Below are 57,671 nucleotides of genomic sequence, written 5' to 3'. Positions count from 1 at the left end.
ATTACATTTAATAAAAGCAGTAGCTTTCATCCCTTTTCCCTGACAGCTGAATATCTCTATATCTCCATTTCCCGAATTCAAGCGATAACGCATATTGCTTAACCCCATTCCTCCTTCATTCTCGATCTGTTGCATATCAAATCCCAAGCCATTATCCTCGTATTCCAAATAAAGCATATCATTTCTATATCGAAGATCGATTCGAACCTTAGTAGCTTCCGCATGACGTAACGTGTTATTTATCAATTCACAAATCACCCGATACATGATCACTTCCACGTTATAGGTAAATCGTCTTCCGGCAATATTGGTCTTAAATTGAATATCGATTCCTTCTGCAGGACGCAATTTACGAATAAAAGAGTCCGTTGCATCCTTCAATCCGAAATTATTCAATATGTGAGGACTGATATTGGCCGATATCTCCCGAACACTCACGATTGCCTCGTCAACTGCCTGCTTCAGGTTATTTTTTATCCGTTCGTTTACCTCTTCCTTATTCTGGGTATTAAACCCGGATAACAACATTTTAATGACACTCAATAAAGGTCCCAATCCATCATGCAACTCCTTGGCAAAGCGTTGTCTCTCCTGTTCTTCCGTACGAATGATCGCCGAAACCACCCGCTTTTCTGATTCGTCCCGGATCTCGTCCAAACGACGTAAAAACTGAAAAACCTTACGGATATAAAATACACCGATAGCAAAGGCTAAAGAGATTATAAACGACAACCATACTTTCGTCAAATAAAGCTCCTCGTATTCGCCTCGTCTCATGGAAGGGAACAATTCGATCACCCGATAAATCGTCATCAGAAAAAAACCGGTAGAAATAAGAATCCAGGCTGCATTGAATTTAGTCCGTTTGAACAAACTAATGGCAAAACCCATAGCCACGACCTGAAACAACAGAGAGAGATAAACCACAATTTGAGAAACCATTACCTTTATATTTCAATTAATAATCTACACTTTCCATCAGAAAGGATAACCGATAGCGATATTAAACACGGAACGCCTGAACCCTCCTTTCGAATTAAACATCACAAAACGATTCCCGGCAGGCAAAGCCGGGTCTTTCACTTTAATACCCAAATCAAAACGCAAGAGGAAAAAATTGGCATTGATCCTCAACCCCGCACCCGTGCCGATGGCAACCTGATTAAAAAATTCCGTGTTCAATTGCGCACCTGGCCTGTCTTCTTTAGGATTTATATTCCAGATATTGCCCGCATCCACAAACAATGCCCCTTCCAACAACCAAATTAACTTAAAACGGTACTCTATATTGGCCTCCAACTTAAAATCTCCCACGCTGTTGGGATATTTATTCCCCAAATCGTAAGAGCCCGGTCCTAACGTCCGGGTTTGCCACGCCCGGATATCACTTGCCCCCCCGCAATAATAGGACTCTTCGAAAGGCAATACCTTCATATTTCCGTACGGATAGCCACAACCTATAAACAACCGTGTAACGATCGAGTTGGCCCGATTAATATACCAGTGGTAACGGTATTCGGCATCCGCCTTTACAAATTGGGCATAACGTACCCCCAGCCATTTGTAATATTTATCATCCCGATTCTCTCCCTTTCTCCTCTCCCCGAACAATCGGTCGATACCCCATAACAAATTACCCGAAGACTCTAAATTAGCCCGGAAATAATTGTAACTCATCTCCTTTGAATTAACGATCTGATCCGTGTAGGTCGCTGAAAAAACAGCTGAAAAAATCATATGGTCGGTATACGTATTTTTAATGTATTCGTTTTTCAAACTATCGACAAAACTCCGGTTTACATTCTTCATTAACACGTAATTCAAATCGATTAAATCGAAATTATACCTCCATCTTTTATTGGAAAGCCTCCAGAGATAACCAAAACGGGCATTCACAACGGAACGGGTATAATAAGGCGTATATTCATACCCGTATGAAAAAGAGATAGAAGTTTTCGGGGCAAAATTACGCCTGAAATCCTTCATTTTGAAAAAAGGCATCCAAAACTGGGGAGTAACGAACTTGATCTCCGCCCCGATCTCCTTCGTATTAAAAATCTTTCCTTTTTCGTCAATTTGTTCCTTTTTCAATGTTCCCCATACGCTTACGGAAAAATTTTCTCCTGCTTTGAAAAGATTACGATGATTATAGGTGAAATTTCCCCCGATACCCAAATTACCGGAACTATTGGTACCCTCCAAAAAAACATTATAGGATTGCCGTTTGACCGGTGACAATTGAATATAACAATCCAAGGTTTTTACCTCGTCGTCCGTCTCGACCTCCTTGAAATCTATATTAATAAATTTGAATAAATTCAACGCTTGCAAGCGGGAATAAGTCTCCAACACCCGTTGCACATTATACAATTCCATGCGTTCCATCTGAATGGTCTCCGTAATGACCTTAGGTTTTATCTTCAGCCGATCCCGGTAGGTAATTTTGTATCCGTCGTATTCCATATGCCTGACAGAGGAGTCTCTCCCACCCACGTTCAACAAAGGATCGTAATCGAAATCCAAATGAATATCTCTCAGGAAATAACGTTGAAAGGCAGCACTATCCGCAACCGTTTGAATGATATGGACAAACAATTTTGCCGTCTCGGCCCGACTGACCGAAGAGGTATCGGCAAAAAACTGAATAAAATTTTTGGAGAAATTGAAATATCCCTTTTCCCGCAACATACGCGTTATTCGCTCCCTTTCATTATCCAGCACATCCATATCCAAAGGCATCTCTTTATGCAATAAGGTTTTCAGCGTATCCTGATAATACATTTCCACCAGATTGCTCTCCCCTGTCAGTTCCTTATTGTTCCTTTCCTCTTTTTGCAAAAAAGAGACATCGTCTATTTTCGTCTGCGGACCCGTGTTTATCCGATACTCTACAATGGCTTTTTTCTTTTTATAGTACACGGTATCTTTCACCTGATTTTTGTAAAAACCTTTATTACGGAGATATAAACTAATTTGTTCGTTACTTCTGGTCGTCAAAAAAGGATTATAAATTACAGGAGCTTCTCCTATACGACGCAATAACCTGTTAAGCCATCTCTTCTCGTTTCGTCCGCTTAAATTATATAACCCCAAATGAAAACGACTTGCCCCTAATATACGGGTGTTCGGTTTCTGACGTATATTCCGCTTAATATCACTCCTGTTCGCCCGGTGACCGCTCACTTTTACCCGTACCCGATCCAACAAATACTCATCTTTTCCCACATACTTGGTTGGAGAACAAGAATAGAAAAAACAAAATATAGACAAAATAATACCTATCTTACACACCGCACCCATGCTCAAATCTCAAAAAAATATTATGTTTGTATTTTATTAACCAGCAAGCCTAAAATATGCTTAGCAAACATCTAACAAATGTAATCCAAAACCTCGAAAAAAAGAAATTCAGGGATAAATATAATCTCTTTAAAATAGAAGGTGAAAAATTAGTAGGTGAATTACTTTTGTCCGATCTGAAAATCGATACCATTGTCGCTTATCCGGAATGGATAGATCGTCATCCCCGAATCCCAAGACAATGCCGGACCATAGAAGTAAACGAGATTGAAATGAAGCCTCTATCCAATTTCAAATCTTTACCGGAAGTGATTGCTTTGGCTGAAATTCCCGATAAAACGTATCAACCGGAAAAAATCAGCAACACACTTTCTCTGATATTAAACGGTATACAAGATCCGGGTAACATGGGAACCATCCTAAGAGTATGTGACTGGTTCGGCATCCATTCCGTATTTTGCGATTACGATTGTGCAAACATTTTTAATCCCAAATGCGTTCAAGCCAGTATGGGAGCTATTTTTCGCGTAAACGTTTATTACGTGGATTTGCTTTCCTTTATCCCTCAGTTCGTGAAAGATGATTTCAAATGTTACGGTACTTTCCTCAACGGTGAAAACATCTACCACTCCCATTTGGAAGAGCGAGGGTTTATCGTGATGGGAAACGAAGGTAAAGGCATATCCCCCGAAATAGAACAATTCGTAAGCCGGAAATTGACCATACCCAGTTTTGCTGATGGCACTTATTCGACAGAATCCCTAAACGTAGGTGTTGCCACCGGTATTATTCTATCTGAATTTAAACGTAAACAGATTTAAAAATTAAAAATTATTCATATTTTTACACCGGAACTAAAATGAAATGCAATATGAAAAAATTGGTAGTATTATCTTTATTTTGTCTCTTCAGTGTAGTGACAATGGCACAATCGTTTCCTATCAGTATCGGAATTCATGGAGGTTGGAACGACACGAAAATTAAAGTAAAAGACTTAAAAGTTGAATCTCATGGTGGCTATATGTTTGGAGCCTTTGTAAGAGTCAATTTCGGAAAAATCTACTTGGAACCGGCTTTGAATTTTGCACACAAGGAAACGCAGGCAAAGGACAAGGCAACGAATGAGAAACGGAATTTAAAATACTCATCCATAGATATTCCTGTCATGGTCGGTTATTATCTTCTAAAGTTGCCCGTCGTGAAGTTACGTGGATTTGTAGGTCCGGTCGCTTCATTCATAACCAAAGACGTAAAGATTAAAGGACTTTCTAAAGATTATTTCGATACCGATAAGATGATGTGGAACGGAAAGGTCGGAGCCGGAGTCGATGTATGGAAAGTGACCTTCGATGTGGATTACGAATTCGGTTTAAAAAAATTCGGTGACGGAGTAAAAGCTCCGAGTACGGTTAATCTGACTCTCGGTTTCAAAATCATATAATGAAAAAGAAAAGAACACACTGCCTGAAATAATAACAGGCAGTGTGTTTTCTCATAAAAAACCATCATTAAAAATTCTACGTTCATTTTACTAATCACCCAATCACAGAATCTCTCAATCACAGAATCATTTAATTCCTTCCATTAAAAATCACGAAAAGATTTGCTTTATTCTTTTTTTATCTTTTCCTTTGTCACATCAATTCAATCTTCAAAAGATTATTTGAATTATAAAGAGGAGTAGAGAGAACGGGCTCATAGAAACTCCGGCAACCTGCGAAAATTCGAAAGGTGCCAAAACCCGACCTGAAAGCAGGAGTTATAATTTAAAACAAAAAACATGAAAGCAGAAAAGAAAAATCAGTATCGAAACGGAATCGCTCCTAACAGTAAAAGTTCCTTCTCTCCTCTTTTCGTCATGTCTATGCGTATGCGCTGCATGCGCTAATATTCTTTTACCCCAGACTTTTTTTTGATTTTTGATTTCAAGGTAGTATTGAAAAGTTTTTCAACAGGAAGTTAAACGACAACTTCCCGTTAGGATTCCCTACCGCAAACTATTCGTTACCACCTGTAATCATGGTAATTGCAAGGCATTTACCCGGAAATCTTTGTTTCATTCTAACAATTCATAAAAGAATCCATCATGACAAGAACATATACGGAAATAAACGAAAAAATCAAAAACGGAACTGCCGTTGTACTGACGGCAAAAGAAGTTTCAGAATTGGCAAAAACCTGTTCGCCTAAAGAAATTGCGGAACGAGTAGATGTAGTAACCACGGCAACATTCGGTGCGATGTGTTCTTCCGGCGCATTCCTGAATTTCGGACACGCCAATCCTCCCATTCGTATGGAAAAAATAGAACTGAACGGCATACGGGTCTGCGGAGGACTGGCCGCGGTAGATACCTATATCGGGGCAACAGATTGCAATCCGGAGAATCCTACTTACGGAGGAGCACATCTGATAGAAGATCTTATTGCCGGAAAAGAAATTACATTGGAAGCGTGGGGAAAAGGTACGGATTGTTACCCTCGAAAACACATCAAAACCAAGGTAACAAAGGACACCGTTAACGAAGCATATCTCTATAACCCGAGAAATGCTTATCAAAATTATAATGTAGCCACAAACTCAACGGATCAAATCAAATATACCTATATGGGTACGTTACTACCCAAGTTACGTAATGCCGCCTATAGTACGGCCGGAGAGCTCTCTCCCCTGATAAACGATCCGGAATGTCGTACCATCGGCTTGGGAACCCGTATTTTTCTTTGCGGAACAGAAGGCTATGTTGCCTGGAATGGTACACAATTTCATTCCACGAAAGAAGTGAATGATTACGGAATACCGACAAGTAACGCTCGAACCTTAGCCGTTATCGGAGACCTGAAAAACATGAGTACCGAATTTCTACGAGGTGTTTATTACGAGAAATACGGGGTAAGCCTTTTCGTGGGAATCGGCATTCCCATACCGATTTTGGACGAAGATATGGCCCGGCGGGTTTCCATCCGAAACGAACAAATCGAAACCACTATCGTTGATTATGGAAACGGTAATAAAATACTGGGAAAAACGAATTATGCAGCCTTACAATCCGGAGAGATCGAAATCGATGGACAGAAAATTCGAACAGCCCCCGTCTCGAGTCTCTCCAAGGCTATTGAGATCGCTAACATACTAAAAGAATGGATTCGAAAAGGCGATTTTCTATTGACAGAGCCGGTTCGTCCGATGCCTGTCGGCACTTCATTAAAAAGCCTGAAAGAACAAGAATAACAAGTATGAACAGACAAAAAAACAAATTATGGCCCAAAAATTAATACTATCGTTTCCGGTTGATGCCACAGACAGACCGTTGGTATATGACCTTATTCGCATCTATGATATAAAAATCAACCTATTGAAAGCTGAAATCCAACCTGGAAAAACGGGAACTTTGTTGGCTGAATTCGATGCCGACACATTAAAAATCGATCAGGCCATCGCCTATTTGAACCAAAATGGGGTCACGGTAAATCCGGTTTCCAGCAAAGTTTCACACGACGAAAATCGTTGTTTGAACTGCGGAAATTGTGTTTCCGCCTGTTTCTCTCACGCATTGACAATCGGAGCTCCGGACTGGAAACTCCGATTTAATCCTGAAAAGTGCATTGCCTGTAAACTATGTCTGAAGGCTTGTCCTTTGAAGCTCTTTAAAATTGAATTTTCCGAAATCCAATGACCATGAACAACAGGGAATACACGAATCGTACCTACCGACAACATCTGAGACAAGAGCGTTGGTGTACGTTCACGATCGTCCATAAGGAAACCGATTTATGGATCGGCATCGATAAGGCTTCCTACCGGGAGGAGATACGAGCCTACGCCCTCTCCCGTGTCATACGATTGCGACAAGAGATGGATACTTATCTAAACCAAGATCCCGAGTACCGAAAAGCTTTGATCCCTTACACGCCCAGAACCGAAGCTCCCGCTATTATCCGAAAGATGGCGGAGGTTTCCGACGTTTCAGGGATCGGCCCGATGAGTGCCGTTGCAGGAGCCGTTGCCGGACAAATTGCAGCAGAACTGAAGACGGCTTTTCCCATCCGGGAAATCATCATCGAAAACGGCGGCGATATCTATGCAGATATTCACGAGGATATCGATATCGCCGTATTCGCGGGATCTTCTCCGCTATCCGAGAAAGTAGGATTCACGATTCGTGCCGACCGTTCTCCCTTGGGAATTTGTACTTCATCGGGAACGGTAGGGCCTTCCCTAAGTTTTGGTCAAGCGGATGCCGTCATGATCGTTTGTCAGGATTGCGCTTTGGCTGACACCTATGCCACAGCGTTTGCCAATCAAATTCAAACGACAGCCGATATAGAACCTTGCATTGAAAAAATCGGAGATATACCGAAGATTTTGGCAGCAATCTGCATCAAGGATACACAGATCGGTATCTCGGGAAAATTCGATTTCAAAATTTGGAAATAAAACAAATGAGGTTCGCTAAGTCTATAAGTCTAAACAGAACAGCCTTATTGGCTTTACAGACATCATAAACCAATAAATTTATGTAAATTTGAAGACAGGAAGAACAAAATTTAAAAAGCTAAGGCCATGTTCGACCATACTGACCGTTTCTTTGGCTTCATGCAAATAAACCATTCTTTATCATGGATATAAGAACAGAACTACATAAAAGAATACTGATACTGGACGGAGCAACCGGAACTGCCCTACAGCAATACCGTTTGAGTGAAAAAGATTTTCGGGGAGAGCCATTCACCGATCATCCGCTTCCATTAAAAGGCAACAATGACATCCTAAACCTTACCCGCCCGGATATTATTCGAGAAATACACGAGAGTTACATAGAGGCTGGAGCCGATATTATTGAAACCAATACCTTTAACGCAAACGCCATATCGCAGGAAGATTACGGGTGCTCGGACCGGGTATATCAACTCAACGCGGAGGGGGCACGTATCGCGGTCGAGGTGGCAAGGAACCACACGGAACGGAAAATTTACGTTGCCGGAAGTATCGGTCCTACTTCAAAATCCTTAACGCTATCGCCTGATCCCGAACGACCCGAATTCCGGAGTATCGATTTTGATACCTTAGCAGCCGCTTATGAGATCCAGGTACGAGGACTCGTTGACGGTGGTGTGCATTTGTTATTGGTCGAAACCATATACGACGGATTAAATGCCAAAGCAGCACTTTATGCCATCAAGAAAGTACAAGAAGAAAAAGGGAGTAAACTTCCGGTCATGCTTTCAGCTACCGTAAACGATCGCAGTGGACGAACCTTAACCGGACAAACCATAGAAGCTCTCTTCATCGCACTCTCCCACTACCCGATCCTAAGCTTCGGATTGAATTGCTCTTTCGGGGCAAAAGACCTGCATCTTTTTTTAAAGGAAATGGCCAACAAGATTCCCTGTTTCCTGAGTGTTTATCCGAATGCAGGCCTACCGAACGAAACGGGTGAGTATGACGAATCGCCGGACTATACAGCCAAGCAACTCCGAAAAATGGCAGAAGAAGGGCTAATCAATATTGCAGGTGGATGTTGCGGAACCACCCCGCGGCATATCCGGGCTATCGCCACCGCACTGAGAACAGTTCCTCCCAGAAAACCGCCATTAGTACATCCCCTCCTTAAGGTTAGCGGGTTGGATTCCGTCACGATCGATGTATCCAAAACTAATTTTACCAATATCGGCGAACGTACGAATGTGGCCGGATCGGCCCGGTTTGCCCGCCTTATCCGGGAGAAAAAATACCAGGAAGCCGCTTCTATCGCCCGCGAGCAAATCGCCGACGGAGCCTCCGTGATCGATATCAACATGGATGATGCTCTACTCGACAGTGTTACCGAGATGGAACGTTTCGTTCGAATCATCGGTAACGAACCGGATGTCGCCAAAGCTGCTTTTATGATTGACTCTTCGGATTGGTATACTCTTCTGGCCGGATTAAAGAATGCTCAAGGGAAATGCATTGTCAATTCTATCAGTCTGAAAGAGGGAGAAACCGAGTTTTTAAACAAAGCACGGGAAATACACCGCTTGGGTGCGGCCGTTGTCGTTATGGCTTTCGATGAGGCCGGACAGGCCACCACCTTCGAACGGAAAATTACTATCGCAGACCGAGCATTTCGTTTATTAACACGACAACTACAATTTCCTCCCGAAGATATTATCTTTGATGTCAATGTTTTAGCTATCGGAACCGGAGTAGAGGAACACAACAACTACGCGGTGGATTTCATCCGAGCGGTACGATGGATAAAAGATCATCTAAGAGGAGCTCATACTTCCGGAGGAATATCCAATCTTTCTTTCTCCTTTCGTGGAAACAATCCGATCCGGGAAGCCATGCATTCGGTCTTCCTTTACCATGCCGTTCAAGCAGGATTGGATATGGCGATTGTCAATCCCTCGTTGTTACGGGTATACGACGAGATCGAGCCGGAACTTTTAAACGCAGTAGAAGACGTGGTACTAAACCGGAAACCGGAAGCCACAGAAAACCTGATTTCCATTGCGGAGAAGTACAAAATGTCAGACACGACAATCAAACAGCACGAAGCAAAAGAGTGGCGTTCCCATTCATTAGAAGATCGCTTGGCCTATGCCTTAAGTAAAGGAATTACCGACTATTTACAAGAAGACCTTCAAGAGGCTATCGGTTGCTATACTTCTCCGATAGAAATTATAGAGAAACCCTTGATGAACGGAATGGAACGGGTAGGCCAATTATTCGGGGAAGGTAAAATGTTTTTACCCCAAGTCGTAAAATCCGCCAAAGTTATGAAAGAGGCCGTCGCCCGTTTGCAACCGGAAATCGAGCGTTACAACACGAATAATACCCGGGTATCCGCGAGGAAACCTAAGATTATACTCGCGACAGTGAAAGGAGACGTACACGATATCGGTAAAAATATTGTACATACCGTACTCTCCTGCAACAACATCGATGTGATCGATCTGGGAGTTATGATCGATCACCCTACCATCGTGGAAGCTGCCAAACGAGAAAAAGCCGACTTCATCGGGGTTAGCGGATTGATCACGCCTTCCCTTGGAGAGATGGAAGAGTTATGCAAGCTATTGCAAAAAGAGCAATTGGAAATACCGCTAATCGTCGGGGGAGCAACTACCTCATCGGTACACACGGCGGTGAAATTAGCACCTTTATACGATTATTGCGTTACGGAAGGCGGAGACGCCTCCCACACGGTAACCATCCTAAAACAACTTCTAAAAGATAAGGAGAAAACAATAGCAAAAATTAAAGAAAAGCAAGAAGAGATACGACAGCACTATAATTCGAAATCCGCCCCGTTACTATCTTTGCAGGAGGCCAGAGGAAAAGCTCCGCTCTTTGACAGGAACTCTTATCCTCCACCGGAATTCGGAGAACACCATTTGACCGGAAAACACATAAACGTGGAAAATTTCGTCAACCGCATCGATTGGACCCCTTTCTTTCATTTCTGGGGGTTCAAAGGGAAATATCCCGAAATCCTATTTACCAATGAAGAGGCTGAAAAAACCTACGAGGCAGCCATGAAGATGTTGGAAGAGATTATCGTTAAAAAAGAGTTTGATGTCTCCCTAATCGCACGCTTTTACGATGCCTATTCGGAAAACGACGACATTGTTTTAGACGGTGGACATCGTCTCCCGATGCTACGCCAACAGGCCCCGCGAAGCGAATGCATCTCCCTCGCCGATTTTATTACGCCTAAAGCCGAGGGGAAAAACAGTATCGGACTCTTCTGTTTGAAGGTGGCCGATTTACATCCCTCCTGTTCGTGTCGCGAGTTCGAGCAATTGCTGCGGGAAAGTCTGGCCGCACGAATCGCGGAAGCCTGCGCGGAATGGATGCAGGAACAACTTAACGAAGGATTACATGTGATTCGCCCCGCGTTCGGTTACCCGGCTTGCCCCGACCACTCGCTAAAAAAAGATGTGTTCGAACTACTGAATGCAACCGAAGAGATCGGAGTTCACCTGACCTCTTCGTATGCCATAAACCCTACGACAAGTCTGTGCGGATTACTGATCGCCCATCCCGAAGCCCGTTATTTCAGTATCGGTAAAATCGGAGACGATCAGTTCGCGGACTATTGCCGACGTAGAGGGATCTCACTCGAAGAAGGCAAAAAATTACTGAACAGATAAACGTATAAAAAGAAAGAAACGTAACGTAATCTATTTTGAATTCTTTTGAGAAGCGATCTTACGAATGATAAATGTAAGATTACTTCCAAAGGGACATCTCAACCCTTAAATAATACGACCATGAAAGTCATTGATATACTCAGGAAATCGGACCGCCCGATATTTTCTTTTGAACTGGTACCTCCTCTCAGAGGCGGAGACATACACCGAATATACGAAGCCATTGAACCATTGATAAAATTCGCTCCACCTTTTATCAACATAACCTTTCACCGGGACGAGCAAGAATACCGGGAACGAGCCGACGGTTCCATCGTGAAGGTAACAGTCACCAAACGCCCGGGATCAGTTGCTTTATCCGCGGCCATTATGAAACGCTATCCCGTGGAAGTCGTCCCTCATATCGTATGCGGGGGAGCTACCCGTCATTCGATCGAGAACGATTTGATCGATTTAAATTTTCTCGATATTGAAAATGTTATGGCTCTACGGGGAGATCCTGTTTCCGGACAACGCTATTTTACTCCCGAAGAAGACGGACATAAATACAGTTGCGAACTGGTAGAACAAATCGCAAGGATGAATCAAGGGAAATACCTGGACGACACGCTTACCGATGCCGTCCCCACCAATTTTTGCATCGGTGTGGCAGGCTATCCTGAAAAACATTACGAAGCACCTAATCCGGTCAGTGATATCGAAAACCTCAAGCGAAAAGTAGACGCTGGAGCGGATTACATTGTTACGCAAATGTTTTTCGATAACGACAACTATTTCTCTTTTGTCGAAAAATGCCGGGCTATCGGCATCTCGGTGCCCATTATCCCGGGACTAAAGCCGATCTCCTCCTTTAAACACTTGGAAAACCTCCCCCGCTCTTTCAATCTCGATATTCCGGAAGAGTTAGAACGAGCCATCCGGCGATGTCGTTCGAATAAAGAGGTCTACCGGGTAGGTATCGAATGGTGTATTGCCCAAAGCCTGGAACTGATCCGACAAGGAGCACCGGCGGTACACTACTATACCATGGGAAAATCGGACAATATTCAAGAAATTGTCAAACGGGTCTTTTAATACCGTTCGAATAAAACTTTCGATTTCTCTTTAGATTCAAACCTATCTGATAATACCCTCGAATTATTAATTCTTTTCCCCGGAAAATCCTAACTTTGTATGGCAAATACTATGATCATGAGTCTGACGGAAGCTTTGATTACTATTTTACTCGGTACGGCAGCAGGATTTATCAACACCTTCGCCGGGGGAGGTTCCATGTTAGTGGTTCCCTTCTTAATTTTCATCGGACTGCCGGCCAATGTGGCCAACGCGACAAACCGTGTCGCTATTTTATTGCAAAACATAGTATCCGTGGGTAGCTTCAAACAAAAAAAAATTCTCGACTTTAAAACCGACTCCAAACTTTTATTGCCCGTGGCTCTCGGTAGCATTGTAGGAGCTTTCATTGCCGTGGATATCAACGAGGAGATATTCCGCAAAGTAATTGCCGGGCTATTGATCGTTATGTTTTTTATGCTATGGTTGGATCCCAACTCTTGGGTAAAAGCCAACGCGGAGCGGGCGAAAGTAAAAAATCCCTGGCTACGCCATATCGTGTTCTTCATCATTGGAATATACGGAGGCTTTATTCAAATAGGAATAGGCTTTTTTCTATTGGCAGGATTGGTATTAGGATGCGGTTATGATCTGTTAAAAGCCAACGCGATCAAATTATTCATCGTTCTTTTTTATACCATCATTGCTTTGGGTATTTTCTTCTATTACGGATTGGTCGATCTAAAAACAGGACTGATACTCGCTTGTGGAAATATGCTCGGAGCTTGGATCGGAGTTCGTTTCAGCATAAAATGGGGAGCGAAATACATTCGATATTTTCTACTTGTGATTCTACTTATCGTAGCCGTCCGGCTTTATTTTACTTAACTAAAAACCCTAAAATATGAAACATTATCTTTTTTTTATCGGTATTTTATTCATGACTATCACGCTAAACGCCCAAAACATGAAAGAGATTAAACTAAATGCCCCGAATAAAACAAGGGGAACAAGTCTAATGCAAGCTTTAAACGATCGGGAATCCGTCAGGGAATTTTCAAACAAGTCTTTGAGTATACAGGATTTAAGTGATCTTTTATGGGCCGCTAACGGCATCAACAGAGCAGAGTCAAAAAAACGTACAGCCCCATCGGCCCTTAACAAACAAGACATCGATATTTATGTTTGCCTTCCCGAGGGAATTTACCTGTACGATGCGGAAAAAAACAGTTTAAAGCCCGTAGCGGAAGGAGATCATCGTTCCGCAGTTGGTGGACAACAGGATTTCGTCCGGAAAGCTCCCGTTTCTCTTGTTCTGGTATCGGATATTTCCCGTTTCGGAATGGGCGATAACGAACAAATCCGGTTAATGGCAGCTATGGATGCAGGCATCGTTTCACAAAACATCAATCTATTCTGTGCCGCCAACAAGCTGGTCACGGTTCCCCGGGCTTCCATGGACAAAGATAAATTGAAAAAAATCCTCAACTTAAAGGAGCACCAACTGCTTCTGATGAATAACCCCGTGGGATACCCTAAATAATCGTAGATTGACGATTGTAGATTTAGTGATTACATGATTGATTTGTCCCCGGGATTCAAAGTCACCTAATCATTAATCACTGAATCTCTTAATCCCTCAACCGTAGCATTCCTAAATTCTCATCTCTTTTTAACGTTAATTCTTCCTTTTTATCTACCGACATAACGGTAAGCACTTATCTTTGTAAAAGATCAAACGAAGAAAAAAACCGTTATTATATGGAGGAAAACGTGCTCGAGAAACTGAAAATATTGGCAGAATCTGCCAAATACGATGTATCCTGCGCATCCAGCGGGACCTCCCGATCGCACAAAAAAGGCGAGATCGGAAGTGCCGAAGGTTGGGGGATATGCCATAGTTTTGCCGAGGACGGACGCTGTATCTCTCTACTGAAAATCATGCTTACGAATAAATGCATGTACGACTGCGCTTATTGTATCAATCGTCGTAGTAATGACTTGAAAAGAGCCACTTTCTCCGTCACGGAACTTGTGAATCTAACGATAGAATTTTACCGAAGAAACTATATCGAAGGCCTTTTTCTCAGCTCGGGCGTCGTCCGTAATCCCGATTACACCATGGAACGCCTGGTGAGAGTCGTCAAAGATCTGAGACTAAAATACCGCTTTAACGGTTACATTCATCTGAAAAGCATACCGGGTGCCAGTCGGGAATTGGTAAACGAAGCCGGTCTATATGCCGACAGGCTAAGCGTAAACATCGAAATTCCGAAAGAAGAGAGCCTGAAAATAATAGCTCCGGAAAAAGACTTTCAAAGCGTGTTCACTCCCATGCGCTATATCCAGCAAGGCGTACTCCAACACGCGGAAGAACGAAAAAAGTTTCGCCATGCGCCTCGTTTCGCCCCGGCAGGACAAAGTACGCAAATGATTATCGGTGCAACAAACGATAGCGACAAAGATATTCTTTATCTCTCCTCAGCCTTGTACCAACGTCCCACGATGAAAAGAGTATATTATTCGGGATATGTCCCTGTAAACAGTTACGACAATCGGCTTCCCATGTTAAAACAGCCTCCATTAGTACGGGAAAACCGTTTGTATCAAGCCGACTGGCTGCTTCGCTTTTACCATTTTTCAGTCAACGAAATCGTCAACGACGCATACCCTGATCTGGATTTGGAAGTTGATCCCAAACTATCGTGGGCCTTACGTCATCCGGAAGCATTTCCCGTCGACATCAACCGGGCGGATTATGAAATGCTACTTAGAGTTCCCGGCTTAGGGGTAAAATCGGCTCAAATGATTATCACGGCACGACGCCACTCCCGGCTGGGAGCCACCCACTTGAAACAAATCGGAGTCGTGATGAAAAAGGCCCAATATTTTATCACCTGCCACGAATTACCGATGCAGACCATTCATGAAATGCAACCCGAAACCGTACGACGTATTTTAACCCGGCCATCCAACCGTAAAATAGACGATCGCCAACTGGTAATCCCCTTTCAGTATTAAACGATGGTTATTTATATATACGATAAAACATTCGAAGGCCTTCTTACCGCCATATTCGATGCCTACAGCAGACATTCGTTCCCCGATATGCTAAAAGGAGAAGTCGAATCCCTACCCCTGTTTTACGACGAGACCTATACTGTCGTTACCGATGAGAAAAGAAGTAACCGGGTATGGAACGCCCTCCTAAAAAAACTCTCGGCCCCCGCCCTTTCGACATTAGTCATGAACTGGCTGTCCGAAATACCGGAAATCGATCTTTTACTATTCCGCTACATACGTAAAACAATCGATGCTCCCGTTTCCATCGAATTAAACTTCGGAGACCCGGATGTATTGCAAATAACCCAAAATGCCAAAAAAGTAAACAACGAACGTCTCCGGGTCATTCAATTTTTACGATTTCAAAAAGCCGCTGACGGCACTTTCTTTGCCGCACTAAAACCGCTTTACAATGTACTCTCGTTGACCCTAAAACATCTACAAAACCGTTTCTCCGATCAAAGATGGCTGATCTACGATCTGAAAAGAGAATACGGTTACTATTATGATTTAACTACTGTTACCGAAGTACGTTTCGATACCAAAGAAAATCATCTGATCACAGGAATACTGGATGAAAAATCAATGGACCGGGACGAAAAACTGTTCCAACGTCTATGGAGGGAGTACTTTCAATCGATCACGATTAAAGAACGATCGAATCCCAAGCTACATCGTAGGAATCTACCTGCCCGTTTCTGGAGATATCTTCCTGAAAAACAATCCTAAATCACTCGTTCCGTACCGGGAACCGTCCTTTCGGGCTTACTTTTCCGAAGACTTAAGAATCTCGTAACAACACATATCCGCCCATCGGTCATTTTTCCGAACCGCTTTACGCATAATTCCCACCAATCGAAAACCACACTTTTCCAATACCCTCCGGGAGGCCGTGTTATAATCGAAAACGGGAGCATATAGGCGCACCAACTCCGTTGTTGTGAAAATATACTCCACGAACCGGAATACGATCCCGCTCATTATTCCTTGCCCCCAGTAAGGCTCTCCCAACCAATATCCGATCTCCGCACTGTATCGCTCCACATCACTCTGCGGAATAAAACCGATACCGCCAATAGCCTTCCCGTCAATGACAATAGCAAAATCCTGCACGCACCCCTTCGATAAAGTACTTTCAATATACTCCCGGGCATCCTCCTCCGTGTAAGGGGATGGAAAACCATCCCGCAAATTATTCCATACACGTATGTTATCGGCATATTCGGCCAGCGACTGGCAATCGGATAATCTCCAAGGCCTTAATTCATAACTCTTCATGTCTGCATCCGACTGATTTTTCCATTTATATTCTTTACCGCCAAGGAATTAACCCGTAAGCCTACCTATTTTAGAACGACAACCTAATGACGGGTCAACAGATCCTGTTTATCTTCGTCGGACAAGCTTGCCGTTTTAAAAGCTCCTTCTACCAGATCGTCAATCCCCCATTGAAATACAAATATATATGACTTTTTAAATAATAAGCTTCGTATCGGAGAATAATTTTCATTCCGCTTGAAAATAAACAAACAAAACGAAACGTTTAAAAGTTCCAAAGCGTATATTTTATCAAAGCGATCATACAAAGACCGATAAATAAAAAATTACGGATCACCTAAATAAAACAAGAATTATGCTTAAGATAGAAAAAGCCGAGGTAATAAAGGAATTCGAATATACGGTGGAAGACCTTACCCATAAAATCAAAGCCAAGATTTTAAAACGAGACGAAAACCATTACGGTGTTATATTGAGTCACTGGTACAAAAAATACGGAGACCACGACTATACACAACCCGGATGGGGAGTTGATTCGCTTGAAAAAGCCGAAGATGAATTAAATCGTTATATGAAGGATTTTACCCTTGATTTAATCGTAAACCCCAAATATTGAATCTACAAAACAGGATAAGAATCTGTGATTCAATTACATAACTATTAAGTTATTAGAAATAATCCTCCTATCAAGAAATCCGGAATCACAGAATCTTTTCATTTATAACAGTCATTCCTTACTATGTAGTTCTTTCCGCAAAAAAGGAGCTGTCACGGAGTCCGGGCTTAAAGCCACCTCTTCCGGGGTCCCCGTAACCACCACTTCCCCCCCGTTTTTTCCCCCGCCGGGCCCCATATCGATCAAATAATCGGCAACCTTTATTACATCGAGATTATGCTCGATCACAATCACGGTATTTCCTTTATCCACTAATTTCTGCAATACTCCCAACAAAATATTTACATCCTCAAAATGCAGGCCAGTCGTAGGCTCATCCAATATATACAACGTATTTCCCGTCTCCTTTTTAGACAGCTCCGCCGCTAATTTTATTCGTTGCGATTCACCACCGCTTAACGTAGTACAAGGTTGTCCGATCTGAACATATCCCAAACCGACATCCTGCAATACCTTCAATTTGGCCTGCAAATGAGGCAAATTCTCAAAAAATTCCACCGCCATATTGATGGTCATATTCAATACATCCCCGATAGACTTCCCTTTATAACGAACCTCTAAAGTCTCCTTATTATACCGTTTTCCATCGCATTCATCACAATGCACGTAAACATCCGGTAAAAAATTCATCTCTATCGTTTTTACCCCGGCACCCTTGCAAGCTTCACAACGCCCACCACTCACGTTAAACGAGAAGCGGCCCGCCGTATATCCCCGGATTTGAGACTCCGGCAATTTTTCGAATATTTTACGGATATCGGTGAAAATACCCGTGTAGGTCGCCGGATTAGATCGGGGGCTTTTTCCTAACGGACTTTGGTCTACCACCACGACTTTATCTATATTCTCTATGCCATCAATAGCACGATAAGGCAAAGGCTCTGCTAACGAATGATAAAAATAAGCACTCAAAATGGGATGAAGTGTTCCGTTCACCAAAGAGGACTTTCCGCTACCGCTTACCCCGGTAACGCAGATCAGCTTCCCTAAAGGGAAATCGACATCCACATTCTTTAAATTATTTCCGGTACACCCTTTCAGACTGATCTTTTTCCCGTTTCCCTGCCGACGTTCAGACGGTACGGTAATCTCTCTAATACCCTTTAGATACTGAGCCGTGAGGCTACTGCTTCTCCTAATATCATCGAATGTACCTATCGCCATAATCTCCCCCCCTTTTCTACCGGCTTTAGGTCCCAAATCCACAATATAATCGGCATTTTCCATCATCTCTTTGTCATGTTCCACCACGATCACCGAATTTCCCGCATCCCGCAGCTCTTGCAAAGAACGAATCAATTTCCTGTTATCTTTCTGATGCAAGCCGATACTGGGCTCGTCCAAAATATAAAGTACATTTACCAGCTGAGATCCGATCTGTGTGGCCAATCGAATACGCTGGGACTCACCTCCGGAAAGAGTCATCGACTGACGGTTTAAAGAAAGATATTCCAAACCGACATCCAACATAAATTTCAAACGAGTCCGTATCTCCTTCAATATCTCTCCGGCAATCTGTTTCTGTTTTAATTCCAGATGTTGTTCAACATTACATACCCAAACGTACAAATCATCCAATTCCATATTGGCCAACTCCGATATATTCTTCCCACCTATATAAAAATGCAAAGCCTCCTGGTTTAAACGCTGACCGTTACAAACATCACAAGTCGTTACCGAAATAAACTGCTCTGCCCATTTATTTGCTTTTTTAGAGGTGGCATTCTCCTCCTGTATCGTGACGTATTTTAAAATACCCTCGTAGGTGGTTAAAAAATTGGAAGAGACTCCGATTTCCGTATTTTCCAAACGGAACTGTCCCGGATAACCGTACAATATATCAGTCAAAGCCTCCTCTGGAAGCTCGCGAATCGGTTGTTTTATATCCGCACCATGTTTTTTTAAAATCGTATCGATTTGATAAAAAATCAAAGATCCTTTATATTTTCCCAAGGGCAATATTCCCCCGGCATAGATAGACAACGAATCATCAGGAATAATCTTCTCTATCGCAACAGAATTAATGTACCCCAAGCCTTTGCACTTTTTACAAGCACCATGAGGAGAATTAAAAGAAAACGTGTGGGGAGCCGGATCTTTATAAGAAATTCCCGTGTCAGGACACATTAAATGACGACTATAATATTTTAATTCGTCACTTTCATTGTCCTTCACCGTCATGACTCCTTTTCCATTTTTCATTGCTGTCGCCACGGAAGCCTTCAGGCGCTTCAAGTCGACATCCTGCATAACGATTTTATCGACAACGATCTCGATATCATGAATTTTATAACGGTCCACACTCATTCCAGGAAGAATCTCCATAATCTTCCCGTCCACTCGTGCAGAAATAAATCCCTTTTTCCTTAAATTCTCGAATAGTTCTTTGTAGTGTCCTTTACGCCCCTTTACCACCGGAGCCAATAAAAGAATTCTTTTTCCGGCAAAATCCTGCTGCAACAACTCTAAAATCCGCTCATCCGTATATTTTACCATCTTACTACCGGTGGCATAAGAATAAGCTACTCCCGCCCGGGCAAATAACAACCGGAAGAAGTCGTATATTTCAGTAGTCGTCCCCACAGTAGAGCGGGGATTCTTGTTGGTTGTCTTTTGTTCGATAGAGATAACCGGACTCAATCCCGTTATCTTATCTACATCGGGACGTTCCATCCCGCCCAAAAAACGACGGGCATAGGCAGAAAAAGTTTCCAGGTAACGTCGTTGTCCCTCCGCGTATATCGTATCAAAAGCCAAGGAAGACTTGCCACTCCCACTCAAGCCCGTCACTACCGTCAATTTATTACGGGGAATCACTACATCTATATTCTTCAAATTATGTTCCCGCGCTCCGTATATAACTATATTCTCGCCTTCTTCTTTATATCCCATACTTGCTCTCCAATATAAATAACTTACAAAAATACAGGAAACAATTGAAAAAGGAAAAGAATAAGTGATAATTGACAATTCTAAATGTAGATTGTAAATTTTAAATGAATCAGCCGATCGCAATGTTTTTTGACCGCTTAATCGTAAATAAATGGAAGATTTCTATATTTATGGGAAATAAAAAAATGGGAGGGATTTTCCGTTTCCTCTCGAAATGAAATATAATGGGACTGACGAAAAGATGTTGTATGTGTGTGTGCGTGCGTCTGTGTGTGTGGTGTGTGTGCGTGGTGTCCCGTGGTATATATTTCAGTATTTTCAAGAACTCAATCGGAAAATCAGCTTAAACCTCCGTCAAAGCTATCCCCTCTCTTATGCTAGATGATTCAATCTAATAACAGCTAAAAATAAATCATAAGTCTTATATCATCATCTAATATACCGTCTTTAACGGAATCGAAGCATTAAAGGTTACAGCTTCAAGGGAAAAAAATGAAGAAAAACACTCTTTTTTTTCTTACCGACCAATAACTAACTGATTATAAACACCAAATATTTCTCTTTAAAAGTATTATGTTTATACCTCAAATTGATTTCACAATTTTTTCATAAAAAACACAGACAAGCCATTTCATTCCGTCAACAAAAAAGAGCATTCTTACGAATGCTCTTTTTTATATATTAATCACAAAGATTTATTTCTTTAAAAAATCTTTTACTTGTTCATTAGGAACCATTTGTTCTTTGAACGTGTACGCACCGGTTTTGGGAGACTTTACCATTTTGATAACTTTTGCAAATCCCCGACCATCTCCTGTCTTTAATGTTGCAACAACCTTCTTTGCCATAGTCTATTATTTTATTTCTCTGTGTAAAGTTACTCTTTTCAAATAGGGATTGTACTTACGTAATTCCAATCTCTCGGTGGTGTTTTTTCTATTCTTGGTAGTGATATAACGAGACATTCCCGGAACCCCGGATTCTTTCTGCTCGGTACACTCCAGAATCACCTGTATTCTGTTACCTTTGCTTTTCTTTGCCATTTCTTTTAATTTTATACGTTCTTAATTAAACCATTGGCAGTAGCCTCTCTCAAACAATGGCTCAAGCCTTTCTTGTTGATCAGGCGCAATCCGGCAGCAGATACATTTAAACGTATCCATCTATCCTCTTCCGGCCAATAAAAATTTCTCTGAAACAAGTTGATCGCGAATGTTCTCTTAACTCTTCTTTTAGAGTGAGATACATGGTTACCAACCATCGCCTTTTTTCCGGTTATTTGACAAATTCTTGACATCTCTCAATATTTTTATAAACGCTTTCCAAACAGGATGCAAATAACGCACTTTTTATTCAAACTATCAAATGTTTCGATAAAAAAGTTTCTATTTTTTTTCTTAGCTTAATATAAACCATAAAAGAAGCAAGAAAACAGTGACAGACAACCATTCCTGCCACGTCTCCCTTCGTTGTTTCCCCTCTTCTTTTCCCGGAGTTCGCCTTAAAATATCCAAAAATTCCCCCGTAGGACAAAAATAGTTACACCAAGGACGGCTAATGAAGACTGAAATTAACAGACAAGTCAGCGCAAAAGCGATCATTCCTCCTGATGCCACCGATACCAGAAAAGCAGAAAACGGTTCAAGAGAGGTTAAATCCAACGAAATACCCCACAACAATAAGCCCATAATTCCCAAAAAGAATGTGATCCGGGTATATTTCAAAACCTTTTTCACTCTTCTCCCGAAGGTTATCTTTTTTCTCCGTACCTTCCCCATTAATTCCTGTGCAGCCCCGAAAGGACATAGATAAGCACAGTAATAAGAGCGATTAAAAAATAGCGGGCATATCACCGCTAACAACGCAATTACCGGCAGCAACACGCGTACCCCCCACGGGATTCCATTCAACAACCAACCGTATAACAGTTCCAAAGATATAAAACTACCGCTCCAAAAACCAAGTATTAAAATAGACGCAACTTGTAAAGCCGATCTGTATTTTTTCATGCTTGCTCCCCGAAACAAACTGACGATAGCAAAGAGTACGACCACTCCTCCTAACACGTGACGCAATAAAGTCAACACGTTGTCATTTCCACGATGATCCTGTTCATTCAAATATTCTCCCACGGCTCTCTTGACCCCCATTCGAACGGCCTCACTGGTTAAGGTCGCACCACTAACGGCTTCAACCTCCATTTTTCCTACCTCTTCTATCCGCTTCCCATTCCAACTATCAAAAAAACCTCTTTTCTCCAAACGTCTTACAAAACCTCGGGATTCATTATTCTCCAATAAAGTCAATCCCGATACGATACCTTCGTCGGATACCGCCAAAAATAGAGGTACCGGGCCGGCATAGCCGATCAGATCATCCGCAACGGGCGTGGTCAATATTAGTTTCCCCACTTCTTTCTCTCCCTCTTTTACATCGTATTCCACCGGGGAGATTCGTTCCAATCCCGTATAACGAGGAAAATATTTTCGTATGGAATCTTCCGGAATCCTAATCTCTTGTTTCTCTTCTCTCGAACCGTTATTTATTTTTTTTTCTTCCTTAAAATTGCGAGAAATTAAAAACAGCACCACACACAATAAAATAATCCGGGGTAATTTCGCCACAAAAACTTCAATATTTCTTCTCACTTCCATAATTCAACTTACTTTTCGTCGCAAAAATAACTAATTTTCTATTCCGTTTTTCCCGGTAAAAATCAAAATTCGATAAGATGCCATTCTAAGAGTTAAATACCGAAATAGATTTGCGAGCCTCTTTTTATTCCTCTACTTTTGTCATGAAAAATCAAACTTAATTACGTATGTACAGAGCAGAAATACACACAGAAAAAGGAGTTATGAAAGTTCGTTTTTATGAAAAAGATGCCCCGAATACAGTTGCCAATTTTGTGAAACTGGCCAAATCCGGGTTTTACGACGGACTGACATTCCATCGGGTAATTCCTAATTTTGTCATTCAAGGAGGATGTCCGGACGGTACGGGTGCCGGAGGACCGGGGTACACGATTAAATGTGAACTTGATGGGGATAATCAATACCACGACCGGGGAGTTTTATCCATGGCCCATGCAGGACGGGACACCGGCGGATCTCAATTTTTTATCTGTTGCAACCGCCAAAATACCGCACACCTGGATAGAAAACATACCTGTTTCGGGAAAGTGTACGAGGGATTGGAGGTGATCGATGCCATTCGTCCCCGAGACGTGATCACTAAAATCGTAATCATCGAGGAATAGTTAGTTGTTTTTAAATAAATCAAATAGCCGAAGTTCGTAAGAGACTTCGGCTATTTACTTATATCGATCAGCACCTCACTTATTTTGCAAAAATAGCAGCCAAAGCGATGGAATTCAATTTAGCATCCACACTATCTCCCCGGGATGAAAGTACGCTCGGGGCGGTAGCACCTACCAAGATTGCTCCCTGACGGGCATTTGCCAATTTAGTGTTGGTTTTATAAAATACATTACCAGCCTCAATGTTCGGGAAAACCAAACAATCGGCCTCTCCGGCTACGGGAGAAGTAATCTTCTTTATTTGAGCAGCCTCTTTATCGATAGCGACATCCAATGCCAAAGGTCCGTCTATATCAATATTTCCTAATTGCCCCCTCTCTCCCATCTTTGCAATCACGGCAGCATCCATCGTCGATTCCACCTTAGGCAAAACCTGCTCGGTAGCGGAAATCAAGGCTACTTTCGGACGAGCTATTCCTAACGCATTGGCAATCTGACTTACATATTTCACGATAGCCAATTTTTGATTCATATCCGGAGCCGGTATAATAGCGGCATCACTCGCGATCAATAGCTTATGATAATTCGGACACTCCATAACTGCCACGTGAGACAACGTTGCCTTCGGAGGTAATAATCCACAATCTTTGTTAAGGATAGCACGCATATACTTATCCGTACTTACCAGCCCCTTCATGATAATATCAGCTTCCTTATCCCGCACCATCTTTACGGCCAAGGCTGCTGCTTTCGTATCTACCGGTTCGTGAACAATTTTAAATTGTGAAATATCATATCCGTGCTCTGTACATACCTTTTTAATTTCGTTTTCGTCACCACACAACGTAGCCTCAACAATTCCCATTTCAACTGCCTTATGAACGGCTTCGATAGAGTGGCTATCATTAGCAAAAGCTACAACCAACCGTTTTTTCCGGGTATTACCCTTCAATAATTCGTAAATGTCATCAATCTTAGTTATTGCCATAACTTATAAAATTTTAGTTCTGTGAATGTATTTTTCTAATTTGGAAGCAAAAGTAACTCTTTTTACGAGAAACAGAAACAAAAAGAAGCATTTTAATAAGAAATTGAAAATACGGAAATGCTTCCCGACAATCAGGAGTTTTCTTTTTAAATTCTGCGTCCCCCAAATTCAAATTTCACAATAAAAAAATACCTTTGTGATGAAATAAAAGAAGTGTATCGTAACGTGTCGTTCGAACGAAATATAATCGCTCTTTATCTCATTAAAATCTCCAAATGGTTTACCCTTGTCATGCCTGTCATCGTGCTGTTTTACAAGGATTGCGGTTTGGATATGACGGATATTTTTACTCTTAAAAGCATCTATTCAATCGCTATGGTCTCCTTGGAAATTCCGACAGGTTACCTTGCGGATGTTTGGGGAAGACGTAACTGTTTGATTGCAGGTACCATTTTAGGATTCGGCGGATTCAGTTGCTACTCTTTTTCCGATACGTTTTCAGCTTTTTTCATGGCTGAGGTCATGCTTGGGTTCGGCCAAAGTCTCGTATCGGGAGCGGACTCGGCCCTGCTATACGACACGATGATTCATTATAGAAAAGAAGAATCCTATTTGAAATACGAAGGACGAGTGACTATGATCGGCAATTTTTCGGAGGCCTTCGCGGGTGTATTCAGCGGCTTATTGGCAGCCTATTCCCTACGCTTTCCTTTTTACGCTCAATCTTTTGTCGCTTTTATCGGGATTCCGGCGGCATTCTCTCTTACCGAATACGCCGCTAAAACCAGAATCACGAACTCTCTTTCCAACATTCCAAAAATCATACGATACTCCCTATTCACGAATCGACAACTCTGTTACAACATCCTGTTCTCCGGAATCATCGGGGCGGCAACTTTAACCATGGCCTGGTTTGTTCAACCCCTATTGATCGAACTCGCAACCCCGACTTCTTGGTTCGGAATTATCTGGACGGTACTCAATCTCACGGTAGGTATAGCGGCCCTCTATTCAGATCAACTGAATAGGTGTATCGGAACACGTAAAATGTATGCTTTCATCCTCTTTTTCATCGTGGGAGGCTATGTAGCCGTTTCATCGCGTATCGATTATACCGCCCTCGTTTTTCTCTTCGCGTTTTACATCGTACGAGGATTCGCTACCCCTATACTGAAAGGGTATATCAATCAAATCACCTTCTCGGAAATGAGAGCAACGGTACTCTCTATCCGTAATTTTGTAATTCGTCTCCTATTTGCAGCCATAGCTCCACTTGTCGGATGGCTTAACGATGCTTATTCTCTCTCCGTGGCCCTACAAATCACCGCTGCCATTATCTTTATCCCAGGCCTCTCCTTTCTTATCCTTGAAGGGTATTATAAAAAATAAAAATCCCCCGGAATTTTTATTTTTCCAGGGGAGGTATTCTCTCTATCGTCTTCCTTTCTATTTTACTCTATACTTTTCATCTGTCATATCGAAACTTTTGGCTTCAAATAACCCCAGATCACTCGCGGGAAAAGCATTCCTCGGCGGATTGTGACCATCGTAAATACTGGCAAAATCATAAACACTATCGGTCGTCAACCACACCCATATCTCAGGATAAACGTCCTTAATATGTTTAGCTTCCTTCGGATAATTAAACCAATCGTAACCACATACATATCCTTCTTCCGCCGTATATTCGCTTCCGGTAGTCGTTATTACCAAACCGTAAGGTAATCCGTTTTTATCAAATGACTGACTCAAATAATCGGTCGAAATCGCATACAACTCCGTACCGCCATCCACCTCAATATACCACTCAACCCGCATAAGCCCACTGCCTTCAATTTTAGATATATCCCAGTTCCGTATGGTCGACCCCAGATATCCATTTTTTTCCCCTTTTTGGTTGCTCGTCGTTCCAACCGTATTGATGAACCCTTCTTGTGATTTGAAATACTGAGAACGACAATCCGCCCCCACGGGAGTAATTAATCCTTTAAACACCTGCTTCTCACCCTTATACACGACACATCCCAACTTTATCGGTTTCGTTGAACCGAGTGCTACCGGTTGCACACCGAAAGCAAAAATAGAACCTTTCGTTTGGTAGCGGACATGAATCACCAGATCGTTATAATCATAATCCGCATTTTTGGAATCCTCGAAACAAATCACTTGAAACATTTGGGATTTATTCTCGGTAAAATTAGGATATTGGTTATCAGGTACAAAAGAAGTGGATATACTGCCCGTTTTAGCCCGAGACTGTTTAGGAACCCATATTGTCATCGGAGTATTGGCTTCCGCAATCGTCACACCAGAACACTTCACCACAGTAACATGTCCCTCTCTAACCGGAACCTCATAAGATTCGCTCGTAATAAAATGATTGACATCAATATCTTGGGGAGAAGTTTTAGACCCCATATTTTTTTCCTTAATACAGGATATCGATAGTATCATCAAGCATAGTAAGAATAAATTCTTCTTCATAGATTTAGCCGTTAAAACAATAAATTCTGATTTTGACAAAAAGATTTTCACACAAAGAAATCCTTTTATATCCTATATAGCATAAATTTATACAAATACAAAGGTAATTAAATTTATTTTCACAGAGGTACTTCTTACCATAAGAATTATCATTTTTTCATAAAAAATGATATAACTATTTATTTCCAACGACCTGATTTACCATAGGAACGAAAAAAAATCGACCGTAAAATGAATTTACGGTCGATTTACAAGAAAATCTTTTTTCTCTATTTTATTTTTTCAATGATTTCCGTCAATGATTTAAACACATCCTCGACGGTGCCGTGACCATCTACGGAATAACATTTTTTCAATGCTTTGTAATGATCCGCAACGGGTAGCGTCTTTGCCTGATATTCCCTGAAACGATTTTCAATTACCGTCTCGTTATCATCGGCACGTCCCTCAATCTTCGCCCTTTCCAGCATCCGACGCATTAACTCATCGTGAGGCACTTCTATGCTGATCAATGCATTCAAAGGGTGCCCCGTCTTAACCAACATTTCGTCCAAAATCTCAGCTTGCGCTACCGTACGAGGGAAACCATCGAACAAGAATCCGTTCACTCCATCAATATGAGCAATGCTATTCTCGATCAACGCTACCACAAACTCATCGGATAACAACTCTCCCTTATTAATAATTCCGGCAGCCATTTTACCGAATTCCGAGCCAGCGGCGATCTCTTTACGGATCATATCCCCCGTCGAAAGATGGGCCAAATTGTATTTCTCCACCATCTTTTTTGCCTGAGTTCCTTTACCTGCACCCGGAGGGCCAAACAAAGCAATATTTAACATGATATTAATATATTAATTGATTACAACATAATTTACCGTGTACAAAGGTATACTTTAATCTAAATTACCGAACACGATTTCGGAAATATTTTAGTATTAATTTCTAAACAAAACAGTAATGACAAAACAAAACATTTACCACTGCAAACTACCTTGCAGATAGCTTTTTTTTCGTAATTTTGTTCGCAAAAATAAAGAGATATGAGCCCCCAAAAAGTAAAGCGCAAAACAACGCCACCCAAAAGAAAGAAAAGCAATTCAGCTCGTTTCCTCAAAAATATTTTTCTTGCCTTTCTATTTTGCGGAATGTTATTAGCTTTATTTATCTGTTGCGTCTATTTCGGAACGTGGGGAAAGATTCCGGATTACCGGGACTTACGAGCAATCCGAAATTACGAAGCTTCGTCGTTATATAGCGACGACGGAGAGTTATTAGGCAAATACTACATCGAAAACCGAACGAATATCATGTTTGACAGCATATCCCCGTATGCGATCAATGCACTGATTGCCACGGAAGATGTTCGTTTTTACGAACATCACGGTTTTGATAAAATCAGCATGTTAAGGGTCGTCGTCAAAACTCTGCTATTGGGAGACCGCAGCTCGGGCGGGGGCAGCACCCTCAGTCAACAATTAGCCAAAAACCTATTCCCGAGAGACTCCAAAAGCCGTTTTATGCTTCCCGTCATCAAAGTCAAAGAGATTATTACGGCTCATCGCCTGGAAAAATTGTATTCAAAAGACGAAATACTGACTCTTTATTTGAACACCGTCTCTTTCGGAGAGGATACTTTCGGTATTGAAAGTGCCGCTCAAAAATACTTTTCAACAACAGCAATGCATCTAACGCTCCCGGAAGCCGCAACATTGATCGGGATGTTAAAGGGACCCTCTTACTACAATCCCCGTCTCCATCCCGAAAGAGCATTACAACGCCGCAACACGGTGATCAACCAGATGGTTAAATACGATTATCTTACTGAAGAAGAAGGAAATAATCTTAAGAAAGAAAAATTGGAACTGGAATACAGACCCATTAACCATTATTCCGGACCTGCCCCCTATTTACGGGAGCGTATCAGACAAGACGCGGCTCAAATCATCAAAAAATACAACGAGACATACGGAACCTCTTACGATCTTTACAAGGACGGTTTAACAATCACGACCACGTTAGACGCGGAGATGCAACGTTACGCCGAAGAAGCCGTTCTGCAACATATGAAAAACCTTCAAAATGATTTTTATACCCATTGGGGAAAGCAAGAGCCCTGGTACAAAGATAAATCGGTGCTGGACAATGCCATCCGACAAAGCGAAATATATCAATCCCTCCAACAACAGGGATTATCTGAAAAGGAGATTTTAAAAGAGATGGGTAAAAAGAGACCCACGATTATTTACAGTACATACCAGGGTGAAACGAAGATGGAGATCTCGCCGATCGATTCCATAAAACATTATTTAAAATTTCTGCATCCGGGAGTCATCGCCGTAGAACCGCGAAGCGGCAAAATCAAAGTATGGATAGGAGGATTGAACTTTAAGTATTTCCAGTATGATCAGGTACTCGCCCCACGGCAGGTAGGTTCCGTTTTCAAACCGGTCGTATATAGCGCAGCCGTCCATCAGGGGGCACAAATAGACGCTTACTATAAAAACGAACAAAAAAGTTACCCGGCCTACGACAATTGGACACCCCGTAACTCCAATAATGAATACGGAGGTTTCTACACGTTAAAAGGAGCACTGAGCCAATCCATCAATACCATTGCCGTTGAAGTTCTGCTACAAACAGGTATGGAGAATACCATCCGGCATGCCCGCCGGCTCGGTATAACAAGTGATCTTCCCGCCGTCCCATCCATTGCACTCGGAACAGCGAATATCCCGCTTAACGAAATGATTTTGCCTTATATATGTTACGCGAACAACGGGACACGAGTCACTCCCTACTATTTACAAGAGATCAAAGACCGCGAAGGACGTCTTATTTACAAAGCCCCCGAACCGGAAAAGGAAGAAGTCATATCGGCAGAGGAAGCCCGGTTGATGTCCTATATGCTTTCGGACGTCATACGGGAAGGAACGGGAAGAAGACTAATTACAAACTACGGATTAAGCATGGCGATCGCCGGAAAAACAGGTACGACTCAAAATCAAGCGGACGGATGGTTTATCGGTTACAATCCGCGGATTGTCGTGGGTATCCGGGTCGGTGCCAACAACGCCCAAATTCACTTCAATTCTATCGCGTTAGGCCAGGGAGCGAATATGGCTCTGCCCATTTTCGGCTTGTTCATGCAAAAATGTCTGAAGAGCAATACATATGCCTATTGGGAAAAAACGAGTTTTCCCATGCCCGTATTGTATAAAAAAGAAGAACTGGAAAAGCCTATATTCAAAGATCACATGAACATCTTGGAAAGGATTGCCAATCAAAAAATTGAAAAAATAAAAAGAAACGATACGGTTACGCCCCAAAAGGAGAAAAAAGGATTTTTCCGACGCATCGGCAATTTGTTTAAAAAGAAAAATAAGAATTAATCCCCCGTCCCATGAAGAACAAAAATAAAATAACCACTCTTATCGCTCTCCTGGTTTTGATTATCGCTTTTAGTATCATATCCATGATTACCTTTCCGGCCGACATACGTTTCAGCTGGACCGGAATCAATCCTTGGAATACGGTAAAAGGCGTATTCTACATGTTCAATCGCTATATACGCGTAAACGCGTGGGTTAATTACTCCCTCACGGTACTCCTTATCGCTTACCTATGGTGGAGGATCTACGCTTTAGTCGGTCGGTTCAGAAGACGTCAATGACGTTTTTCCTTAACTGTCAAACGGTAACCGTCAGCATAATCGTTCTCTATCGCAACAAAAGAATCGACAGAAAGAATTTTCCTTAACGTTGAAATATAGCGTGCCAACTCCCGCTCTTTGGTGTCGTTATGTACCCCCCAAATATTCTCACACATCTCCTGTTTAGGGCATAATTCGTTCAAACGCATAGAGAGTAAACGCAATACCCGACTCTCGGTGGCCTTTAATTTATACTCCTTTCCGGATATGGACAACAGACGAGTCATATGGTCAAAGGTCGTCCGGGACGAAATGGCACATATACTTAATTCTTTCGATGATTTTTTATGCCTGGCATGTTCGATAGTCTTATTCAACCTGGCCCAGATCTCTTCCACGCGCATTCCTTTCACCAAATATTCATCTGCCCCTTCGTACAACGCATTATAATGATTTAAGGAGCTCAAAATAACAATAGGTACGACATCACCCCTTTCTCGAATCAATTTAATCAACTCGTACCCGTCTTTGCCGGGTAAGTCCATATCCAACACCAAAATATCCCAACCCGCACTCAGATAAACCTCCCAAGCTTCATCCCCATCCCGAACCATATGTATTTCAAATCCCGCTTTTTCAAAAACCTCGGTATAAGCAACGGCCGCTACCAAATCATCTTCCGCGTACAACATTCTCCATCTCTTCTCCATAATTTTCCATTTAAACAGAATATTCCTGACAAAAATAGAAATTCTTTTTTATAAGAAGTGAAATTACTACAATCTTACTACAATTGCTTATTTACCATTCATTCAAATAAATACTGAACACGGATCCCTCTCCCGGTGTACTCTCCAACCCCACTTTTCCCCCATGTGCTTTCACGATTTTCTTCACATAAGCCAATCCTAAACCAAAACCCTTTACCCGTCTTTTGCGATCCTCCCCTCGGTAATACTTCATGAACACTTTTTTCTGCCATTTTTTAGGTATTCCCTTTCCCTTATCCGAAACGGCGATCACGATTCCATTGCCTTTCACATAACATTGTACAGTAACATCGACGATTCCATCCGAATATTTTACCGCATTATCCAAAAGATTCCGAATGACACAAAACAGATGAACGGGGGAAGCGTAAATCATAGGAACGGGTATACGATAATCCAACTCCATACGTACCTCCTTCTTATTCCTGTTCGCCCATTGTTGCTCCTCGATCAACAAAGAGATTCCCTCCCTCAAATCGAACATTTTCTTTTCGATATCGGTATCGCAAATCTGACTCAAAGAACTTAATAAAGAGGTACTGGCTCGTCGCATATTGTTCATTTCCGACTCCATAAGGTCGTATTTTTTCCGTTCCCCTTCCGAAACAATCCCTTTCGTATTTTCCCGAAGTAACTCAAGTAAGGTACTCACGCTATTCAAAGGAGTATTAAAGTCATGAACAATCTGTTGCATCATTCCCTCCTGCAAAGAAACCAATTTTCTTTGCCGTCGATTCAGATAAACAATTCCAGCCAAAAGAAACAACAATAATAAAAACGTAATAAAAATACTTCCCAATTGTTGCCAAGAGCGCTCCCAAAACAGAGACAAAGGCAGATCGAAATAGATCGTAAATACCTCCCCCTCTTTTGATAAAAAAACAGGAGTAGCTACCTTATTCGCCGTATTCTTTTTCTCATCGGGAAAAAATGATGTCAGCTCTCCCGTTAATTTTTTAGCCACATAATAAAATTCCACTCCCTTCAAATTTTCCGGCAATTCTTCTCTTACCAAACGATCCAAAGAAGAGAAAAAAAACGTTGCCTCCGTCTGCTCCGAATAACGACAAGCTTCAGTAGAAAGTTGTTTATTAATAACACAAACGAGCGAATCTATATTTTTCGTCAGAATATCCGTTACTTCTCCCCCCCAATGCAGTCTTTCGGCCCGATACAAACGGTGACAAATAATAATTTGATTTACCATAAGCAGAAGCAACATAACGAGTACGATTCCACCTATCGTTCCGAACAATTTTTTAATAACCATCCTACCCTTTTTAAAAATTTACTACACTCTTACTATATTGTTTTACCGGACTATCCGAAAAAATACCGCACATTTGTACCGGAGATAATCAATATCTCTCCCGGGACAAAGATAAAGAATAATAAATACACAAAAAATGAGGTTATGATCACTCTCGTCGATATTAATAAAATTTACAGGACCAAAGAGGTCGAAACGCAAGCCCTCGAAAACGTGAATCTTTCCATTGAAAAAGGGGAGTTCGTTTCCATTATGGGACCTTCCGGTTGCGGTAAGAGTACGTTATTGAATATTATCGGTTTACTTGATAATCCTACCCGCGGTCAATTGCTGATTGAAAAGGTGGAAACGACAGGGCTATCCGATAAGGTGAAAGCGAAACTCAGAAACCGAAAGTTGGGATTTGTTTTTCAAAATTTCCATCTGATCCAAGCTCTGAATGTGTTGGATAACGTCGAACTTCCCTTACTTTACCGAAACGGTACGACCTCTTCGGAAAGACGAAAAAAGGCCATGGAAGTATTGGAAAAAGTCGGGTTATCCCATCGGTTAAAACATTTCCCTACCCAACTATCCGGAGGACAATGTCAACGGGTTGCCATCGCAAGAGCACTGATCGGCGGACCGGAAATTTTACTTGCCGATGAACCCACGGGCAATCTCGACAGTAAAATGGGGGCTGAAATCATAGATATACTTACACAATTAAACAAGGACGGGATGACTATCGTTATGGTTACCCACGATGAAAAGATCGCTCAAAAAACCAATCGCATTGTTCAATTCTCCGACGGTAAAATCATATGAAAAAGAAAATAACCCTATACCTGAAGTCGGCACTCTATAATATAGGACAAAACAAGGTCTATGCCTTATTTTGCATATTAGGTACGGCACTAACTTTTATTTTTGTAACGATCATATTGCAATTCGGAAATACCTTTCTCAATAACACGCCTCCGGGTGTCAATGTCGATCGTACCGTCATGGTCTCCTGCTGGAAAAAAGATCATCAAGGTCGATACTTGGGATATTTCACGAAAGAAGAGATCCCGAATATCATGAAACACGTGAAGGGGTACGAGACGTATTCTTTTATTCAGGGACAGCCGTTGAATCTTCTGATCAACGACCAGTTAAAATCAAACTATATAAACTATGTGAATCATGATTTTTGGAACATTTATCAATTTCAATTCATAGAAGGACGTCCTTTCACGGAAAAAGAACTCCAGACTCCCGTGGCAGTCATTACCGAGAGTTGCGCCAAACTCTATTTCAAAAACGGTTCTGCCCTAAATCAAACGATGGAAGCACAAGGGATAACTTACAAAGTCATCGGAGTTGTGAAAGATTTCTCTTTCATCGTCGTGAACCCGGTCGCCACGATCTGGGCTCCTTATACATTCAACCATTTTTGGCCAAACAGAACCCGATCTTATGACCTTTACATCATGTTTCCGCGGGAGATGCCGGAATCCCAAATGCGTAAAAACATGGCCAACGCTTTTATTGCCTATAATAAAGAACGAAACCGGGAAATCGAAATCTACCCCGAAGATTTTAACACGGTACTAAACGGTAGAACAAACAGTAAAGGCATAACAGGCATGGATTATGAGCTTTACCTCATGATTCTTCTTTTATTGGTTATTCCGGCCGTAAACATCATTACCCTTAACATCGCCAATACGGCAAACCGCTCGGAAGAAATCGGTATCAGAAGAGCCATGGGCGCCGGAAAAATGTCTGCTTTCCTACAAATCATGACTGAAAATATTCTTCTCGTGTTAACGGGAACACTATGGGGAGTATTGATCGTATACCCTATTTTCAATGCAATCAACAGCACTTTGTTGACGGCTTTCGTCTGTGAAGGAAGCATTCTGTTTCCTGAATTGAATATAAGCATCGTTCTATTTCAAGTATTACCCTTGTCCATCGTCTTTAGTTTTCTTGCCGGAGGCTTGCCGGCTTATATGGTTGCACAACGTAATATAGCGGAAACGCTGAAAGGAGGTAAAAAATGATCGCACATATCCTTAAATTAATCTGGAATCAAAGAAAGCACTACACGGGAATTTTCATCGAACAGGTTTTAGTTTTTATCATCCTGACTATCTGTATTCTTTCTTTTAGCGAGAAAGTCCGTCTCTACTTATCTCCCGGAAACTTAAATACGGAAAATACCATTATCTTTTGGTTGAACAACACAAACAATCACTCTCCCGAGGAGGTGGGCGAAAAGATACAAAGTCTTGTTTCGAAGATGAGACAAAAATATCCCTCCAGTATCATATCATACGGAGATTTAACCCCCTATTTAAACGGAGGACAATTCACAAAGAGAGACTCTGTCGTCGTGGACAATCGCAAAATACTCACCAAAATCTATAGGTCCGACAAAAACGGCCTGGCCGTCTATCAGCCTCAAATAGAAGAAGGAGAATGGTTTTCCGGTAATATTCCGGAAGACGGAAGCCTACCTTTGATCGTTAGCCGGCAATTCTTGGAAGAGTCAGGTTTAAAGCATCCTATCGGGAAAAAAATCCAGTACGGTAACTATACCTATACCGTCACAGGAGTCATTTCCGGGATTAAAAACAATCCATTCACCCCTTCGACCCCTACAATCGTTTTACCGATAAACGATAAACAAGATGCAAGCTTTGGCGGATTCGATGTTAAAATCATAGATAGCGATATCGATACATACGTTCAGGATTTATATAAAGAGTTTCGGAAAGAGTTTCCAGATCCTCTTGACACCCCGACAATAGACCGGATCGAACAATGGAAAATAGGTGAAATATTAGAAACGATCATATCGGTCTCGTTACAGGCTATTCCGACCCTTTTTCTTTTGGTCTTTGCCTTTATCGGCACTTTCGGCCTGTTTTGGGTCCATTCCCGAAAACGAAAATCCGAATACGCACTACGCATGGCGATAGGATCCACTCGTTTCCGAATGATCTATCTCGTAATCATGGAAAGCTTGGTTATCACTTGCTTGGCTATGTTACCCGGTTTAATCCTCTTCTGTTATATCTCGGATTTTACCCCGGGCAATTTGTTCACCATGGGAATCACGGTATGCATCATGTTAACGTTTGCCCTATTCAGTGCTTGGTATCCGGCCTATACGGTGAGCCAAATAAATCCCGCTGAAACCTTACACTATGAATAACAACATCTGATACTATGAAAACAATATGGACCGTATTATTCGGTTTTCTTTGTCTCTCTTCCATGGGACAAAAGGAAACCAAGGTAATCTCTTTATCCGAAGCCATAGAGTTAGCTAAAAACCAATCTACTGATGCTATGATTGTTAGAAACCGTTTTCAGGCTGCATACTGGCAATACCGGAATTTTAAAGCAGATCTATTACCTAATATCATGCTGAAAGGTACTCTTCCGAGTTTTAACCGTACTTTATCGAGTTACTTAAAAGAAGACGGCAGTCAGACCTTTATTTCCAACAATTCCCTGTCCGAGCAGCTCTCGTTGTCTATTTCACAGAATATTCCATTGACCGGAGGGCGTATCTCCCTTCAATCCGAATTAGAGAGAGTAGATCAATTAGACGGAGAAAAAAAGACCACTTATATGAGTATTCCCATCAGTATCTCTTTAAATCAACCCCTGATCTCTTCTCATCCGTTAAAATGGGATAAACGCATTGAACCGGAAAGATTCAAACAGGCCAAACAACAATTCGCAGTAGAGATGGAAAAGGTAGCGATTCAAGCAATCAATCATTATTTCAATCTTTTGTTAGCCTTAATAAACGTGGATATTGCCCAACAAAATCTGGAACACTCCTCTAAATTAGTAAAGATTGCCTCAAGTAAAAAAAACATGGGGCTTATTTCGGATAACGAACTATTGCAATTAAAACTGAATCAGCTGAATGCTTCCTCCGCATTGATACAGACCCAGCAGGAGTATGAACAAAAAATGTTCGCTCTTCGCAACTACCTCGGCTATAACGAACAAATCGATATTAAACCGGAAATTCCTGCCGCATGTCCAGATATCGAGATTTCCATAGAACGAGTAATGGAAATAGCAAATAAAAATAATCCATTCCGTTATGATATTGTTTGCCGATTATTGGAGGCCAAGCAACAAATAGCCCAAGCAAAAGCAGAAAGCGGTTTTCAGGCAGACATATACGCGACAATCGGATATACTGGAAGCAATACGACTTTTAAAAGAACGTATCAAAATCTCCAAAACCGGGAAGCTGTCAGTTTAGGGATCAGCATCCCCATTCTAAACTGGGGAAAACGAAAAGGCAAGATCGAATTGGCTCGCTCCCGGGAAGAGATTACGAAAAACGAGGTACAGCAATCAAGACTGAATTTCGAACAAAACGTAATTACCATCGTCAGGCAATACCAGGAACAAAGACGACTAAATGAAATTGTCCAGTTGGCAGATACCATAGCCCAGCAACGCTATAAAACAGCATACGAAACTTTCGTGATGGGACAAATAAGCGTATTGGACATTAACGCGGCACAAGTAGAAAGGGATAATGCCAAACGCAATTACATCCATCAACTGTCCTCTTCGTGGACTCAATTTTATACCCTCAGGCAATTGACCCTTTTTGATTTTGAATTAAATAAAGACATTATCTACGACGAATTTAAAACCTTAAATTTCTAATCATGGACAGAGCGATTTCACCCGAAATAAAAAAACAACGAAAACAAAAACTGATACTACAGATCGCCGTAATCTCCTTTTTTACCGGGATAGGCTTTTATTCTCTGATGTATTTGTTTCAACCCGGCATTGCAGCTAAAAATATACGGATATATGCCGTCGATAAAGGCCCCTTAGAGATATCGGTCTATGCCGTCGGAAAAATAGTCTCTCAAGAAGAACAGGTTATTACCTCCCCCGTGTCTTCCAAAATTCTGGAAGTATATAAAAAAGCGGGAGAAAAGGTAACAAAGGGTGAAGCCTTGCTAAAACTCGATCTGGAAACCATAAAAACAGAATACGAAACCAAACAGGAAGAGCTTCAAATGAAAAAAAACAAATTGGAACTCCAGAAAGCTACTCTTGAAAACCAACTCTCTGAAATGCAAATGCAGATTGCAATTGACGAGATGCAACTCAAACGATCGGAGGTAATGTTGTACAACGAAAAATACTTGGACAGTATAGGGGCCAGCACCGCCGACAAAGTCCGACAGACGGAATTAGACTATAAAGTCAAGCAGATGCAGTTAGAACAATTCAAACGTAAATTCGCCAATCAACAACGGACTTCGGAAGCCGAGATCAAATCTTTGGAGTTAGACTATAAAATTGCCCGAAAAAACATCGATCTGATGTTTAAGACCTTGGGCGAAGCCCAAATACGAGCACCGCATTCCGCCACCTTAACCTGGATCAATGATCAGGTCGGTTCTTCCGTCAATCAAGGTTCGGACGTAGCCGTCATTTCCGATCTTACCCGCTTCAAAATAGAAGCCGAAATAGCCGACGGATATGCCGATAAAATCAATTCAGGAAATCGGGTCACCGTAAAAATAGGAAGCGATAAACTCTCCGGTACCGTAAGCAATGTTACTCCATCCGTAAAAAACGGCATGATCAAATTCTCCGTTTTACTCGCGGAAAACAATCATCCTAAACTACGTTCAGGCCTAAAGGTAGATACCTATGTTACCCATGCCCTCAAAGAAGAGGTTCTACGGATCGGAAACGGGTCGTACTATATAGGTCCGGGAGAATACGATTTATGGATTGTTTCAGAGGGTAAAGCAATCAAAAAGAAAGTGATATTGGGAGAAGGCAGTTTCGAACAAATCGAAGTCATCAACGGTCTGGCAACCGGAGACCGAGTCATCGTATCGGATATGTCCCGTTACCAAAACGATAAAAAAATCCGCATCAAAAACTGACAATCCAATAATTCAGAGATTAAACGATTAGATGATTGAGTGATTGATTTTGAATCACAGAATCTGCAATTAATTTATGATTTACGATTTATGATTAAAATTCCAATATTGCCATCTTTAAATCGTAAATCACTAAATCACAAAATCTCTAAATCACAAAATCTCTATATTGTTATTCTCTAACCTCATAAGCCCTTTTTTATAGCACACCGTACCCATCTATATCATCTGAAAGTAATTTATGATTTATAATTAACATTCAGATATTGCTATCTTTAAATCTAAAATCGTAAATCTACAATTTAAAATCAATTCATTCTCTAACCCCATACACTCTCTGGGATAGATATTTTACCGCCACGACAAAGAACCCCGTCAATACAAGATTCAATACCAAACTGAGAATAGAGATAATCAACGCCGGTCCGCCCAATTGATAGCCCATAGCAATAACGATGATCCCGGCACCGACCTCTCCCCGGGTAAACATTCCCACGGAAAGAGCCAAACGTTCCAGTATATTCCGGTCACGATAGAAAAACAAGGGAAACATCTTTCCCAGGTTGGAAAGGAAAGTAACAACGACTACATGAAAAATCAGCACTCCCCAACCCGGCATAGCCTCTCCGCTCGTATCCAATCCTATGAACAACGGCGTACTCAACCCCACCAAAAACATAAAAAGATAAGAGATAAAACTGGAAACACGCACCTCGATAACAGAGGTGTGATGTACGGCCTTCATTACCATACCTAACACAAAAGCCGGTAATAGAACCTCGATATGAATGGCTCCATCCTGTCCCATCAAGTACTTCGTCAGCAAATAGATACTCTCAAAAGCGGCCACAATACAAACGGAATAAATCACGATCGCCCTCCAGGATTGTGGAATATCCAAAGAACTCAACTTCTTCCAGCCGAAAATCAACAGAAGACAAACGACCAATATGATAACAAACAATTGCCATCTAAAACCGATCATCAATATCTGTAAAGGAATCATCAACAATATGGTATCCAAATCGTCGAAAATAGCCAATACCTGTGTCTTCTTGTAAATCCATTCTTGTTTTAGCCCGGCAGCCGCTAACATAGTAAACAAAATTCCGGCAGAAGTCGGAGCTGCAAATCGACTGATCAATAAATTTTTATCCCAGGACAAACCGGAATCAAGAAAAAAGATATAATAGACAGCAATAAAAATCCAGGGAACAGCAGCCGTAGCCATCGCAATAAAATAATCGGCAGTATAAGATTTCCATCTGGTTTTATCTAACTCGAACTCCCTTCCAACATTGATCATGATAAAAGCAAGGCATATAAACATGAGCCATTTGGAAACTCCTGATACTATCCCATATGTCGCCCCCATCGTCGAAGGTAACACCTGGGATAGCAGTAAACCACACAACAAAAAAACAGAAAACAAAAAAACTTTCTTCATCCGGTCAATATATTACATAATTCCTCTTAACCCACGCGAAGATAATGAAATCCTCCACGTAAGCTGATAATTTAAAAACAGTAGAGTCTGAAAATATAAATAACAAATATTGATAAAACTTAAACATTAGCTATTCATACTTAATAGTCTCCGGTTTAGATATACGGTAATCGAAAAATCCGGTTCTACGTCGACTGGAAATATCTACATCAAAAGAGTGAAAACCGGGTGGAACTTTAGGATAATAGGTTAAACGAATACTCACATTTTTAAATATCAGATTATCGTTCCGCAAATTCACACTAACCCCGACTGCCCAATAAGTCTGAGCTTTCAAAATGGATTTATTTCCCTCTGCCAAAGCGCCGGCATCGACGAAACCGGTAAGCGAAGCACGGAATCCCCGCTTGATATAAGGTAAAAAAAGCGTTGCCGACAAAGAACCGGAAAGCCTTTGATTTCCTCTTAACGTATCGGTATCAAAACCTGTAATCTTACTATCCTCGAAATAGATGTAATCATCGTTGCTGCGCTTGATTCCTTTCACATACTCCATACTGCTGTAAAAACGCAGACGGTGTTTGGACAAATGATATAAACGACTGAAATAACTGGCTCCTAATTTAAAAACTCCACTTTCAAAATCGTACCCGTCCATAAAAGATCCCAAAGCCGCATGAAACGCGTAAAAACGATCCGTGTATTTATTAAACCAGGAATAATACCACTCCGTCCCTATATAACCGTTTTTTGTAAAATCGCCTCTCTCGTATCCGTAAAGCAATGCTCCATACAAACCGGAAGGAATATCCTCCGTCCGACCGAAATCATAAATCAGATTAGCTTTAAAATATTTCAATTTCATAAAAGCGATCGCCCCGATAAAAGTATTTCGGTTATAATAGTAAGAATTCGAATCGCTGGTCACAATCGGTCGATTGACGAATTGCGTCCCCATATATCGACCGGTCAAATAAAGATTACGAGTAAAACTGTATTTTTCTCCCAAATAAAAAGATCTCCCCACCCATGTATCGAATAAACGATAATTGAACAACTCCACAGGCTTCGTAATATCTCGGTCTACCAAAGTCGACGAAGAGTATACCCGACTATAACCGACACCTCCCGCCCACTTTGTGCGAGAGGTTTGAAAAGATCTATTCAAAGAGAGGGTCAACATATCCCGGACATAAGTATTCTCATAACTGCCATAAAAATCCACCCGGGTAGAAAACAAATTATCAACCTGATACTCGATAAGGTTACCCCAACGTTGTTCTTTCCGTCCCCGATAGCTGGCCCGATAATGTACCTGATGTCCCCTTCTAAATAAATTTTTACTCTCTATACCGATATCCGCCGCATTTAAAAAATTACTCCAAACCTCTCCCGTCCAAGAAAATTCATCTTTACAGATAACCAACAAATCCACCTCATCGGTATTTCCCGGTATCTCCTCTATCTCGATTAAAACGTCGTCGATATTAGAAAGACGTTTTAATAAAACTTCATTCTCTACTAACTCGAAAGGATCTACCGTCATGCCCGGTTTTACGGTCAACTGTTTCTTCACGATCCGTTCCGAAGTTTTCTGGTGTACATTATTACCCATCATACGCAACCAATCCAAACTATCCCGTTCGTATATCGTGTCCCTGACACTCGTCCCGAATGGCGGAAGAATCTTAACATCAATCTCCCGAATTTTTTTTCCCCTGTACTTCTTATACCGATCCTCGCTATTTTCCGATTGTACAACATCGATATTATATTTTTTGGGATTAACAAAAATCATTTTATACAACTCTTTCGTCCATTTCCAACGATAAGCCGCATTCTTTATTTTCGTATATTCGTAGCGAAGCGTATCCCGGATCAGACTATCCGGTTGAAACACACCGCTCTCCGCGATTGTATCCCGCCAAATCTTTTTCTCCACACGAACATTTTCCGACGAAGGTTGTGCATGACCTTGCCCCACGACCGCTACACACGCTAACACCAAAATCAGAATCTTAACCATTACTCCTTTTTCTCTGAAAATTTACTCCGAGACGATCAATTTTTTAAACCCATCGGACATCCACACTCCTTGTTTTCCCTTGTCGTCCAAATATACGAAACAAGCTTCCAATTCTGTGTCTTTTTCTATGATTTTTTGAGCCTTTTCTTTCCCTATAACCATAAAAGCCGTAGCATAAGCATCCGCCTCCATACAGGTGGGAGCATACACGGAAGAACTCAATATATCCCGTTGAACCGGATAACCCGTTTTCGGATTGATCGTGTGGGCGTATTTTTTCCCGTCTACCACATAAAAGTTTCTATAATTGCCAGAGGTTGCCAAAGCTCCCTTCTCTATGGCGACCACCGCCTGCAATTCCCTCGTGGAAGCACTCACATCATCCACGGGTTTGTCTATTCCTATCCTCCAGGCACGCTTCTTACTGCTTATTCCCCGTACCCGGATTTCACCTCCGATATCGACCATGTAATTCTTTACTCCTTTTTTATCTAAAAAATCGGCCACCAAATCGACCCCTAATCCTTTAGCGATAGAACTTGCATCAAGCTGTACCCCCCCTATGGCCTTGATAAGCCGCATGCCATTCAAAGTCAATTTATCCATTCCGATATATTGCAATAAAGAATCCACTTTCTCTGCCGAAGGCAAACGCTCATTCTTAAATCCAAATCCCCAAGCATTGGATAACGGAGCCACGGTAATATCAAAGGCTCCTTCCGTCGCATCATACACTTTTTGAGCTTGAATAAACATCCTGACAAAGAGCGAATCGACCCGATCGCTTTCTTCGCGATTGATCTTCGCAATCACGGAACGTGGGTTAAACATAGAAAGAGAATAATTTACCCGTTCCATCTCTTTTATGATAACAGTATCGTAATTCAGCACACTCTCGTAAGAGATAGAATAATAAGTCCCGTATATTTTCCCCTCCATAAATTTGTATTCCTGATGACGACAACCGACGACAACCAACAGGAATCCGACAATCAATATCCAGTTCCTCATTTTATTCCATTAAAAATAATATCCTAAACTAAAGTAAAAACCTAATTTTTTCGTCCAGTTTGACAGACTAAAAGTGACATCTATAGGTCCCACGATGCTGTCATAAGAATAACCGGCCCCGCCACCCCATATATCATCACCACTCAAAATATCAAAGAAATTATCTTTTTGCTTGGCATAATTTCCAATCAAAGAAACATAATGATTCATTCCCAAACGATACCTGAAATGCAATTTAGCCACGACAAGCGAATTTTCGAATTGCTCCAAGTTTTGTATTCCATAAAAAGGCAATTGCTGTGCGACATATCTTCCGGCAACTTCTCCCCCCATGGCATTCATATAGGGATAAGCAACATTCTTTCCTATCAAAATCCGACCATAAATAGAAGGTAACATCTTTACCCGTCGAGTAATTGAAATAACCGAAGTAAAATCAAACCCCAAAGCGGAGAAAGGAGTCCCGCCATTATAATTCACAAAATTATCCGTGTAAAAAGAGTAATCCACCTTTAAAGAACTCCCTCTCGTGGGATAATAGCGCTTATCAAAAGTCTCGACGTGAGCCAGCCCGTAATAAATGAAAAATCCTTCCGGTTCCACGTTTATGTTATGCTCCCGATCCGCGTACAAAAAGGCGTCATAATCAAAATATTCATACCGCAAACCCAGTTGAAACTTTAAATTCTTAAAATAGATATCCGAAATGCTCAAATCTCCCCGATGAAACGTATAAGTTATATTATCTGTTTTCTTTCCTTTTACATATATGTTCAAATCATTGTATTTAAACATATAGGAAATATTAAAACGCCTTAAAAAAGTATTCCCTAAAGAGTAATCCAATTGTACGTACGGGTTTTTACTCAGCCGACCGGTTAAAGAGAGACGAGAGCCTCGCAAGGTCCGGTGGCTGATGGTCGTATTCAATAAAATAGCCGCCATCTCTTCCGTATCGAAACGGAATCCGAGATTCAACGAACTCATGGATTTTTCCTTTAGAATCAATTCCAAATTATAATGGGGAGCATCGGTTATACGGTAACTGACATGAGCGAACGCTCCCGTCCCGTATAACTCGGCAATAGCCTGATGTATATCACGCGTAGTAATACGGGTATAATTTTTCAATCGTATTTTTCTCTTCAGCCATTTTTCATCCCGTTCATCAATACCTTTAATGACAATCCGATTCACCCAAATCGTATCGCTTTCAAGTAATTTATTCTCTATCTCTTTTTCCTCCTTTGCCTCTTCCCCTATTCCTATCTCTTTCTTCAAAGCAATCAACTCATCCCACTGACTTCTGGCAACCCGTTCCCCGCGCATGATCAACGTATCGATAGCCTCCCGGGAAAAACTCGCCGCCGAATAAGGAGCCACATCCGGTTTTATATACACGTTCAATAACTTCTTGTTCTCCTCGTACTTTTGAATCCCCAAAAAAGAGGTCATTTGATCGATAATACCCGTTACGGATTCCAACCCTTCAGCATCCCTCAACTCGGCTTGTACATCCACTCCTATCAAAATATCAGCCCCCATTTGCTTAGCCAAATCTGCCGGAAAATTATTGGAGATTCCACCGTCAACCAATACCATACCATTTTTAAGTACCGGGGCAAAAACACCGGGAATAGCCATACTTGCCCGCATAGATAAGGGCAAACTACCTCTATCCAGTACAACCTCCTTACCGTCCACCAAATTACTGGCTACACAGGCAAAAGGGATCGGCAACCGGTCAAAATTCAACGAATCATGGTAACCGATCGTCAAATCGGAAAAAAGATTATAAATATTTTGTCCGCTAATAAAACCAGAAGGCATTTTTATCTCCCGGTTATTGTTAATCGGGATCGAAATCAAATACTTTTCATTTACCTCCTTCTCAGAAAAAGGCAAATTATAACGATATACCTTATCACTCAATAAAAAAATCCAATCTTGCTTCCGTACCAAACTATCCATGATATGAGCATCATACCCGATGGCATACAAAGCTCCCACGATAGCCCCCATACTCGTTCCCGCAATATAATCTATCGGTATCCCGGCCTCTTCCAACACTTTCAGTACCCCAATATGAGCCACACCTTTAGCACCGCCTCCACTCAATACCAAACCCACCTTTTTACGTTGGGCATTCCCATCCATTACAACAAAAAAAACGATAAGCAACAATAACAATCGTCTCATACAAACATTTTTAATTCAGCCTTCCATTACCCCTCCGTTCAATCTTCCCAAATGTAGTTATTTCTCCTGAATTCACCATCGTACCCGGTTAAAAAACATTCCATCACTCATAAATTAAATCTACCTGTAAACATTTATCCTTACATTTTTACAATAAAATAAAAAGGCTTTTACCGGCGATTCGTTTTATTTCGTTATTTTTGCCAAGACTGTGGAAAAAATAAGGAAAAATATGACAAAGATATTGGTAATTGATGACGAACGTAGCATTCGGAATTCAATGAAAGACATATTACTGTATGAAGGACATGAAGTTCTTTTGGCAGAAAACGGCATGGAAGGACTGGTAACCGTGAAATCGGAAAAACCGGACATCGTTTTTTGTGATATTAAGATGCCGAAGATGGAAGGGATAGAGGTTTTGGAACGCATCAAGGAATTTTCCGTCGATACCCCCGTTATCATGATCTCCGGACACGGTACGATAGACACAGCCATCGAGGCGATTAAAAAAGGCGCTTATGATTTTATCGAGAAACCTTTGGATCTGAACCGTCTACTGATCACGATCAAAAATGCGACCGACAAGCATCAGCTTATACACGAAACCAAAACGCTGAAAAATAAAGTCAGTAAAAAATACGAGATGATCGGAAATTCCGAAGCTCTCAATCATGTTCGCTCGATGATCGAGAAAGTAGCCGTTTCGGATGCACGGATTTTAATTACCGGTCCGAACGGTTCCGGAAAAGAACTGGTCGCCCGTCAACTCCATGAACTCAGTAATCGCCGGAATAACGCCTTTGTCGAAGTCAACTGTGCCGCAATTCCCTCCGAACTGATCGAAAGCGAATTATTCGGACACGAAAAAGGAGCCTTCACTTCTGCCATAAAACAGAAAAAGGGAAAGATTGAACTTGCTAACGAGGGAACCCTGTTCCTGGACGAAATAGGTGATATGGGCTTAAGTGCCCAGGCAAAAGTACTACGTGCCCTGCAAGAACAAAAGATCACACGGGTCGGAGGAGACACGGATATCAATGTGGATGTACGGGTGATTGCCGCTACCAATAAGAATCTGAAGCAGGAAATTGAAAAAGGAAATTTCCGGGAAGACCTGTACCACCGCCTCAGTGTCATTATCATAGACGTTCCGCCGTTGAACCAAAGAATCGAAGATATCGAGCCCTTAACCAATTATTTTATCAGTGAGATCTGTTCGGAAATGGGTATTGCCACCAAAACGCTTACCCCGGATGCCATAAAAGCCTTAAAAGGATGCGATTGGACGGGTAATATCCGGGAACTACGCAATGTCGTAGAACGTTTGATCATTTTATGCGGTCAGACCATTACCAAAGAAGATGTTGAGATGTATAGGTAATAAAACATGATGGGAAAAGAAAGTAAACTACATATCGTCCTGTTAGGACGCAGAAATAATGGGAAAAGTTCTCTCATTAACCTGTTAACGGGACAAGAGATAGCTATTGTTTCTGAAATTGCGGGAACCACAACCGATACGGTTAAAAGAAGTTATGAAATTCCGGATTTCGCCTCCGTTATTTTTATGGATACGGCAGGAATTGACGATTCCGGAGAACTCGGAAAAAAAAGAGTAGAAAAAACCCGAAACGCGATTACTCAAGCCGATATCGCCATAGTCGTAATCGCCCATAACCGATTCGGACAGGAAGAAGAGTCGTTAATCAACGATTTACAAAAGTTAGAAATACCTTTTATCATTCTCCATAACAAAAGTGATGAAGAATCCCTGCTTCCCGCACTTGAAAACAAATTAGTAAAAGCATATCGCTGCCCTGTTATTGATTTTTCGACGCTTTCCCGGCAAAATCATCGCGTTATCGAAGCTTTGAAAGAGGTGTGGAAAAGTCAACAACAAGGACCGGAATCTTTAATCGGGGATTTGCTCTCCCCCGGAGATGTCGTTTTATTGATAACACCTGTCGACTCCGAAGCTCCGGCCGGGCGTTTAATCTTACCGCAAGTACAAATGATCCGGGATATCTTGGACAACCACTGTACAAGCATTGTTTTACAACCCGAGGAGATTGCCACTTTTCTACAAAAAACAGGGATACGTCCCGGATTAGCCATCGCAGACAGCCAGGTTTTTAAAAAAGTAGCAGCCATCGTACCCGAAGAGATACCCCTGACCAGTTTCAGTATAGTCTTGGCCCGGCATAAGGGGCAATTCGAAGCTTACTTGCAAGGAACGGGACAAATTGAGAATCTGAAAGAAGGAGACCGCATACTCATGCTGGAATCCTGTTCTCACCATGTCTCCTGCGAGGATATCGGACGCCATAAAATCCCGCACTGGCTACAAACCTATACCGGTAAAACATTTACCTTTGATTTTATCGCGGGATTGGATAACATCGCTCGGCCGGTCACGGACTACGCCATGGTCATCCAATGCGGAGGATGTATGATTACCGGTAAACAATTAAAAAACAGACTTCAACCCGCCATCGACGCTGGAATACCGGTCAGTAATTACGGCATGACCATCGCCTACCTGCACGGTATCTTTAACCGGGCCATAGAGGTATTTAAAAAATCGGGAAATTGAAAAACTTCCCGATTTTTAATATGAAAGAATCGCTACAATTATAATATAAAACCAAATCCGATGGAATACGGGTGAACCCCGGGAGCCGTAGAGGTATTAAACAGATGAGTCAAAGTATAACCGCCCCAGAGACTGATCCCCCGGAAACCCATTCTCAACACATAGTCCACCTTAACCGGAGCCATTCCGTAACTTCCCGAATCTTTTCGTATCCGTTTATTTCCCTTATCGCTTTTATAAACGATTTTAGTCTTGGAGTGAAGCCGAAGTCCCCCCATAAATCCGGTAGACACGTAAAATATATTTTTATTTTTCAGACGATATTGATACTCCATCAGGATAGGCAAGGTCAAGTATAAAATTTTAAATGTACTTCTCTTGGGACGATCGATTCCTAACTCCGATAGAGGAAGGGGTTGTAACTGCCCCATTTCATCCTTATGCAGGGTAATGTTACGGTCAAAACGCAAGCGCTGGTACTCTAAACCCAAACCGGTAACAAAACCGAAATTCAAATTCACCGGCAATGAAAACTGAGAAAGATTAAATTGCATCGTAAATGAATTAGCCCAATCCAACGTCAGAAAACGATCCCCTCCGTATTCGGAATAATCGGTATTCCCAAAATTTACAAACCCGAAATAAAACCCTCTCCAATGCCCGGTAAAACGAGAATTGTCATTTTGATTATCATCAAACATCTCTATTTCATAGGTCGTTCCAAAGACCCGAACACTCTCTTTGGGACGCCTTACGAGTGTATCCCAAACAATCATCTCCTCCTCTTTCCCGATCGAATCTTTGGATTGACTTCTCTCTTTAACCGAATCTCTCTTATGCCAAGAATCACGTATCACAACGGAATCTTTTTGAGCAGAAGCCGTAATACACTCCAACAAAAACACACAGACAATAATTATCAGTTTCATAATTCAAATTTTTATCTTATTTATAATCGTGTTATCTACCACAAAACATACTCTTTCCGATCCTTATTCTTGAAACGTTCCTTCCAGTCTTTTCCCGCCCGAATCAAGTTAGACAGAAAATTATCCTCAATTTTCAAATCCGATGTCAACGCATAGTCTTTTTTGTCCCGTTCTGCAATTTGATCGAAGGTAATCCCAGGTTTCATAGCCTGCAAATCCGCCTTAGGGATCAAAATGATCTCCCGGCCAATAGCTATATCTCCATCAGCCGGAATTGTCGACATGGCCACAATCCGCTGAACAGTTTGTATCGGTTTATCGACAGATGGAGGGGTCCGTTTCTGCAAATACCGGACGGGAACCGTCGCTTCGGGCTTTGCCAAGGAACTATCTTTAAGTATAGCCGGTATTGCGGGCGCTTTATGCGCAATTTCTCTACTCTCCAAACGAGCAACAATCGGAGAAGAGTGACTTTCTCCCGCTTTATCCTCTCCCATCCAATAAAATATAATCCCGAACAGAATCAATACAAGGGCAGCAACACCCCCGTAACGCACCACTCCGTACAGCCACCCGGACCACCGGTATAAATTTCTCTTTTCCGGATAACGGATTGAGAGATCCGGAATCATTTTTAATCGAGAATAAACAGCCGCTACCTCACGAAACTTCTCTTCACCCATCTCCTTCTCTACCCTTTTCCGTTCATCCTCAGTTAAAACATTCTCGGAAACAGCAATAGCATAATAATCCATCCTCCCGTTCCGATTCTCTTGTTTCAAGGCAGATTTTTTCTCCCATTTTAACAAAGGAGGTGTTAATCTTACCTGTTCTATTCCCTCCATCTGCTCGCGTAAATCCGGGTGCCTGAACAAAAAATCGTCCAATTCTTCTTGTAATGCCTCCGGCAATAGGCCCTCCAGGTAGTCAATAAAGTAACTCTCGTAATTCTCTTTTGTTATCATATCTCCCTCCTTAAATTACCAAATCAGGTCTACGGATAAACTCTTTCATATAAGCTCTGGCTCGAAATATATATACTTTCACCTGCGTCTCGTTCAATCCCGTAATCTCCGCAATCTCTTGATAAGAATAGGATTCGTAATCCCGCAATAACACCACCGTCTTTTGTATGGTAGGTAGTTTCGCCAACGCCGAATCCAATACATCCTGTAAATCGGGCGGATTATTACTCTCTTCCGAAAACCGACTACCGATCTCTTCAATATCGCCATATTTATATTCTCGCCGAAGAAGGTCTATCATTCGGTGGTAAGCCGTAGTATAAAGAAACGATTTCGCCTTACTCTTTTCAATCAAAGATAGCATTTCCCATAATTTCAGGAAACTGTCCTGCACGATATCCTGCGCCATCTCCTTCGAACGACATGCCTTATAAAGAAAACGGAACAAACCGTCCGAAATATCATCTACCGATCGATTATACTCTACTCTTGTCATTTCATCTTCATTTCAGGTATATCGCCTCCCCACAAATCAACCTGCTTTATCATTCGCCAGCGAAAATATTCCGGTTTCTCTCCTTTTCTGAAAAGTAATACACCTTCATTATTAGCATTCACATCGCTATATTTTCCCAAGATCAATTTTATCCCGTTCTTTAACTCCACCCAAGTGTATTCATAATTTTTCGGCTCAATCTTTTTCACATAACGAAAAGGCAACGCGTAAACCGTATTCCCATTCCTTCCTTCCAATAATTCAAAATCCATCGCTTCGTCCAAATCATACACCAAAATCCCCTCTATTATCCTACCGTTACGATCTTTTACACTTCCTCTCAATCGAACAGGTCCCGAGAAATCCTCATATCCCATTTGTTTTATATCTTCCAAAGCAACCGTTTCGAAAGAGACAAAATCAGGCCACTCCACGCGTACTTGTCCTACAGATGCCATATTGATAAAAATTCCCCTATTTTCATCATTCACATCACTTTCCCCCCACATACTTATCTCCCTGCCGCTTTTTAAACTTACGACACTTACCGAACCCGTTTTTCGAACAGACACGACATTGGAAAAAGCGACTCTTGCGCCATACTCTCCAATCAACCCGCTAATAGTCTGTCTTAAAGAATTTTTATCTCTATTCCACCGGACGATTCCCTTAAATTTTCCGTATGGGGTCGTTACAATACCGGCAATAGGCACATCCCGGGGAGCCGAAAAATCTTCCGGAGCCGCATAGAATTTAATCTCACTTATCAATTCCCAAGAAAGAATCTCGAACTCTCCGTTCTTTTTCTCAATCCCGATTTCCTCTCCTATATCGTGAAACGAACCTTTTCGTAACTCGATGATATTTCCATTTTTTATTTGCAATTCAATTCGATCGTTAGCTGTCGGACGAATACTTTTTATATTACCAAAACGGCAAGAGAAAATATGAATCCCCGGCTCTGCATGGACCTCGTCTTTTAATAAAACAGAATCTTTTCCTCTAAAATAAGAGGTATACGGATTATTTATTTTCATGGCCGTGAATAAATCCACCCAGTATAAGTTACTTTTCCCCCAAGAAATATATCCCACAACCTTTCTATTGGTTACCGTGGTAACCTCCCCGAATATTCTCACCTCATTCACTCCGGCCCGTATCCCTTGCCACATACAGACGAACAATACGATCAATACTCCTGATTTCATCATACGCTTTATTTTAATTCAATCCTATGACGAACAAATATCGTGAATAGTTACAAGCAAAAAATAATTTTAACTAAAACAAAATCCGTACAGGAGTGATCCGATCATTTATACCAGATACAACAAGCCTCCAAAACGGATTATCCGGAACGCACGAGATGGACCTAAATAAAAGAAACGTCGTTTTTTATGGAAAAACGACGTTTCTATACTGATTCGTACTTTTTTACAAAAACTTTACGACTCGGAATTCAATTTCTTAAATCCTTTTCCCAATATCTCTTTCGCATCCAGAATCGTCACAAAAGCATTCGGATCGATTTGGTATATAGCCCGTTGCAGAGTCGCCATTTCACGACGGTTAACCATAGTCATGATCATCTCTTTTTCCGTCCGGTTATACATGCCCTGAATCGGAACGATCGATCCCCCTCGTTTGATATCCGTCAAAATAAAATGACGGATATCTTCTACTTTATCCGATATAATAAAAAAGGTCTTTTCATTCGCAAATCCTTGCAACACGACGTCTATCGTTTTACCCATCAGAAATATAGCTAACCAAGAATACATCGGCACCTTCCAATCCTGAAACATCAGGAAACCGAACACGACAATACAGGAGTCCACGGTCATCTGAAGTTGCCCTAACGGCTGATGCGTCCACTTGTGCAATATATTCGAAAGCACATCCGTACCCCCGCTCGAGGCCCTGGTTTTCAATATCATTCCCACTCCTACTCCCATAACGACACCGCCGAAAATACAAGCTAACAGAACCTCATCTCCCAATTTAAACGGATCCAACAATCCGTTAACCGGAATAGGCTCTCCCATCAACGTCAAAAGTATAGCCGGTATACTGTCGGCAAATACAGCCACCAAAATAAAACAGACAAACGTTTTAACACCAAATTGCGGTCCTAAAACTTTCATCCCCAACAGACTCAACGGCAGATTAAAACAGAGTGCCGCCATACCGATCGGGAATCCCCACATGTGCTGCAATACGATGGTAATACCGTATATTCCCCCCGGGACAATCTTGTAAGGAGCCATAAAACAACTGTATCCCAATGCCAAAACAAATGCTCCGCCGACTAACAAAGCATACGTTTTAAACCATTCTTTCGTGAAAGGTTTTTCTTTCATCAACGAAAATGCCATTCGAATTTTTAATTTAATTATACTACTACAAACATCACGGCCTGTAAAAAACAGCGCCTTCTAAATCAGGCCGCGAATATAGGAGGCGAAATTCTACAAAAACATGACTTTTGTCATACCTTGTAAGGAATTTATCTCAAATAGAAAAATAATATTTCCCCATTTTTTTTATTTATATCTTCGAAAAAAGAGCTATAATTGCACACATTATCAAAAGTGTGTATTAATTGAGATCGAGATTAAAAATAACTCAAGCAAGAATCATCGACGTGGCACAGAAGTTGTTCGCAGAATTAAGTTTTTATCGAACAACAATGAAAGATATTGCAAGTGCCGCTAAAATCAGTCGCCGCACGCTATACACTTATTACAAGTGCAAAGAGGATATTTTCAATCAGATTGTCGATCAAAAAATAGAAATGATTCATCAAAAGTTGATAAAGGCAACAGCAACGGCCTTGCCAGCCGATAAAAGACTAAAGTTATATATTAAAGAAAGATTTCATTTGATCGCCGAATTAATGTGTAATAGTGAATACATCAAAAAAACATTTTTATATAACAACAGTCGAATTGAAATTTTAAGGAAAAATATAGATGCAAAGGAGCTGGAATTATTAGAAGATATTTTTAAGGAAGGGGTTCAAAGTGAAATTTTTAACGTTAGCGATTCGAAAACATTTGCCGCTTTTTTACAACCCGTTCTTAAAAGTCTCGAATTCGGTTTTATCCGAAGATATGAACATGAACCTATAGATCGGATTATTAATGAATATACTCGTATTCTATTTTACGGTATCATAAAGAAATAATTATTTTACATGGAATTATTTATCAACAATTTTGCACATTATATACCTACGGAAAGAGTTCCCAACTCTTATTTCAAACCTGTAAACGGTTTGGATGACGAGTGGATTTATACTCGAACAGGGATAAAAAACCGAAGCAAGGCAAACGCGGCGGAGAACACGAATACCATGGCGATTGAAGCCGTCAGGAACCTACAACGAACCCTTCCTTACTCGATTGAAGAGGTCGATCTGATCATTGCCGCCACGTATTCACCCTATGATACGGTAGCCACAGCAGCCCATATGGTACAGAGGGAATTTAAAATACACAATGCCAGATGCCTAAGCGTTACTGCAGCTTGTTCCTCTTTTATCAACGCTATGGAAATAGCAGAAGGCTACTTCGCCATGAAGAAAGCATCCAAGGCCCTGATTATCGCTTCCGAGCACAACACGGCATATAGTAACGAAAACTGTCCTCAAAGCGGTCATCTTTGGGGAGACGGAGCCGTTGCCATAGCCATCTCCCCCAATAATTACAACCGGAAAGATGCAAAGATATTGAATATATATACCTGCGGTATGGGAGATATAAGCAAAGCCGACACGGCCGTTTACCTCCGGCCCCGGCACGGAGGCATCGGCATGCCGGAAGGAAGAGACGTATTCATCAACGCCTGCCATTATATGATAGAGTCTCTCCAAGAGATCGTATCCAGTCAGGGAAAGAAGATAAGCGATCTGGCTTTTATCTCTCCCCATCAGGCCAATAAGCGAATCATGAATAGCATCGCCCGTCAAGTAGACTTCCCCGAAGAGCGTATCCTCTCCAATATAGAAGAGATCGGTAACACGGGATGTCCGAGCTGCGCCATCGCCCTGTCCCAAAACCTGCACCGGGTTCAAACCGGTGATCTCGTAGCCCTTACCGTTTTCGGCGGAGGATACTCCTGCGGTGCCGTTTTGCTGCAATTCTGATTTTAAATACCGTTAATCAAAAAAAACGAGGTTTCCGTAGAACCTCGTTTTTGTATTTCAACTCAGAGCTTTTCTTAAAGGAGTAAAACTACGGATCGTCTCCCCCATTATCGAATTCCTCTTTTCAATAAAGTATCGACGATCGAAAATAAGCTGTCGCGGCAGACAAAAGCTTCCGCTTCATCATCCGATACAGCATCTGAAACGAATGTTCTTGCCGATTTGTTTTCATCGGTTATCCGTTTAATATATTTAAAAATTAATTTCCGGTATTATTTTCAATTATCTTCATGACTTGCGAAGGATTGAAACAGTATAATGTGAAAATAAAAAAAGACAAGGAAGATTTATTCTTTCACCGACTCCACATAAAGCTGTCCTGCCTGGTATTTCACGACCTTTACCCGGTTTCCCTTAGGGATATACATCCCCAAATTGGAAACCGCATCGTATTGCTCACCGTCGACAGACACCTTACCCGCCGGACGCAAATCGGTTTCGGCAATGCCCTCCTTACCCAACTCCTGTTTCGCCGTCATATCCACCCCGACAAAACCGGAATCCGTCGTCTCTTCGGCCTGTAAAGACCATCCCAACCTCCGGGAAGCAAATAATTTACGACTCAACCATATACTACCGAACAAGGAGATCAAAGAACAGCTTATGACAAAAAAGATGGAACGAATAATCGCACGAATGAAATCATGGAAAAAATCAAATGATACGTCATCGATCCCGGCCAATACCAAAGAGGCTATTATGCAGACGATCCCCGATATGCCGGTAACTCCGAACCCGGGAATAACAAAAATCTCAGTCAAAAGCAGGATCACCCCGACTACGAACATGATCAGTTCGATGTTATTGGCAAATCCCTCCAAATACAGAGGAGCAAAATAGAGTACACAGGCCGCCAAAGCCGCTACTAAAGGGAAACCGACTCCCGGAGTTTGCAATTCGAAATAGATTCCTCCGATAATGATCATAATCAGAATACCTTGTACGATCGGATGGATCAGAAAACCGATCAATTTGTCCATTCCCGTCGCATGATACTCCTTTATTTCGTAATCGGATATTCCCTCGCTTCTAACGACCTCGCTTACGTTCTCCGCAATTCCGTCGCAAAAACCGAATTTTATCGCCTCGTGAGGAGTAAAAGTCACAATCTTACCGCTATCGGTTACCCCCTTTATCGCAATCCGTTCGTCCACCATAGCTTCCGCGATCCGGGGATCCCGTTTCCAACGCACGACCGTATCCCTTCCGTTCACAATCGTATCCATACCGTGTGCTTGAGCCGTAGAACGAATCATGGAACGCATATAAGACTGATATTTATCGGGCATAGCCTCCCCCGTTTGATTTACGACCGTAGCTGCCCCGATATTAGCACCCTCCCGCATGTATATCCGGTCGCAAGCCAACGAAATCAAAGCTCCTGCCGAAGCCGCATTATTATCTATAAAAACCCAGCTCGGACGCTTATCATTCAGTATCAGGCTCCGCAGCGAATCGGCATAAACAACCATTCCGCCATAGGTGTTCATGTGTATCAATATATAATCGGCATTCGCTTTGTCCGCCTCTTCGTAGGAACGCTTTACCAACCGCCATACCCCCGGCCCGATCTCATCCTTTATATCCACTTTAAAAATGATACTTTTCTTCTCTTCTGCCATACCGGAAAAGAACCAACACAACAAACCGATAATCAATACGAATTTTCTCATCATTTATTATTATAAATTTCAAAATAGGCTACCTGCCTTTTATTCGATTTCCAGTATTTATATACTCTTCAACCACAACGGTCCCCGCAACCACGGAAAACATAGAAACTATACTGCAAGCGATCACCCGTAAAAAAGGAATCGCCAACGATAATGCAAAAATAGCCCCGATCCCGATAACGACCCCGGCATTCTGTCTCATATAACACATACTCTCCCTTACCTTGAAACGCTTCCGCTCGATCGCGTAATCCATAAAGGCAAAACCGTAAAAATAAGCGGACACGACGAAGGTCAAAACGGGAGTAACCAAACCGATTACGGGAAGAAACGACGCGAAAAATAAAAAGAGCATCAACACGGTTTGAAACAACATGCACCTCACGGCAACCCATATTCCTCTCCCGATTTCCCACAGCAATTGTTTAAAGCTAAAAGAATAACGAACTCCGGAAAGGCGGGATTCGACGCGTTCCGATAACCAGGAATACACCGGAGACATCACAACCATGACGATATACCCTCCCCAGACAGCAAACAAAAAGAAATAGAACAACCGGATCGAAATGCGAATGATAAAACCGACCCCTTTGTTCAACCAGTCCAACCAGGAAATTCCAGCAATCCAAGCGGTAACTTGCCGTTGTACAATATCAGATAAACACTCCCCCCAAGAGACCGCAAAATAGTTTCCGATAAGAAATAGAACAAAAGCTGCGGCCAAAGGAAAAAACATAAACCAACGGAACGGACGGCTAAATAATATACGTCCCGCTTCGCCGTAACTTTTTATACCGAACCATAACCCTTGAAAAAAAGCCATACGCTCAAAATCCTTAAAAAACTACCGTAAATCTATGCTATTTTTTTGATTATTCTCTATTTTCAAGCAACAATTCCCATTTTTTTATACTTTTGCATTCAAGAGTTTTTCCTCAATTCCATTATAGATGTGTTCATTTAAAAATAAATTATACTATGCAATCATTAACAGCGATTTCACCTATTGACGGAAGATATAGAGATAACGTAGAAGGATTGGCAAACTATTTTTCTGAAAGCGCTTTAATTCGCTACAGAGTAATGGTCGAGATCGAATATTTCATCGCTTTATGCGAACTCCCTCTTCCCCAATTAAAAGACTTTGATCACACGTTATTCGATAATTTAAAAGAGATATACCTGAATTTTACCGTTAAAGACGCGGAACAAATCAAAGAGATCGAAAAAGTAACCAATCACGACGTGAAAGCCGTGGAGTATTTTATCAAATCCAAATTCGACGAACTCCATTTACAACATTACAAAGAATTCATTCACTTCGGATTGACCTCCCAGGACATTAACAATACCGCCGTCCCCTGTTCATTC

Annotated in this window: 50 protein-coding genes and 1 riboswitch (2 of these 51 running past the window's edge); of the genes, 26 read left to right on the top strand and 24 right to left on the bottom strand. The window is 41.6% G+C overall.

What is annotated here, in order from left to right:
- Together BN3283_RS05970 and tamL are read right to left on the bottom strand one after the other, a co-directional pair.
- On the bottom strand, positions 1–942 hold the 5' portion of the coding sequence (locus BN3283_RS05970) for a sensor histidine kinase (RefSeq protein WP_041503796.1). 6 nt of this gene lie to the left of the window's left edge; only the first 942 of its 948 coding nucleotides appear in the window; its start codon is at positions 940–942; its stop codon lies off the left edge, out of view.
- A 36-nt stretch (positions 943–978) separates the two neighbouring features.
- On the bottom strand, positions 979–3,300 hold the full coding sequence (gene tamL, locus BN3283_RS05965; RefSeq protein ID WP_059026073.1) for a translocation and assembly module lipoprotein TamL: 2,322 nt from the start codon (positions 3,298–3,300) through the stop codon (positions 979–981).
- A gap of 56 nt (positions 3,301–3,356) precedes the next feature.
- Here tamL and BN3283_RS05960 point away from each other — a divergent pair, with 56 nt between their 5' ends.
- The 11 genes from BN3283_RS05960 (at position 3,357) to BN3283_RS05910 (ending at position 16,284) form a co-directional block, all read left to right on the top strand.
- Positions 3,357–4,121: an RNA methyltransferase gene (locus BN3283_RS05960; protein WP_041503798.1), complete on the top strand. Its 765-nt coding sequence runs from the start codon at positions 3,357–3,359 to the stop codon at positions 4,119–4,121.
- 50 nt (positions 4,122–4,171) lie between these two features.
- Positions 4,172–4,741 (top strand): porin family protein, encoded by a 570-nt coding sequence (locus BN3283_RS05955; protein ID WP_070807491.1) that lies wholly within the window; start codon positions 4,172–4,174, stop codon positions 4,739–4,741.
- A gap of 224 nt (positions 4,742–4,965) precedes the next feature.
- Positions 4,966–5,068: riboswitch (SAM riboswitch) on the top strand.
- A 318-nt stretch (positions 5,069–5,386) separates the two neighbouring features.
- Positions 5,387–6,529 (top strand): homocysteine biosynthesis protein, encoded by a 1,143-nt coding sequence (locus BN3283_RS05950; RefSeq protein WP_059026071.1) that lies wholly within the window; start codon positions 5,387–5,389, stop codon positions 6,527–6,529.
- Between the two features lie 28 nt (positions 6,530–6,557).
- Positions 6,558–6,974, top strand: a complete 417-nt coding sequence (locus BN3283_RS05945) for an NIL domain-containing protein (RefSeq protein ID WP_059026070.1) — start codon at positions 6,558–6,560, stop codon at positions 6,972–6,974.
- Between the two features lie 2 nt (positions 6,975–6,976).
- Positions 6,977–7,735, top strand: a complete 759-nt coding sequence (locus BN3283_RS05940) for a UPF0280 family protein (protein ID WP_041504072.1) — start codon at positions 6,977–6,979, stop codon at positions 7,733–7,735.
- A 182-nt stretch (positions 7,736–7,917) separates the two neighbouring features.
- The gene (gene metH, locus BN3283_RS05935; protein ID WP_059026069.1) at positions 7,918–11,439 is read left to right on the top strand and encodes a methionine synthase; all 3,522 of its coding nucleotides are present in this window, start codon (positions 7,918–7,920) and stop codon (positions 11,437–11,439) included.
- Between the two features lie 120 nt (positions 11,440–11,559).
- Positions 11,560–12,513 carry a methylenetetrahydrofolate reductase [NAD(P)H] gene (gene metF, locus BN3283_RS05930; RefSeq protein ID WP_059026068.1) on the top strand — a complete coding sequence of 318 codons (954 nt, stop codon included), beginning with the start codon at positions 11,560–11,562 and terminating at the stop codon, positions 12,511–12,513.
- Between the two features lie 99 nt (positions 12,514–12,612).
- On the top strand, positions 12,613–13,380 hold the full coding sequence (locus BN3283_RS05925) for a sulfite exporter TauE/SafE family protein (RefSeq protein WP_286137558.1): 768 nt from the start codon (positions 12,613–12,615) through the stop codon (positions 13,378–13,380).
- Between the two features lie 52 nt (positions 13,381–13,432).
- On the top strand, positions 13,433–14,035 hold the full coding sequence (locus BN3283_RS05920) for a SagB/ThcOx family dehydrogenase (protein WP_147625643.1): 603 nt from the start codon (positions 13,433–13,435) through the stop codon (positions 14,033–14,035).
- A gap of 218 nt (positions 14,036–14,253) precedes the next feature.
- On the top strand, positions 14,254–15,513 hold the full coding sequence (locus BN3283_RS05915; protein ID WP_059026066.1) for a putative DNA modification/repair radical SAM protein: 1,260 nt from the start codon (positions 14,254–14,256) through the stop codon (positions 15,511–15,513).
- A 3-nt stretch (positions 15,514–15,516) separates the two neighbouring features.
- On the top strand, positions 15,517–16,284 hold the full coding sequence (locus BN3283_RS05910) for a TIGR03915 family putative DNA repair protein (protein ID WP_059026065.1): 768 nt from the start codon (positions 15,517–15,519) through the stop codon (positions 16,282–16,284).
- A 36-nt stretch (positions 16,285–16,320) separates the two neighbouring features.
- On the opposite strand, the gene BN3283_RS05905 is transcribed toward BN3283_RS05910, so the two are convergent.
- Entirely contained in the window at positions 16,321–16,833 is a 513-nt protein-coding gene (locus tag BN3283_RS05905) for a GNAT family N-acetyltransferase (RefSeq protein WP_059026064.1), read from the bottom strand.
- Positions 16,834–17,188: 355 nt separating this feature from the next.
- Between BN3283_RS05905 and BN3283_RS05895 the strand changes: the two genes are divergently transcribed.
- The gene (locus BN3283_RS05895; protein ID WP_041503810.1) at positions 17,189–17,449 is read left to right on the top strand and encodes a hypothetical protein; all 261 of its coding nucleotides are present in this window, start codon (positions 17,189–17,191) and stop codon (positions 17,447–17,449) included.
- 111 nt (positions 17,450–17,560) lie between these two features.
- Here BN3283_RS05895 and uvrA read toward each other — a convergent pair whose 3' ends face one another.
- The 5 genes from uvrA to BN3283_RS05875 form a co-directional block, all read right to left on the bottom strand.
- The gene (gene uvrA / locus BN3283_RS05890) at positions 17,561–20,401 is read right to left on the bottom strand and encodes an excinuclease ABC subunit UvrA (RefSeq protein WP_041505016.1); all 2,841 of its coding nucleotides are present in this window, start codon (positions 20,399–20,401) and stop codon (positions 17,561–17,563) included.
- A 695-nt stretch (positions 20,402–21,096) separates the two neighbouring features.
- A complete protein-coding gene (locus BN3283_RS14280) occupies positions 21,097–21,249 on the bottom strand; it encodes a DUF4295 domain-containing protein (RefSeq protein WP_082027486.1) in 153 nt (50 codons plus the stop codon).
- Between the two features lie 6 nt (positions 21,250–21,255).
- Positions 21,256–21,444, bottom strand: a complete 189-nt coding sequence (gene rpmG, locus BN3283_RS05885; protein ID WP_041503811.1) for a 50S ribosomal protein L33 — start codon at positions 21,442–21,444, stop codon at positions 21,256–21,258.
- An 11-nt stretch (positions 21,445–21,455) separates the two neighbouring features.
- Entirely contained in the window at positions 21,456–21,698 is a 243-nt protein-coding gene (gene rpmB, locus BN3283_RS05880) for a 50S ribosomal protein L28 (RefSeq protein ID WP_041503812.1), read from the bottom strand.
- A gap of 100 nt (positions 21,699–21,798) precedes the next feature.
- Entirely contained in the window at positions 21,799–23,055 is a 1,257-nt protein-coding gene (locus BN3283_RS05875; RefSeq protein WP_059026062.1) for a 4Fe-4S binding protein, read from the bottom strand.
- Positions 23,056–23,222: 167 nt separating this feature from the next.
- Here BN3283_RS05875 and BN3283_RS05870 point away from each other — a divergent pair, with 167 nt between their 5' ends.
- Positions 23,223–23,660 carry a peptidylprolyl isomerase gene (locus BN3283_RS05870; protein WP_041503814.1) on the top strand — a complete coding sequence of 146 codons (438 nt, stop codon included), beginning with the start codon at positions 23,223–23,225 and terminating at the stop codon, positions 23,658–23,660.
- Between the two features lie 79 nt (positions 23,661–23,739).
- On the opposite strand, the gene BN3283_RS05865 is transcribed toward BN3283_RS05870, so the two are convergent.
- Positions 23,740–24,648, bottom strand: coding sequence for a phosphate acyltransferase (locus tag BN3283_RS05865; protein ID WP_041503815.1), 909 nt, complete (start codon positions 24,646–24,648; stop codon positions 23,740–23,742).
- A gap of 291 nt (positions 24,649–24,939) precedes the next feature.
- Between BN3283_RS05865 and BN3283_RS05860 the strand changes: the two genes are divergently transcribed.
- On the top strand, positions 24,940–26,037 hold the full coding sequence (locus BN3283_RS05860) for an MFS transporter (protein ID WP_059026061.1): 1,098 nt from the start codon (positions 24,940–24,942) through the stop codon (positions 26,035–26,037).
- A gap of 57 nt (positions 26,038–26,094) precedes the next feature.
- Here the strand turns inward: BN3283_RS05860 and BN3283_RS05855 are convergent, their stop codons facing one another.
- Positions 26,095–27,132, bottom strand: a complete 1,038-nt coding sequence (locus BN3283_RS05855; RefSeq protein WP_052634698.1) for a hypothetical protein — start codon at positions 27,130–27,132, stop codon at positions 26,095–26,097.
- A 269-nt stretch (positions 27,133–27,401) separates the two neighbouring features.
- Complete coding sequence (locus BN3283_RS05850; protein WP_041503818.1) at positions 27,402–27,974, bottom strand: adenylate kinase; 573 nt, start codon at positions 27,972–27,974, stop codon at positions 27,402–27,404.
- Positions 27,975–28,280: 306 nt separating this feature from the next.
- Here BN3283_RS05850 and BN3283_RS05845 point away from each other — a divergent pair, with 306 nt between their 5' ends.
- On the top strand, positions 28,281–30,524 hold the full coding sequence (locus BN3283_RS05845; protein ID WP_286137557.1) for a transglycosylase domain-containing protein: 2,244 nt from the start codon (positions 28,281–28,283) through the stop codon (positions 30,522–30,524).
- 11 nt (positions 30,525–30,535) lie between these two features.
- Positions 30,536–30,805 (top strand): hypothetical protein, encoded by a 270-nt coding sequence (locus tag BN3283_RS05840; RefSeq protein ID WP_059026059.1) that lies wholly within the window; start codon positions 30,536–30,538, stop codon positions 30,803–30,805.
- On the opposite strand, the gene BN3283_RS05835 is transcribed toward BN3283_RS05840, so the two are convergent.
- Both BN3283_RS05835 and BN3283_RS05830 read right to left on the bottom strand, forming a co-directional pair.
- A complete protein-coding gene (locus BN3283_RS05835) occupies positions 30,799–31,494 on the bottom strand; it encodes a response regulator transcription factor (RefSeq protein WP_059026058.1) in 696 nt (231 codons plus the stop codon). The genes BN3283_RS05840 and BN3283_RS05835 overlap by 7 nt on opposite strands.
- A 91-nt stretch (positions 31,495–31,585) precedes the next feature.
- Complete coding sequence (locus BN3283_RS05830; RefSeq protein WP_059026057.1) at positions 31,586–32,824, bottom strand: sensor histidine kinase; 1,239 nt, start codon at positions 32,822–32,824, stop codon at positions 31,586–31,588.
- A gap of 144 nt (positions 32,825–32,968) precedes the next feature.
- Here BN3283_RS05830 and BN3283_RS05825 point away from each other — a divergent pair, with 144 nt between their 5' ends.
- The 5 genes from BN3283_RS05825 to BN3283_RS05805 are packed head-to-tail and all read left to right on the top strand — an operon-like array spanning position 32,969 to position 38,751.
- Complete coding sequence (locus BN3283_RS05825) at positions 32,969–33,631, top strand: ABC transporter ATP-binding protein (RefSeq protein ID WP_059027186.1); 663 nt, start codon at positions 32,969–32,971, stop codon at positions 33,629–33,631.
- Positions 33,628–34,854 (top strand): ABC transporter permease, encoded by a 1,227-nt coding sequence (locus tag BN3283_RS05820; RefSeq protein ID WP_059026056.1) that lies wholly within the window; start codon positions 33,628–33,630, stop codon positions 34,852–34,854. The genes BN3283_RS05825 and BN3283_RS05820 overlap by 4 nt, the downstream gene beginning before the upstream one ends.
- Positions 34,851–36,011: an ABC transporter permease gene (locus tag BN3283_RS05815; protein ID WP_059026055.1), complete on the top strand. Its 1,161-nt coding sequence runs from the start codon at positions 34,851–34,853 to the stop codon at positions 36,009–36,011. Before BN3283_RS05820 ends, BN3283_RS05815 begins: the two co-directional genes overlap by 4 nt.
- Before the next feature lie 14 nt (positions 36,012–36,025).
- Positions 36,026–37,501, top strand: coding sequence for a TolC family protein (locus BN3283_RS05810; protein ID WP_059026054.1), 1,476 nt, complete (start codon positions 36,026–36,028; stop codon positions 37,499–37,501).
- A 2-nt stretch (positions 37,502–37,503) separates the two neighbouring features.
- Positions 37,504–38,751, top strand: a complete 1,248-nt coding sequence (locus BN3283_RS05805) for an efflux RND transporter periplasmic adaptor subunit (protein WP_059026053.1) — start codon at positions 37,504–37,506, stop codon at positions 38,749–38,751.
- A gap of 313 nt (positions 38,752–39,064) precedes the next feature.
- Here the strand turns inward: BN3283_RS05805 and BN3283_RS05800 are convergent, their stop codons facing one another.
- The 4 genes from BN3283_RS05800 to BN3283_RS05785 form a co-directional block, all read right to left on the bottom strand.
- Positions 39,065–40,198, bottom strand: a complete 1,134-nt coding sequence (locus BN3283_RS05800) for a cation:proton antiporter domain-containing protein (RefSeq protein WP_059026052.1) — start codon at positions 40,196–40,198, stop codon at positions 39,065–39,067.
- Between the two features lie 130 nt (positions 40,199–40,328).
- Positions 40,329–42,224 carry a BamA/TamA family outer membrane protein gene (locus tag BN3283_RS05795; protein WP_059026051.1) on the bottom strand — a complete coding sequence of 632 codons (1,896 nt, stop codon included), beginning with the start codon at positions 42,222–42,224 and terminating at the stop codon, positions 40,329–40,331.
- A 21-nt stretch (positions 42,225–42,245) separates the two neighbouring features.
- A complete protein-coding gene (locus BN3283_RS05790) occupies positions 42,246–43,235 on the bottom strand; it encodes an FAD:protein FMN transferase (protein ID WP_059026050.1) in 990 nt (329 codons plus the stop codon).
- A 9-nt stretch (positions 43,236–43,244) separates the two neighbouring features.
- A complete protein-coding gene (locus tag BN3283_RS05785) occupies positions 43,245–45,434 on the bottom strand; it encodes a patatin-like phospholipase family protein (protein ID WP_059026049.1) in 2,190 nt (729 codons plus the stop codon).
- 232 nt (positions 45,435–45,666) lie between these two features.
- On the opposite strand from BN3283_RS05785, the gene BN3283_RS05780 reads away from it, so the two are divergent.
- Both BN3283_RS05780 and hydF read left to right on the top strand, forming a co-directional pair.
- The gene (locus tag BN3283_RS05780) at positions 45,667–46,818 is read left to right on the top strand and encodes a sigma-54-dependent transcriptional regulator (RefSeq protein ID WP_059026048.1); all 1,152 of its coding nucleotides are present in this window, start codon (positions 45,667–45,669) and stop codon (positions 46,816–46,818) included.
- 6 nt (positions 46,819–46,824) lie between these two features.
- The gene (hydF, locus tag BN3283_RS05775; RefSeq protein WP_286137548.1) at positions 46,825–48,030 is read left to right on the top strand and encodes a [FeFe] hydrogenase H-cluster maturation GTPase HydF; all 1,206 of its coding nucleotides are present in this window, start codon (positions 46,825–46,827) and stop codon (positions 48,028–48,030) included.
- Positions 48,031–48,068: 38 nt separating this feature from the next.
- Here the strand turns inward: hydF and BN3283_RS05770 are convergent, their stop codons facing one another.
- The 5 genes from BN3283_RS05770 to BN3283_RS05750 form a co-directional block, all read right to left on the bottom strand.
- Positions 48,069–48,959 (bottom strand): outer membrane beta-barrel protein, encoded by an 891-nt coding sequence (locus tag BN3283_RS05770; RefSeq protein WP_041503833.1) that lies wholly within the window; start codon positions 48,957–48,959, stop codon positions 48,069–48,071.
- A 35-nt stretch (positions 48,960–48,994) separates the two neighbouring features.
- Positions 48,995–49,924: a hypothetical protein gene (locus tag BN3283_RS05765; protein WP_059026047.1), complete on the bottom strand. Its 930-nt coding sequence runs from the start codon at positions 49,922–49,924 to the stop codon at positions 48,995–48,997.
- Positions 49,925–49,934: 10 nt separating this feature from the next.
- Entirely contained in the window at positions 49,935–50,420 is a 486-nt protein-coding gene (locus tag BN3283_RS05760; protein WP_059026046.1) for an RNA polymerase sigma factor, read from the bottom strand.
- The gene (locus BN3283_RS05755) at positions 50,417–51,631 is read right to left on the bottom strand and encodes a hypothetical protein (protein WP_147625548.1); all 1,215 of its coding nucleotides are present in this window, start codon (positions 51,629–51,631) and stop codon (positions 50,417–50,419) included. The genes BN3283_RS05760 and BN3283_RS05755 overlap by 4 nt, the downstream gene beginning before the upstream one ends.
- Before the next feature lie 234 nt (positions 51,632–51,865).
- On the bottom strand, positions 51,866–52,795 hold the full coding sequence (locus BN3283_RS05750; protein ID WP_041503837.1) for a YitT family protein: 930 nt from the start codon (positions 52,793–52,795) through the stop codon (positions 51,866–51,868).
- Between the two features lie 269 nt (positions 52,796–53,064).
- Between BN3283_RS05750 and BN3283_RS05745 the strand changes: the two genes are divergently transcribed.
- Together BN3283_RS05745 and BN3283_RS05740 are read left to right on the top strand one after the other, a co-directional pair.
- Positions 53,065–53,607, top strand: a complete 543-nt coding sequence (locus BN3283_RS05745) for a TetR/AcrR family transcriptional regulator (RefSeq protein WP_160289618.1) — start codon at positions 53,065–53,067, stop codon at positions 53,605–53,607.
- A gap of 9 nt (positions 53,608–53,616) precedes the next feature.
- Positions 53,617–54,567, top strand: coding sequence for a 3-oxoacyl-ACP synthase III family protein (locus tag BN3283_RS05740; protein ID WP_059026043.1), 951 nt, complete (start codon positions 53,617–53,619; stop codon positions 54,565–54,567).
- A 347-nt stretch (positions 54,568–54,914) separates the two neighbouring features.
- Here BN3283_RS05740 and BN3283_RS05735 read toward each other — a convergent pair whose 3' ends face one another.
- Complete coding sequence (locus BN3283_RS05735) at positions 54,915–56,303, bottom strand: NfeD family protein (RefSeq protein WP_286137545.1); 1,389 nt, start codon at positions 56,301–56,303, stop codon at positions 54,915–54,917.
- Positions 56,304–56,328: 25 nt separating this feature from the next.
- Entirely contained in the window at positions 56,329–57,123 is a 795-nt protein-coding gene (locus tag BN3283_RS05730) for an EI24 domain-containing protein (RefSeq protein ID WP_059026042.1), read from the bottom strand.
- 155 nt (positions 57,124–57,278) lie between these two features.
- Here BN3283_RS05730 and purB point away from each other — a divergent pair, with 155 nt between their 5' ends.
- On the top strand, positions 57,279–57,671 hold the 5' end (the start) of the coding sequence (gene purB / locus BN3283_RS05725; RefSeq protein WP_059026041.1) for an adenylosuccinate lyase. 945 nt of this gene lie beyond the right edge of the window; 393 of the gene's 1,338 nt are visible here — the first part of the coding sequence; it begins with the start codon at positions 57,279–57,281; its stop codon lies beyond the right edge, outside the window.

Source organism: Gabonibacter massiliensis, assembly GCA_001487125.1.
Classification (GTDB): domain Bacteria; phylum Bacteroidota; class Bacteroidia; order Bacteroidales; family Marinifilaceae; genus Gabonibacter; species Gabonibacter massiliensis.
The sequence above is the reverse complement of the archived record's forward strand: the minus strand, read 5'-3'. Positions and strand labels throughout refer to the sequence as shown.

What these genes read in the sequence shown, in the direction of transcription:
- tamL (WP_059026073.1), bottom strand. Translation starts at nt 3,300, where the DNA reads ATGGGTGCGGTGTGTAAGATAGGTATTATTTTGTCTATATTTTGTTTT.
- BN3283_RS05960 (WP_041503798.1), top strand. Translation starts at nt 3,357, where the DNA reads ATGCTTAGCAAACATCTAACAAATGTAATCCAAAACCTCGAAAAAAAG.
- BN3283_RS05955 (WP_070807491.1), top strand. Translation starts at nt 4,172, where the DNA reads ATGAAAAAATTGGTAGTATTATCTTTATTTTGTCTCTTCAGTGTAGTG.
- BN3283_RS05950 (WP_059026071.1), top strand. Translation starts at nt 5,387, where the DNA reads ATGACAAGAACATATACGGAAATAAACGAAAAAATCAAAAACGGAACT.
- BN3283_RS05945 (WP_059026070.1), top strand. Translation starts at nt 6,558, where the DNA reads ATGGCCCAAAAATTAATACTATCGTTTCCGGTTGATGCCACAGACAGA.
- BN3283_RS05940 (WP_041504072.1), top strand. Translation starts at nt 6,977, where the DNA reads ATGAACAACAGGGAATACACGAATCGTACCTACCGACAACATCTGAGA.
- metH (WP_059026069.1), top strand. Translation starts at nt 7,918, where the DNA reads ATGGATATAAGAACAGAACTACATAAAAGAATACTGATACTGGACGGA.
- metF (WP_059026068.1), top strand. Translation starts at nt 11,560, where the DNA reads ATGAAAGTCATTGATATACTCAGGAAATCGGACCGCCCGATATTTTCT.
- BN3283_RS05925 (WP_286137558.1), top strand. Translation starts at nt 12,613, where the DNA reads ATGGCAAATACTATGATCATGAGTCTGACGGAAGCTTTGATTACTATT.
- BN3283_RS05920 (WP_147625643.1), top strand. Translation starts at nt 13,433, where the DNA reads ATGACTATCACGCTAAACGCCCAAAACATGAAAGAGATTAAACTAAAT.
- BN3283_RS05915 (WP_059026066.1), top strand. Translation starts at nt 14,254, where the DNA reads ATGGAGGAAAACGTGCTCGAGAAACTGAAAATATTGGCAGAATCTGCC.
- BN3283_RS05910 (WP_059026065.1), top strand. Translation starts at nt 15,517, where the DNA reads ATGGTTATTTATATATACGATAAAACATTCGAAGGCCTTCTTACCGCC.
- BN3283_RS05905 (WP_059026064.1), bottom strand. Translation starts at nt 16,833, where the DNA reads ATGAAGAGTTATGAATTAAGGCCTTGGAGATTATCCGATTGCCAGTCG.
- BN3283_RS05895 (WP_041503810.1), top strand. Translation starts at nt 17,189, where the DNA reads ATGCTTAAGATAGAAAAAGCCGAGGTAATAAAGGAATTCGAATATACG.
- uvrA (WP_041505016.1), bottom strand. Translation starts at nt 20,401, where the DNA reads ATGGGATATAAAGAAGAAGGCGAGAATATAGTTATATACGGAGCGCGG.
- BN3283_RS14280 (WP_082027486.1), bottom strand. Translation starts at nt 21,249, where the DNA reads ATGGCAAAGAAGGTTGTTGCAACATTAAAGACAGGAGATGGTCGGGGA.
- rpmG (WP_041503811.1), bottom strand. Translation starts at nt 21,444, where the DNA reads ATGGCAAAGAAAAGCAAAGGTAACAGAATACAGGTGATTCTGGAGTGT.
- rpmB (WP_041503812.1), bottom strand. Translation starts at nt 21,698, where the DNA reads ATGTCAAGAATTTGTCAAATAACCGGAAAAAAGGCGATGGTTGGTAAC.
- BN3283_RS05875 (WP_059026062.1), bottom strand. Translation starts at nt 23,055, where the DNA reads ATGGAAGTGAGAAGAAATATTGAAGTTTTTGTGGCGAAATTACCCCGG.
- BN3283_RS05870 (WP_041503814.1), top strand. Translation starts at nt 23,223, where the DNA reads ATGTACAGAGCAGAAATACACACAGAAAAAGGAGTTATGAAAGTTCGT.
- BN3283_RS05865 (WP_041503815.1), bottom strand. Translation starts at nt 24,648, where the DNA reads ATGGCAATAACTAAGATTGATGACATTTACGAATTATTGAAGGGTAAT.
- BN3283_RS05860 (WP_059026061.1), top strand. Translation starts at nt 24,940, where the DNA reads ATGCCTGTCATCGTGCTGTTTTACAAGGATTGCGGTTTGGATATGACG.
- BN3283_RS05855 (WP_052634698.1), bottom strand. Translation starts at nt 27,132, where the DNA reads ATGAAGAAGAATTTATTCTTACTATGCTTGATGATACTATCGATATCC.
- BN3283_RS05850 (WP_041503818.1), bottom strand. Translation starts at nt 27,974, where the DNA reads ATGTTAAATATTGCTTTGTTTGGCCCTCCGGGTGCAGGTAAAGGAACT.
- BN3283_RS05845 (WP_286137557.1), top strand. Translation starts at nt 28,281, where the DNA reads ATGTTATTAGCTTTATTTATCTGTTGCGTCTATTTCGGAACGTGGGGA.
- BN3283_RS05840 (WP_059026059.1), top strand. Translation starts at nt 30,536, where the DNA reads ATGAAGAACAAAAATAAAATAACCACTCTTATCGCTCTCCTGGTTTTG.
- BN3283_RS05835 (WP_059026058.1), bottom strand. Translation starts at nt 31,494, where the DNA reads ATGGAGAAGAGATGGAGAATGTTGTACGCGGAAGATGATTTGGTAGCG.
- BN3283_RS05830 (WP_059026057.1), bottom strand. Translation starts at nt 32,824, where the DNA reads ATGGTTATTAAAAAATTGTTCGGAACGATAGGTGGAATCGTACTCGTT.
- BN3283_RS05825 (WP_059027186.1), top strand. Translation starts at nt 32,969, where the DNA reads ATGATCACTCTCGTCGATATTAATAAAATTTACAGGACCAAAGAGGTC.
- BN3283_RS05820 (WP_059026056.1), top strand. Translation starts at nt 33,628, where the DNA reads ATGAAAAAGAAAATAACCCTATACCTGAAGTCGGCACTCTATAATATA.
- BN3283_RS05815 (WP_059026055.1), top strand. Translation starts at nt 34,851, where the DNA reads ATGATCGCACATATCCTTAAATTAATCTGGAATCAAAGAAAGCACTAC.
- BN3283_RS05810 (WP_059026054.1), top strand. Translation starts at nt 36,026, where the DNA reads ATGAAAACAATATGGACCGTATTATTCGGTTTTCTTTGTCTCTCTTCC.
- BN3283_RS05805 (WP_059026053.1), top strand. Translation starts at nt 37,504, where the DNA reads ATGGACAGAGCGATTTCACCCGAAATAAAAAAACAACGAAAACAAAAA.
- BN3283_RS05800 (WP_059026052.1), bottom strand. Translation starts at nt 40,198, where the DNA reads ATGAAGAAAGTTTTTTTGTTTTCTGTTTTTTTGTTGTGTGGTTTACTG.
- BN3283_RS05795 (WP_059026051.1), bottom strand. Translation starts at nt 42,224, where the DNA reads ATGGTTAAGATTCTGATTTTGGTGTTAGCGTGTGTAGCGGTCGTGGGG.
- BN3283_RS05790 (WP_059026050.1), bottom strand. Translation starts at nt 43,235, where the DNA reads ATGAGGAACTGGATATTGATTGTCGGATTCCTGTTGGTTGTCGTCGGT.
- BN3283_RS05785 (WP_059026049.1), bottom strand. Translation starts at nt 45,434, where the DNA reads ATGAGACGATTGTTATTGTTGCTTATCGTTTTTTTTGTTGTAATGGAT.
- BN3283_RS05780 (WP_059026048.1), top strand. Translation starts at nt 45,667, where the DNA reads ATGACAAAGATATTGGTAATTGATGACGAACGTAGCATTCGGAATTCA.
- hydF (WP_286137548.1), top strand. Translation starts at nt 46,825, where the DNA reads ATGATGGGAAAAGAAAGTAAACTACATATCGTCCTGTTAGGACGCAGA.
- BN3283_RS05770 (WP_041503833.1), bottom strand. Translation starts at nt 48,959, where the DNA reads ATGAAACTGATAATTATTGTCTGTGTGTTTTTGTTGGAGTGTATTACG.
- BN3283_RS05765 (WP_059026047.1), bottom strand. Translation starts at nt 49,924, where the DNA reads ATGATAACAAAAGAGAATTACGAGAGTTACTTTATTGACTACCTGGAG.
- BN3283_RS05760 (WP_059026046.1), bottom strand. Translation starts at nt 50,420, where the DNA reads ATGACAAGAGTAGAGTATAATCGATCGGTAGATGATATTTCGGACGGT.
- BN3283_RS05755 (WP_147625548.1), bottom strand. Translation starts at nt 51,631, where the DNA reads ATGATGAAATCAGGAGTATTGATCGTATTGTTCGTCTGTATGTGGCAA.
- BN3283_RS05750 (WP_041503837.1), bottom strand. Translation starts at nt 52,795, where the DNA reads ATGGCATTTTCGTTGATGAAAGAAAAACCTTTCACGAAAGAATGGTTT.
- BN3283_RS05740 (WP_059026043.1), top strand. Translation starts at nt 53,617, where the DNA reads ATGGAATTATTTATCAACAATTTTGCACATTATATACCTACGGAAAGA.
- BN3283_RS05735 (WP_286137545.1), bottom strand. Translation starts at nt 56,303, where the DNA reads ATGATGAGAAAATTCGTATTGATTATCGGTTTGTTGTGTTGGTTCTTT.
- BN3283_RS05730 (WP_059026042.1), bottom strand. Translation starts at nt 57,123, where the DNA reads ATGGCTTTTTTTCAAGGGTTATGGTTCGGTATAAAAAGTTACGGCGAA.